The organism is Moraxella tetraodonis, assembly GCF_022359095.1.
Classification (GTDB): domain Bacteria; phylum Pseudomonadota; class Gammaproteobacteria; order Pseudomonadales; family Moraxellaceae; genus Faucicola; species Faucicola tetraodonis.
The window spans coordinates 1-57,671 of the sequence record NZ_JACSYB010000002.1 but is presented as its reverse complement, the minus strand read 5'-3'; the positions used below and the strand labels follow the sequence as shown (position 1 = coordinate 57,671).

Sequence of the window (57,671 nt, the reverse complement as noted above, 5' to 3'; positions counted from 1 at the left end):
CCAAGCGTTTAATTCAGCGTGATAACGCACCATGTTTTGTTGGTATTGTTGTTCTCTGCGGTATTGCTCATCATTCACGTCTAAACTTCCACTCATCATAAATAGTTAGTAAGAGATTAGCAACAAAACTCGACAGGTTATGACAAAAAAGTTAGGAAGTAGCAATTTTTTACTAAATTGCTTAAGCGACATAACCTGTCGAATCTATCCTATATCATTAATCTATTAACTCAGGTACACAAAAAAGCAAAATGAATACCTTACCACCAATACCTTTCAACAACCCTGCAAAACCAATTTTATTAGAGTCTCTTGTGATGCGTGAGCAGTGCTGGGCACAGCTTTTAGACAAGTATGAGCCTTCTTTAGCCAACTTGATAATCGCTTGTAATGATGCCTTATATCGCTACGATATTTTTACCGAAATGCCATTTGCTTATGACATGGAGCTGTATGATGAATATATGAATGAAGCGGTTGCATTGGCATTAAAGCTGTCACAAAGTTTGACTTTTTTAGATAAACAAAAAATTTGTGTATTGGTAACCGAAGTTGCGAATAAGTTTTTTGATAGTCCAAGAGGCTTACATATTGAACATGATTTTCTAAAAGAAATCAGTGAAGTCTACCAAGTTTATTATAATGTCAAGCATACCAAGGAATAAAAATGCCAGGTATTACTAATAACCCAAATGCGATTGTTTTGTGTTTTTACGATGAGTTAGAACAATATTTATGAGGTCATAACGATTGTAAGCCTTTATATTTGTAACGACATAACCTGTCAAGAGACTTTCTTATAATTGCGATGTAGCCAGTCAATGAGTAAACAAGGAGATTTATGAATAGAATCGATAACTTTAATAATCAAGCTTTTGGACTGAATGCTGTATACCCCACCCCACCGAATAAAAAAACTCCCCTATTTTATCTCACTGCTCTATCAGAAGTCGATGCTAATAACTCACCCTTGATTGGCTTATATTTTGTCAATAATAGCGATGAAACTTTAAAATACCTGTCTTCTGATGACCCTATCAACTCTGACATTGTCTATTTAGATGTTTTGCCAAAACAAGCCGTAAAAATTGACCAATTTATCATGCAGTATATGGGCGATTTTGTAACCCAGTGCGATATTTATGTCGGACTACCAATGGCATTGACCTACTATTTCCGAGTGGTATTTAAAGATTTGGATGCTGGTGAAACCATTCCACTCTTGAATGAAGATTTGACAAAATCGAGAAGCGTAAATATTGCCCAAAAAATCACGACTGGCAAAGACCAGCCAATTTCTCCAATTGTGCTAAAAGACCGTCAGCAATGGTGGCTAAAACTGCTCACGCAATATGGTGAAGCGTTAGCCAATTTTATGGTGGCGTGTAACGACGCGTTATATCGTTATGACTTATTTCCAAAGATGCCTTATGCCTATGGCTTGGATTTATATGATGAATATGCCAATGAATCGATTGAAATTGCCAAAGAACTATCTAGTCAAAATGAGGTGAATACATCGAAAGTGACTGAAGTCTTGTTAAATGTATTTGCCAAATATCTTGGCAAAGATGAGGTCATTAATCTATCTTCTGATTGTATTGAAGAAATCCTTACCGCTTGGAAAACGTTTCATAATTTTAACTTGTCAAAGGATAATTCATGATAGGAATCAGTGCCAACCCGAAAGCATTTGCATTGTTTGTTATGGGCGAAGATGAGTCTAATTCACCGTATTTTGAAGCGATTCCACTTGAGCAAAAATCGGTAAGAAAATTTGATTATCAGCAAGATTTAACCAATCTCATCCAAACTTACTTTAAAAGTCACGATATGGGACATTTACAGCAGATGTTTGAAAAAATTGTGGTTTTCGGAGTTGGCATTGGAGCGGTGATAGCCAATGAGATTGCACATCGATATGGATTACGAGCGTTGCTTATCAATCCTGATATTGGTGATAAAACTTTACCATTTCAACTTACCAATACCCAATCTGTCCATGTGATGATTGAAGAAGAAATGGCAGATTCCAGCAAGCAAAATTATAAGCAGTTTTTCGCTCAAGCTCCTAAAAATTGGGAGGTGGAATTTGTACGTGGTGATTGTTACGGTGTTGGTGGAGAATTGCAAATGGCTGTAGCGGATTTAGCTGAGTGCAGTTGGGCTTGGATTGATGATGCTACTTGGTATGGTGAAGATTAAATTCAATGAAAATTTGTTCTTTTCATGGTAATCTATAATCGATGTTAATTGGAAAATCGTTGGGGGAATATATGTCTTATAAAGCGGATACTCGTTACTCTTATAAAAACGGTAAAGGTAACTCTGAACCGTCCCGAGTTTATCGGAGACAGATTTGCCTGAGTCAGGCAGCATAGCCTAACGGTTTTAGTGAACGATAGTAGATATTTTCCGCATCCACTACGAGCGAGGTCTCGATTGCTCGTTCACTACAATTATTTGAATAGCCACCAAAAATCTAGACACATTTAGCCATCTGTTGATGGGTCTTCTCATACTCTAACGGAGAAGGTTGACCAATGGAACCATGTCTGCGTTTAGAATTATAAAACATCTCAATATACTCAAAAATATCTGATTTAGCTTCATCTCTTGAAAGATATATTTTCTTTTTGATTATCTCACGCTTTAGCAACTGAAAGAAGCTTTCAGCAACCGCATTATCATGGCAGTTGCCCCGTCTGCTCATACTGCTTTCAAGATTATGATGCTTAAGAAATGTTTGCCATTCATGACTAGTGTATTGACTACCTTGGTCAGAATGGACCAGTACTTTATTCTTAGGATTTCTTCTAAGCAAAGCCATCAATAATGCGTCTAAAACTAAATCTGTTGTAATTCTGGATTTCATAGACCAGCCAACTACAAGGCGCGAAAACAGGTCAATTACCACTGCTAAATATAGCCATCCTTCATGTGTACGGATATAAGTAATATCTGTGACCCATGATTGATTCGGCTCAATTGGATTAAACTGTCGGGCTAATGTGTTTGCGGCAATAACAGATGGTGTACTTGCCTGAGATCTGGGTTTGCGATAGCCATAGACACCATCTGTAGTGGCATAATAAAGCTAGACAGGTAATAAGAGATTATAATACCCCAATCGGAGGAATAATCTCATGACAAAAGTTCGCAAAACATACACGCCTGCATTTAAACTAGAAATGATAAAACTCATAGAAGAACAAGGGCAAAAACCTAGTGACGTAGCCACTCAATATGAAATAGCTGAATTCACGTTAGAGAACTGGCTAACACGCTATCGCAGAGAAAAACGGGGCAACCCCATAGCGAAGGGTAACGCCCTAACAGAAGAACAACGAGAAATTCAGCGACTAAAAAAAGAAGTAGCCCAGCTCAAACTAGAGCGAGACATTTTAAATGACGAGGGATAAGCGAAGCACTGCTTCGCAAGACAAGCAATAGCGAAGTACCGAAAACTGGTTACGATGATTTGGCTCAAGCAAGAGTCGATGTCGCCAGTTATATCATCGGCTATTACAGTCAAGTTAGACCACACAGCTTCAATGATTACTTAACACCAGTCGAGAAAGAAATACAGTTTTTTAATCAAAGTCTCTTAAAGGCTGTCTAATTAAACTTGACCACTACAATATAATCCGAATTCTATGCTGACCCCTATAACAAAATTTTGCTTGGTAAATATTTAGACAATCAATTTATTTTTTCTTTGCTAGCATTTCAATAAGTCCCATTTTTAATAAAAATCAAAAATATTAGTAGCTATATACTGCACAGCTATATTTTTTTTAGTAATATGACAAACACTTGTTTATATGGGTATTATTTGATGATAAAACGTTCGATCAGTGAGATTTCAGCAGTTTTTATTATTTCCGATAAGTTGGGCGATTATCATCGAGAGTCCTTAGCAGGTGAAGCGGCTTATGATAGCTTTGATAGTCATCACACCCAAATTGTGAATAATCACCAAGGTGGGGCGGGTTATTTTGCTGAAACTCATCATACTGCAAGTTTTAATGTTAATCAAATTGACCAGAGTCACGCTGAACGTGCTATACAGCTTGACAGCCGAGCATTTGGTTCAGTCGATATCCAAACTTCTACAGGTGAATTTTATAACCCAAAATATTACGCCACCGCTGACCAAAGCTATCAGGCAGGGGCAGAAATCATACATGGGGCAGATGGTCTTGTTGCTAAATATGCAGGGCAACATATTGTTGTACCAAGTGACCAGTTAGAGCAAGTATTGCAACACCATCATCATGCCTTAGCCCTTGCCCAAAGTCAGGGGAACATGGATTATTATAATGCTCTTTCTAGCATAGATTTTACTGATAGAGTCGTGGGTGCAGATGGCGTGAGTTCGACACCGCTGACCTACCATGAAGCCCAACAAGGCACACTGGCAATGCAAAACGGTACAATGCCAGAGTATGCCCATCACTACACGCTAGTTGATGATATATCAGCCGTTGCTGAAGGGTCAGCGATGGCAATGGGAATGGTGACAGCGGTTGAACTTGCCCCTGCGTTGCTCAATGTCATGGGGAAACTTGCCAATAACCAAGTATCACTTGTAGAAGCAGGCAATGCGTTAATTGCTAATCTAAAAGAGAAAAAGTCTGCTGAAAAAATCGCTCAGACGGGTAAAAAAGTCACTGTTGCAGGAGGTTTAACTTTTGCTACAGGTTTAAATGCAGGACTTGCCACGTTTTTAGTTACTTATGCTTGGGACATCCAATCTCTGTATCGACTCCATCAAGCAGGTCAAATCTCACATTTTGAAATGCTCCAACGTATCAAATTCGCAGGCTTAGATAGAGGGGTAATGAGCTTGCTAACCTATGGGGCGGTAGCGACGGCAGGTCCTTTAGGGTTATTAGTGCCTGTAGTGATTCAATGGTTAGCTATTGATAAAGAGGATGCAAAGCGCTTTGAACATGGCCTAAATGACGTATTTCATGGGTGGATGCGGACGATTAATGCCACTAGCCAGTATAAAGCCGAACAATGGCAACTCAATTATGCCATGGCAACAGGACAACGCCAACAAATGCTAAACTCTCAAGGCAATCAACAGAAGAATAACGAACAGACACAGCACGACATTACCTTATTTAATCGTACTATCGAACACCATGACTTTATCACAGTTATCGAAACCGAACATAACGTTACGCCCACGCAAATTGAACAAAATGTGGTGAAAAACCTCGCTGTACTGGCAAAAGTCACCGATACCATTGACATTGACCAAGCTATTGGGCGCTTTATGATTGAAAATCATAATAACCAACGTCTTATTGAGTCAGCAGTACTGGATTCAATGGTGCTTCTAGACCCACAAGCCAATAATACTGCCGAACAATTACCTATCGCTACTAATCTGTTACAACGTTTGGGTAATAATTTATTTAGCTCATCAACCAGCGTGCAAGCGGGGCAAATTGATAAGCTGATGACCGCCCAAATCGCCGCCATGCGAATGCTACAAGGTTTGCAACATGACCAGTCCATGTCGCTAGAGTTTATTACTTTATTGCAAAAACGCATTGGTAATTTTGAAGCTAGTTTGAATCAAATCCACACCCAACACGCTCAAAATTTGAGCCAATTGTATCAATCAATGGCTCAAATGTACGTCAAATTACGCAATCGCCTAATTGAAAATGAACAGCGCATTCAAAATCTTGAACGTAATCTTGCTTTACAAGAATGGCTCAATCATACCAACGCTCGTAAATACCATGGGCAAACACTCATGCAGTTAGATGAGAGCCTACGCTTGGCAACCGTTATCAATGAATTTATCCACTTAACCGAAGGCAAATGGACACAAAAAGACTTACTCACGCTTGATGAAATGTTGTATCGGGTGCATTTAAACACACCTGAAGCACAAGGTTATTTTGAAAACATATTTAACAATAAAAAGTTATCAAATAACTTATTTGATAAATTAAAGCTAATTGACCGAAAAACCATCGCTGATGAAGCTGATACCACTTGGATTACTCAAGTCTATCAGCAGCAGCCCACTACCCTACCTGCGATTTTTAACCAACAAGTTAGCTTAAAAAATGGTATTTGGGACAACGTGCTTACCTTGCTGTGGTGTATAAAAGCAGCAGAAATCCGCCCTTATCGCTTACAAGCCATGGAACGACAAAAGCAAAATTGGCTTACTGCGATTGATAAAATCACCGATTTAATTAATGAAGGAATATTATCCAAATCGCTAACTAAACAAGTGGAATTATTGAAACAGGAAATTACCGCTTTTAAACTGGTTGTGCCGATTATTGGTAAATATAGCGTGGGTAAATCTACCTTACTCAATACTTGGCTAGAAACCAGTATTCAAAACACCGATTTAGGAGCTTGTACTTCTGTTCCGACAGAGTTTCACTATGCTTCGCAAGTTAGCGATGAAAAATTAGTCTTGGCTTATTTGGATGACGAAGGAATACTTGCCAAAGAAACAACCTTAATTGCTAACTATCCGCTGATTAATCAAGGTAAACTCCCCATTCCCAATCGCTTGCAACATTTAGAGTTACATTTACATTTACCTGCTTTGGCATTGCACCCAGACTTGGTGTTAGTCGACACCCCAGGCCTAGAATCCAATGTCGGCTCACACGAACAAGCTCTCATGCAATATTCAGGCTCAGTAAACAGTAGTTTTATTCTTTGTGCTTCTCGTAACCACTTAGGTGAAGAAGAAAAACAATTTGTTAATCGCCAATATATGTTTGGCAAACCTGTCTCATTGCTAGTGTGTCAAGAAGACTTGATTAATATCCAAGACCGCCCTGCCGTGCGAGCTACGATTGCTACACAAGCTCAAATTGATGCAAATTATGGTTTGGTGCGAGGTTGTTCCGCTCATACAGGCGATATTAAAGGTTTTGCCGATATTCTGAACTTCATCGAAGAGCAAAAAAGTGAAATTTTTGCAGAGAGATTTAGCCAATCTATTGAAGAACTGTTAAACCTTGCCAAACAGGATTTACAACATCAAATCAACAACGACCATTCGCATGAGCAGCTACTTGCCCAAAGAAAAGCCATTGAAATTGCCACCGAAGAACTTGAACGTAGCTATGATAACCAAAGACGTAATTTAATTGGGTCAGCGAAAGGTAGGCTGTGTATTACAGTGAGTAATACTGTCAAGCAAGCCCTGATGGCACGCCAAAGCCAATATTTATCTATGATGATGAAAAGTGCAGAGAACTGCCAACAAGCCATGCAAGCGGATATGCAAAATGCTATTGAATTATCCGTGGAACAGATTGTTTTTCCTGAAATTCGGGAAGCCGCCCAAGCTATGCAATCAGCAGTTGTATTGGAGCATAAGTCTTTAAATAGTGGGGTATTGGTTGCTTATGATGGCGATCAAACCGATGATAGTAGTTTTATGTTATGGGGCGGTGTTGCAGGCGGTTTAGCGGGAGTGACAATGGGGGTCGCTATGACGACTATGCCATTTATCATGATACCTGGGGCGATTTTGGGCGGTTTTATTGGTAACAGTATTAAGCAGAGTAAAGCCGAACAAGCTCTCTCCGAAGCGACCAATGGCTTAATGTCTCATCTTGATACCTTATTGCCAAAGTACATTAGCGACTTAGCAGAATCAGCCCTTAATGATATTTATGCCAGCCTCAAAAGCCGAATCGAGGCAGAAAAAGATAAAATTATTGCTATCGACAATCAACTTGAGTTGGATAAATCACAAAAACAAGCTTTGACTGATAAGCTTAATCAGCATTGCCAAGCTATTGAAGCTATTATCAAACAAACCAGTGATAATCAAGTTAGCCTATTATAAAATTTAAGGAATCACTTATTGCTATGATAACTACCAACATACAAACCGAATTTCAAAAACTCCATAATGTTTTAACCCGATTTAAAGCCGATTTACCCTCTAACGATTTATTGGAATTAGACACATTTTTTAAAGTTTATGAAAACAACATTCAATCCGCTATCGAATCGGGGAGGAATCTGCGTATTGCTATTGTCGGGCAGATGAAAGCGGGTAAGTCTTCGTTTTTAAATGCTTTGCTTTTTCCTGTTGATGTGTTGCCAAAAGCCGCGACACCAATGACCGCCGCCCTAACCAAAATTGCCTACGCCCCCAAGCCATACGTCGAAATTGAATTTTACAGCCACGCTGACTGGCAACAAATCGAAGAAAACGCCCAAGAATACACCAGACAATATCTGGAAAAAGAATCGGAATTATTACAACAAGCTCAAGCTAGTCAGTCCACATCCTTATTTGGTGGCATGTCTAGATTTGGTAGAAACAATGCCCCAGTAGCCCAACCTAAAACGATTAATTCCGCCAGTATTCAGCAAGAGATTAGTCACGAATTACGCTCTTGTTATGAATTGGTAGAAATTGCCAAAGCCATTAATGTGCATGAATTTTTGGGTAAAACACAGAAAATCGAAGCCGATAACTTGGCAAAGCTTGCCTTGCAAATGACTAATTATGTGGGTAGTACGGGCAAATATACAGCTATTACGAAAATGTTGTCATTGTTCGCCGATGATGAACGGCTAAAAGATATCGAAATCTATGATACCCCTGGTTTTAATGACCCTGTGGTATCACGGGGCACACAAACCCGCAAATTTTTGGGACAATGTGATGTGGTATTTCTATTATCTTCCGTCAATCAGTTTCTAACCAAATCTGACCTTGCTTTACTGCGAGAACAGCTTACCAGTGCAGGTATTGACAGCAAAGCTGTACATATTATCGCCACTCAGCGGGATATTGCCATTAGTATGGACAGAGATTTGGTAACAAAAGCCAAACTACTTGCTCTACAAAAGCCCGAAACCGAGCGAGATAAAGTCACCGTGGGAGCGATGGTTTATTTATTACAACAAAAAATCGAAAGCATGGCTCAACAAACCCTGCAACTCCATTTAACAGGGGATTCAGTGGATGATACCACTCGTAATTTGCTCACTCATTTATTAGAAAAAAAACCTGCAACCGTATCGGCAATTAGTTGGCGAATGGCAGAACAACTACCGAATCTTGGCTCGGACTTGGTAGAAAGCTATCATCGCCTAGTACAGGATACAGGTTATCAGTTTAGCGAAGCTGATTTACGCTCATTTTCCAATATCGTGCCATTAAGGGATATGATGGGTGAGCAGAAACACCAAAAACATGAACTTTTAGCTCGTAAACTTGATAATCTTAGCCAAGGGGCAAACACCTATCTGTTTAATCTCAAACAGAAAACTCTTGCCAATATTGATGAACGCCTAGCCCAACTTGATAACAGTAATATCGACCAACTTAAACGCCGTGAAGAACTGCTTACCAAAAAACTTCGTTCAGGTAAGCAAGGCATTAGTGATACATTGGGAGAAGAATCGGATATTATTTTGGCAAAAGTTGAAGACTTTATTAGTGAGCTTTATCGCCTGCGTGACCAATTCAGCAATATTGAAACTTTAGAATCTAGGTCATATCGTACCGAAACTTATGAGCAAGGTGGTTTTTGGGGTGGACTATTTTCTTTTTTTGGCTCACCGATTTATAGAACTCGGGAAGTCGAAGTCGTTACCACTTACGCCCAGGTGCAAGACAGTATCGAGCAGATCGAAGCCTTTGCCGAAGAAAGTCTGAGTCAATTACAAAATGGGCTTACTACTATTGTTAATATGCAACAACTTAGAAAAAATGTTCTAAAATCTGCCATTGATTTATTTGATACCGAGGATGCCGACTTTGATTTAACATCATTTAAAAGTCAAGTCAACCAATGCTTAGAAGCTTTTAAACCGCCAAAACTGCAATATTCAGCTGATGCTTTTACCAAAAATATTATCCGCCAATTTGGCTCAGGCAAAGTCGATGAAAATCAAATCACACGTTTAAAAACTGCTCACCGCAATGCGTTACGAGATGTGATAGAAGAAGTGGCGAAAGTCGGGCGTTCTGCCAAAATCGATATCGAAAATTATTTTGACCTTATGCAAAATAATCTATTGGAAAATGTTATTAGTGTGATTGAAAAAGACGTAGAATTACTGAAAGCACAGCTCAATAACAAAGAATCTGCCAAACAAAGTCTGGGCGAATTTAAACAGGCATTAGCAACCCTTTAATCAATTAATAAGAACTTTGAGACACGCATGGATTTTGATGCCTTTACATTTGATACGTCGGTTTTGACCCAAGCCGAGGACAGTTCGCAAGATTTATCTTTTCTAAAACAACTACTTACTTCGCCCGTCGAACCGATTGCCGAGGCAAAGCAACAGCTAATACAAACTATCGACTTAGATTTGATACCTCTGATAGCTCGCTATGATTTTGAGCAAACAAATTTTTATGAATCATTGGTGATGGAAGCACTCAGCGATATTGAATTAATTTATATATTATCTAATGTTACTACCCTAAATAAGCCTTATTTTTCCATACAGCATCGCATGAATCCGCAAGAGTTTAAGCAGTTACTAACAGTTTTGCAGATACCTCAATTTTTATACAAGGATTTGGTGGCTTTACAGCAAGTCTTGACCCTTCTACCTTGCTATATTGTCACAGGCGAACTGCATTTTTCATTATCGCTAGTTAATCACTTAGGCAATCAAATTCCCTTAGCACCGCAACAGATTAGCGAATTTTATGACTTGATCACAGCCAACCAAAGCCACCAATCCAATTTAACCAAACTTTTTAAGCTAGTAATTGCTACCCCTTCAACAAGCTTACAAAATATCATTCTTCTATTAGCACAAACAGAAAATGCGGAATCTTATCTCAACTCTCAAATTATTGACTACATTCAAAAAAATCTCAATCATCAACCCAATATTAATCCCTTGCAGAAATTTGAGATGATTGAAAATAGCGTTGAACGTCATATCTCACTCAAGTTAAATACGTTACGAAAGTTGGTATCGGATTTGAATAAAGCCTCTCTTGATGATGACCGTCTGACCCAAGCCCAACGTAATCTACTGAGCGACGAGCTAAAATTCGCCAGACAGCAACTCAAACAAACTGAAACTGACCAAACCGCACTAACTGCATTTTTTCAGAAATTACCAATGCTACCGATATTTATTAAACATCCCTACCCCTACGCTTATTAAGACATCGTCATGACTGCTATTTACGCTCCTTCCTCAAAACTTGATACCTTAATTTACTTACTTGAGTTTGTTCCACCAAGTTTAGATATTCTTGGACAATTAAAAAGACTCCTACCAAGTTTGGCAGTATTGGATAATACCCATTATGCTAATCACTATGAAAAAATTCAGCAAATTAGCCAACGTCTTGAGGAGGAAATTACCGATTCACAAATTGTCGAGACGGTTACAGTAGGCTTTGGTGGAGGCTTTAGTGCAGGTAAATCTCGCTTTATCAATAGCTTATTGGGTATCGAGGTGCTGCCTGAAGCGCTAGAGCCTTGTACGGCAGTAGCGACGTATTTATCCCAAGGTGATGAAGAACATTTTATAGCACAAAATGTGTTTCATAAAAAACTGCCTGTTAATGCGGAACAAATTTCCACGCTTAAGCATTTTGTTGGGGCAGATGACAACCAAAACCTTCAAATTAGCGAAATCGTGCGACAAATACATTTTACCACACCAAAAATGCTGTGGAAAAATCTCACTTTTTTGGACACTCCAGGCTACAGTAAAGCCGATAACAGCGAGCACAAAAACTCAGATGAGCAGATTGCCTTAACTCAGCTAAAAAATGTTGATCATATCGTATGGCTAGTGAGTGCCAAAAATGGCATGATGCGAGAAGATGATTTTGCGTTTTTGGAAGTAATACAACCGAAAAATCCGATTTTCATTGTCTTAACGCAAGCAGATTTAGCCAATAGCTTATCGGATGTTAAACAAATAATGAAAGCGATAAAAACCCATCTGACTAGAAAAGGTATCGACTATGCAGGGATTATGGCGTGGTCTGCTCCCCTTAATCAGAAAACAGGCTCAAAAGTTGCAGGTGATGATATTCAAAAATGGCTAAAAATCATTAACCAACCGCAACATAACGTTGGCTTTCAGTTATTAGAAGACTATATTCAAGAATTAAAACAGCTAGTCAATAATTGTACTTTAAGCCCGTCGTTAGATAAACAAACCAAGGATTTATACAAAAAAATTCAGCTACAACCGGTTGACAATACGCTATTGTTGAATAAAGTCGATCAAACATTCAATTTTTTGTTAGAAGATTTAACCACGCAAGTGTATGTTAATATAGGTGAATATTATACTCAAACTAACGACTTACTCTCTGCCAGCGATTATTTTTTTAAAACTAGTTATTTGCATACATCAATGAGATGGCTAGAAGAAATGGCTTACTCTCATGAAGAGATCGCTGATCGTTTAATAGAATATTATAACGCTACGAATGCACCTAATAAAAAAATTTTAGACACTTATATCGGTTTGATTAAGAATCAATCTCCCAAATCCATTGAAAAGCTATTAGCATTTGTTGACCAAACAACAGATGAAACCATTTTGCGTGAGATTGCCATCTTCTTTGAGCACTTTCAAGAGGATCTTAAAATCGCTACCGATATTCACGTTAAAATCTCCAATAAGGGTGAAAATTTTATCTCTACCCAATGGCTTTTACAGAAGGCTGTTAACAACCAATATACTCTACAAGCTTTGCATCAGTTAGTTCAACAAGCTGAATTAGATAATTTGTACTTTGATTATGCTAACATCTTACTGATTTTAAAGAATAATAATGAAGCTTTAAATCTTATCTTTCTATCTGCAAAAATGGGCTATAGCAAAGCCATTGACTGGTTATTTGACGCTAAAAATAATATACAAGCACAGATTATTTTAAAAAATTTAGTTGATGATATGGCACGATCGGACCTATATTATCGATATGCGTTACTAATACAGAGTCAGCAGCAAAAAGAATTAAGTTTACAATACGTTTTAAAAGCCGCAACTCTCGACTATTTACCGGCAATTGAGCAAATCGTTAAACTATCAGGCACAGATGAAAAGGTTTATACACATTTTAGGTCTATTACTGAAAATTCTTCATCAGGAATTCTATATTATCAATTGGCACTAATAGAAGAAAGTAAGCATAACCCATCTAAAACTATTAGTTATTTATTAAAAGCTTTTGCCCTTGGAAACCCTGAACCTGAAGAAAAGATAGAGAATTATGCTAATCATTCACATATTGTAAGCTTTAAATTTGCTAAAATTTATGAATCTAAAAGAGATGACTTTGAAAAAGCAGTTAAATATTTTATTCAATCTGTGCGCCTTGCAATAAATCTACCTAATAGCAAAGTATTTCAACCAGCTCTCGACAAACTGTCCTACTACGCTCTACAAAAACATAATGCCTCTGCCATCAACGCTTTAATTGATTTTCATAAAAGCAACATAGAAGATTTTGTTAAACTTAAAGAATTACATGTTTTAAACGTTAAAATGCATAGTAATCAAAATTCATTATTTTGGTTAATTAATCGAGCTGAACAACATATTTTAATTAAAAATTCCTTACTACAGCTTGTTAATTTTGATAAAAGTGAAAATGAAAAATATATATATCAATATTTAGATATTCTATATCGATTCGATGATAGTGATAAGGCTATCGAGACATCTGTTAACTTTGTTAAGGACTATAAAAATAAAGATGAGCTAGCTTTGCAATGGTTAACAGTAAAATCAGGGCAGGATCATCGAATTTCACTTGCTTTAGCAGACATTTATTTACATGATCCTTCTAAGCTGAACATCTCCCAATCGACGAGACACTATGTCAAAGCCGCTCAATTAGGAAGCGAAAAAGCAGTAGATGGGATGTTAGAAATAATCAAATCGTATACAAACGAGTCATCTGTTCAACAATTTATTGATGTTTACTCTACCTGTAATGACACCGTTCAAAAACAGCTTATAAATTTATATGACGAAATTTTAAAACTTGACAAACTTTATTATGCAGCGCAACAAAATAGTATTTATAAATACTTTCATACTGAAGTTTTAAAAGGCAATTATGAATTGTCTCGTTTTGAAAACATTTCAACCAGTTACAATAGTATTTTTTTTAAGTTACTTTTAGCAGATATTTATATTAAATCTAGAGCTAAGGATAATTATAATAGAGCGTATTTAATTTATAAATCAATTGCAATTAATAGTGATAAAGCTGAATATAATAAATTTGTTTTAGGTTATCCTAAATTTCATATAGAAACCTCTAATAAAGCAATGAAGTATATTATAAAATTTAGTAATTTTTTAATTCACTTTATTAACTCTTTGGTTTACATTGTTGTACTAATTTTTAAAAGAAAAAACCCATTATTTGCTGCTAGTAGGCAACATTTTTGGTCACAGGTTATTGGATATCGACATCCTTTACTAGTGGAACCTCTTGGTTATGAAGTTAATTTTATTACTACTCCCCTAAGGGTAGTTCTAAATAGTTTTATTATGATTATCGTAGTGGGGATAATTATGATAATAAATTTCACTAATCATAATCAACAGAAAGTAGAGGCCGATAAAGTAAAGCCTGTGATAAAACGGCAAGAACCTATCGGTAGTATATCCATGCCAATACAAAAGACCAATAATATTGTATCTTCCACAACAGCAGATGCCAATATGCCAGCTACTGAAAATATATCTATGAAAACAGACCCCCTATCTTTTGAACAAGTAGTACCAAATGATATAAAAGAAATAGAAGCAGTCAGAAAACTTTATCGCGATCAGCTTTACAGTAGTGATGGTCTTACAGAAGAATTTAAATCAATTTTAGAAGCAACTCGTAATACTCCTGTTTGTCTAGATTATGACGTCTTAATTCAAGGTCAGGATACAGTGCAGGGATTTAAAGTATCCAATTATAAATTATTATACGATGGAAATGTTCAAGCAACAGTATTTAACGGTGCACAGACTGATTTACAATTTGCGTTAAAATGTAGTCAGGATATTTGTCTTATCGATGATATTATTGAGCCACAAAATGGAATGATTGGCGGATCTGTTAAGGAATATTTAAAAAATTGCATCAATAAAATTAATAATTAGGGTTAATTTGACAATACAAATGGCGTTATTTCATATTTTTTAGACGGGTGCTAGATGTGATGGTCGAATACTTATAAATAAATTTGGTGGTGGTTCAAAAGGTAGACTGAAAAAAAACAGGCTGAGAAATTGATAAAATAGTGAAATGCAAATCATACTATACATCAAATGCCCAGCCTGTCTAAGTGACAGTATAAAGAAAAATTGCTTAAAAAGCGGGCTGTGGTATAAAAAGTATGCTCACTATACCCAGCCATAATTGACATAGTGAAACAATAAATCAAACGCTTTAAAATGATTTGCTAGCTTTTTCGAAAAACAACACGTCTTTCGGAATACACGCCTAAGCCTTTGCCTAAAACGATTGTTGTTGCCTTCAATATCAACCGTATGGCGTTTACCTACTTGTTTAAAGTCAAAATCAAAGGCGGTTAAAAAACTATCTCAGTTATCACAGCAGATATAGCCAAAGTGAATGCCCAACGCATCAAGCTTGGCTCTTAGCTCTCTAGCCGTCTTTAGATTACGTTTGCCCCATACGAAGGCAACAATCTCACTGGTATCTGAGTCGTATGCATAGACTAGCCATACCTTGTTCTTCTTATGCCCTACATAGGTCCAAAACTCATCAACTTGCAGTTTTCGGTAATAGCGTCTTTAGGGTTTTATCTCATGATTGGCGTTAACTAAGACGTTTAATACTTTGTATTTGCTAACTTTCTCAATGACAACGATGTCAGCAATACTACAGTGCCGTACTAACATCAAACGTATTTTATCAGCAATATCGCTTTTACAGCCTTGGTATGTTAAGTCTGTTCCATGAATGAATTGTCGATGGCAGTCTTTGCCTTGGTAGTTCTGCTTACCATAGATTTTCCAGCCATTTTTATTTATACTTAAACCCAGACAGCTTGGGCATCTGATTGTAATTTGTGTCTTCATAACCTCAAATTAGCAGCTTTTTCTCCAGCTGTCTTTTTTATTTCTATAGCACCATAGTTTTCAAACCACTACTAAAATTTTATTGGAACTCTCTGTATTAAATCGCATGTTAGCAGTTGGCTAAACCTTTAATGAATTAACGACTAAAGTTAAGTTTATTATATATGATGCAAAATTTAAATTTCTATAATAAAATAGGAAAAATGTTTAATGTTAAGGTCAGTCATGTATGATTTTTGGAATTATTGAGGCAGTTGGGAAAGCTTATAATGCTCTTGAAGAGTTTAGTACTGTAGCTAGAGATAATACACAAAGTAATAAGATTTACCTTGATGGAAATACCATTTTTATTCAAGAAAAATTATTCAATTTCTGTCTGAAAAAAATTATGCCATCTGATATTTATGCTCAAATCAGTAGTATAAAAATAACAGACAAGGATATAAGAATTATCCACAGAGAACTAGGGCTTTTAATTGCTGTGCCCCAAACTATTGAGTTTGGTAAAGACTATTCACAGTTGCACTACAATCTCACTTATCAACATAAGATAGATTCAAGAAACACTGGTTTACTATTAGCATTTACAGGTGCACTAGTTGGAGCGATATGTGTTAGCTTAACAGCAGGATTATTTGGTTTTAGTATCATAGGCGCATCGGCAGGTTTTGCCACTGGTAAATATCTAAGCACTAAGGAGTTTATAGGTACGAATAAAACTTATTACTTTGCTTCAATCTCAGATTTGGTGAAAGTTGAAAACCTTAGTGAAACGGCTTTCGTTCAATCTTTTATAGACACCCCATTAGACTTGTCCTGTGATGAAAAATATATTTTGTTAGAATTACCTGATCAAACTAGGATATATCTAGACTTAATCAATACGAAAATACAAGATTTTATACGGCAGAGCTTTGCAGAAGGCAGTGATTTTTTCTCCCCTGCAGAGATGCTCGGTTATACGATGAGTCAAAGAACTAAAGATATAGATGATAAAAGCTTCGATAAGTAGATTTAACCAATGCATCTGACCTCTGCTGTCAACAACGGAGAAGAGACTGTAAAATATTTTGTGTAAACCCCAAAATAGGGCAAATTACACAGGAATATTTTTATGAGCGACGCCACCGAAAAGCTATGTAACTCTCCCTTAAAATAAAACAGTGGACCGTCCCAGGATTGTCGGAGACCCAAAACTCTGAGACAATACCCTAATGAAAAGCAAACAATACTCAACTTAAGTCAAGACTCAAGCCGTTGAACTACTCATCGAATCGCAAAAAGATTATCCCTCATTGTGGGCGGCCATCCGAGCGATTGCACCTAAATTTGGGTGTAACCCTGAAACCCTACGCTCATGGCATCAAATGAATAGCCACCGATTTCGTAGACACCTTAAAGTTAGATAAAATGACTAATTTATGAGGTGATTATGAGCGGTAAACGATACCCTGAAGAATTCAAAATTGAAGCAGTTAAACAAGTCACAGAGAAAGGCTATAGCGTAGCAAAAGTAGCTACACGTTTAGGTATGACTACCCATAGCCTTTATGCTTGGATTAAAAGATACGATCAAGGGCAATCCAAAGCAACCAAAGACAAGGATTCAACTGCCGAACTTGCTAGGCTAAAGAAAGAGCTGCAACGGGTTACTGAAGAAAGGGACATTTTAAATGAGGAGGGATAAGCGAAGCACTGCTTCGCCCCGACGCAAGGCGAGAGCTATGCTCGAGTGGGCCGCGGTGTACTTCGCAAGTCAGTCCAAATGAAGTACGCCTTTATTCGGGACAACCAGAACTTATGGTCTATTCGTCGCCTATGTTCTACTTTAGATGTTCATCACAGTGGGTATTATGCTTGGTTAAAAAAGCCCATTAGCAAAACCGCTAGAGAAAATCAAAAGCTATCAGGATTAATCAAACAGTTTTGGCTAGAATCGGGTGGTGTCTATGGCTATCGCAAGATTCACTATGATTTAAAAGATATCGGTGAAGGTTGTGGTATCAATCGTGTACATCGACTGATGAAAACAAATGGTCTTAAATCACAGCGTGGCTATCGCAAACCCGGATCTCAGGCAAGTACACCATCTGTTATTGCCGCAAACACATTAGCCCGACAATTTAATCCAATTGAGCCAAATCAATCATGGGTCACAGATATTACTTATATCCGTACACATGAAGGATGGCTATATTTAGCAGTGGTAATTGACCTGTTTTCGCGCCTTGTAGTTGGCTGGTCCTTGAAGTCAAGGATTACCACAGACCTTGTACTAGATGCATTATTGATGGCTTTGCTTAGAAGAAATCCTAAGAATAAAGTACTGGTCCATTCTGACCAAGGTAGTCAATACACTAGTCATGAATGGCAAACATTTCTTAAGCATCATAATCTTGAAAGCAGTATGAGCAGACGGGGCAACTGCCATGATAATGCGGTTGCTGAAAGCTTCTTTCAGTTGCTAAAGCGTGAGATAATCAAAAAGAAAATATATCTTTCAAGAGATGAAGCTAAATCAGATATTTTTGAGTATATTGAGATGTTTTATAATTCTAAACGCAGACATGGTTCCATTGGTCAACCTTCTCCGTTAGAGTATGAGAAGACCCATCAACAGATGGCTAAATGTGTCTAGAATTTTGGTGGCTATTCAAAAAGCACCTAGACAAACAGAATCCTACCGTTGTCACAGCTCAAAGCCAAGCAACTCGCATTGCAGAGCTTGAACGAGAAATTAAAGAGCTTAAACAAGCCAACGAAATCATCCGTAAAGCTGCCGCTTTTTTCGCCCAGGCGGAGCTCGACCACAAACCGAATTAATGGTCAAATTCATTGATGACGAAAAACATAACCATGGGGCCCTTTCGATTTGCAAAATACTGCCAATCGCCCCATCCACCTACTATCGCATCAAAGATGAGCAGAACAACCCAGAAAAACAAAGCCGTCGCAAACAAAACGACGGCTACCTGCTTGCACGGATTAAACAAGCATGGCAAGACAGTGGCTGTCGATATGGCATTCGTAAAGTTTGGCACAAACTCAAACAGAATGATTTACTAAAATTGGCACGCTGTACCGTTGAACGGCTCATGAAACAAGCAGGCATCCAAGGCGTATGGCGTGGTAAAGGCAAAATCACCACCAAACAACGTGTTGACCAACATAAGCTAAATGACCTTGTAAAACGTAACTTTACCGCAGATGCCCCCAATAAGAAAAGACTCTTGCGGAGCAGTGTTCTTCAGGTCGCTGACTTTACCTATTTCAAGACCAAAACAGGCTGGGTCTATACTGCCTTTATCATTGACGTATTTAAGCGTGTCATTGTCGGTTGGAAAGTGTCTAATCGCATGGACACCCAACTGGTACTAGATGCGTTAAATCAAGCACTGGATGCTAGGCATAGACTAAAAAATGTGATTCACCATAGCGGTAGTGGATGCGGATAATATCTACTATTGTTCATTAATTCCGTCAGGCTATGCTGCCTGACTCAAGTAAACCTGTCTCCAATAAAACCAGGACGGTTCAATAAATTCATCCCTTGGCAAGTAATAGGGTTCACCAACACTATTACTTGCTGATAAATTGTTTCTGCTATCATTCATAATAAAACTATAGAGAAATATTAGTAAAAGTGCTGCGATTATTGCCTTTACTAAAAATTTCCAAGTCTTTGTTTTTAATGTAAATTTTTACAAAATATAACCTGATAAGGAAGTCGGTTTAAATTTTCGCAATTTACCAACCCTGGTGAATTTATTTTTAAATTAGTCATCCACAAGAAACCGCTATCATTTTATAAAGTATTTAAAATGTTTGCCAATATACTCCCAACTATATCAGTTAAATTTATTGTTCAATAGACTAAAAAAACAAGATCCATATTTAGAACGCTACATCATTCTTGTTTTAGTTAACAATCCTTTGAAATGACACAGCGTTTCAAATACTATCCTATCAAACTACCTCCCAAACCCTCTGAATTTAGGTTGATTCGTTTTTTCTTTTTTCTGTTTATCCCACGTATTAATAGTTAATTTAAGCTTTGCATAACCCGATAAATCATAAGGATGCGCATCGATATAATCTCGAGTTTCTTGCGTAGTTGCCTGTTTTCCTTTTGAGCCATCTGGATTTTGGTGATATAACACTCCTTCACTGGCATAGCCATATGCTTGTTGTTTAATCGTATTAAATAACTTTCTGAATAAGTCAACTACGGCTTTAACAACGGCTGAAACTGCAACAACGAGTCTGCCAAAGCTTGCTGCTCCTGTTTTAAACTCGCGAGCGTCTTCGTCATATCCGTCTTTAACTTCTCGAGCTCGCTGATTAAGCTTTCTAAGCTTTGCTGTTCGCTGTTGCTCTCGGAAGTACTGATCTTTAACGTCTGAATCGAATTCTTTAAATCGGTCAGTGAACTTTCGAACTTGCTTTCGTCGGCGGGTTGTATAGAATCCAAGTGGCTCAAGGTTGATTGGATCTTGTCTTGCAAGTTTTGAAATTCTTCTTGTCCTTTTTTCAGTGTTACTATCTCGGCGGTCTGAAGCTTGTTTAATTCGTCTAAGCAGTCTGTGATTTGCTGATTGTACTGCTGGGTCTTTTGCTCGATCTGCCGGTCGATGTGCTCTGATAGCTTGGTCAATAGCAGCTCCGATAGTCTCGTCGTTTTCTTGGTTATCGTGATATCGCTGTGTTGTTGAAGCTCGTCCTTGATTTGCACCAGTTTGTTGTCGATTTTCTGATGCAAATCGTTCGACAATGTCGTTAAGAGCTTGATGATGAGTTCGGTAGGGGTAGGCTGTGTCATGTTGTTCTACTTTTTGTTGGGTCGGGTTATTGATTGCTGGTTTATGGGTGGCGACGTCACGAGCAAAGTTTTCTCGTTGCTCTGATTCTTTCCCCAAAACGCTGTCTGCTGATTCTTCGGGGTAATCAGTATTCCCCCTTCTTTGCCGTCGTTCTGATAGATATCGATCATCGATAGCGCTTGGCTTTGTATCGGTGTTTGACTGATATACTGCTGCAGTGTATCGAAGCGTCGTTGGGCGGTAGATACTTGCGATACCAGGTAATAATTGTAAGCGAATAAACCGATAGCGAATAAAATCGCTATTGCTATAAACATTACAGCTATGCGCCCCGTTTGTTGGATTTGTTTGAGTTGATATTGATGTTCGTTTACTGCTTGTTTTGTATCCGTGATTATCTGCTGACTGAGTATCTTCATCTGCTCGGGAATGGTTTGCATAGCGGTTTTGCTCTGATTGATCACGTTGTCGCTCTCGTGGCTCACCGTTTGACCAAGTGCTTGCAGATCGCTGATCACTGTCGTTTTGGTGATCTCTATCTGATTTGATATCGCTTGCGATTGCTGCGCTACGCTTTGACTCAGCAGGTTCAATTGCTGAATCAATAAGTTGATCTGGCGCTGAGCCTCCTCTATTTGCTTGCTGTTCAAATTCTGCGAGTTCTGAACGAAGTCTTTTATCAAGCTGTCTATCTGACCCACGACGTTTTGCAAAGCGTTGCTCCAATCTGAGCTGGCGTTTGTCACGCTCTCGTTGATTGCTTGCTTGAAGCTCGCTTCGATTTGCTGGCTTTTTTGTTTGCTCTCTGCCAAGAGTTTCAAGGTCTTGGCGTTTGAAGTCTCGCTCATAAAGCATGCCTTTTAATTTGATATTTCTGCCGCCATCGGGATGTTTAATACTGATAGATTTACCATCTTTTGCGATTCGAGTAATCTCAAACATACTCCCGATAAGCTCAATCACATCGGCTTGTGTCTGTATGCTTTCATCGCCTGCAATTGCTTCGATTAAATGCAACGCAATTTGCTCTTCGATAAAAACCTTCTTTTCTTTTTGTCCCGCCAAATTTGCTTGAGCATCAATTTCTTGTTGCTTTTGTTGATTATACTCATACCCTTTTAATCGATAAGCCCGTTTCCGTTTTGGATCGTTGGGGTCTTCTAACCCATAATCGATATTGATTAAATCTTTCCATGAATCGACAAGATCAAAATCTTTGCCAATGTAATACACAGGCAATGCTTTACCCGTCGGCAGATGAATCTCGGCAAACACAAAATGTAATTCTTGCCTATCTTTGTCTTGATGCTCGACCCAATATCCTGAATACTCACCTTTCATTAAACCTGGAAACAAGTTTTGTTCAAACGACTCAATAATTTCGACTTTTTGTGCATCAGTTATCGATTCTTCAGGCGCAAATGACAAGACACCGGACGTGTAAATTTTTGAATTTTTAATGCCGTTAATGACTTCGGTTGTATCACTATCATTACCATAGATTAATCGAGCCCCATCGCGAGGTTTAGTTTTATCATTCTTATCAAAGAGCAAATAATTGCGCACTGCACCGCCCCCACCGGTGCGCGTCAGCTCTCCTTTTTTTACTTTGCCATGATCAAAAAATCGCACTAACATTAATATTTCTCATCAAATTCTGATAGATTTGGCGAGTCAAATTGATCAGCTGTGACATGTGTACTTGTTATACTTAAATCATTTTCCTCAACGTTTTTAAGTGAATACAGTTCACGCAACTGCTGTAACTCATCGCCGATTTTTTGCAATGCAAACGCCAACGCTAATGTATTTAACGTTTGCTTCGGATCTAACGACACCGTATGGGCATAACGCGTTAATTGATTGACATTATTACCCATACTCACCAATTGCCTTAACAAGGCAGCGTCAATCACAGGTAAATCATGAATACGCTTTGCCGGTTCAGGTAATCCCAATAGAGAAACACGCACGAACTTTGCTAAAGGCAATCCAAAGCCTTCGGCTTTCTGTAACACTTGAGCATATTCTAAATCAGATAATCGTAAATTTAAGCGAGTCTGACGTTTCACAGGCAATGGCTTATCATCTTCTAATTTCATAGCTTCAAATTACTAAATAACCAACTACAACAAAAACCTTTTTTATCAGTTCACTATGCATATATAAGCTGTTATCGCTTCATCTTTAAAATTAACCAAAGGATAAATTTTAAAAGGAAGCGATTAGGGGGTGTCAAGAGGGGGAAGTAGTCCCACTTTTGTCAGCGATAGATTGGCATGTAACGTAGTGGAATGGTAACTCTGTCATTGCTGACTGAGAAAAGCTTTAATCCATTACATTTATCATTGATTTGATTATACAAGTGTAATTAATAATTTCAATACCCTTCTACTTTATTTTTATTCTATATATTGTTATTATTTTATTTACGTACACAATATGGAGCATTTTATTTATGTCTGTTACACTTACTATTAATGAAAGCAAGTTGTTAGCTAAGCTTATAGATTCTTTTAAAGACAAGGACAAACTTAATGATGAGCACACTTTAATTAAGGCACTTTCGAAAAAATCGAGTTTGTCTGATTCAGATGTTAAAAAATTAAAGTTGCTATTAGCAGCAGAAAAATCAAAAATACTAGCGAAAGAGAATAAACGAAAAGCAAAAGCAGCCGTCAAGCTTGATCAACAAGAAAGACAATCCTATATCGAAAATCGTCAGAAAAGATTCGGCATGGTTTTCATTGAAGAGTTAAAAAAATTTTCTGAACAGCATTTGGACATGTCGTTGCTAGCGTTCATATCGCTGCTAAAAGAGAACGAAGCGTTTCAAGAAAGTGAGAAAAAGTGGTTATCTAATTTTGTTTCTGATGAAACTCAAAACTCGCTAATGAACCAGGTTGAAATTAATACTAGTTCTCAGAAAATTTTCTAGCAAAAGCAATGCTCAATATTTTTTAGTAGTTTTAGAGGGGTTAGCTAATTAATTCTATTAATAGGATAAGTGCACTGTTTCGTATTGTAAATTCACAATCTAATGATGCATTTTAGTGCGCATTAAGTATAGGCTTGCAAGCTAATAAAGATGATGGCTAATTAAAACGGACAATCATCATCACTTAATAAATTGCCTACGATTGAATTATCATGCATAAAATGATGACAATGATCACAGATATAATTAAATAATCGGCGTTCAACTTGATAGCTGGGGCCTGTCACTTTTCTAGCGATGTTGCATTCCTGACAAACAATATTTTTATCATAAACGTTCACTTTTTGTGTGATAGTTACTAGCTGATTGATGTCTATATTGTAATAGTGACAGATGTGACAAATGTGATCGAGTCGGTTATTAAATTGATCTAATGGCAGTTCAAAATAGTCCCAACAAATCATTAATTCACAGTCAGTTAAATCGGTTTTCTTGACATAATGTAAATTCATTTTGTGCTCCATTTGGTTATGCATAGGTAGGATCAATAGCTAATAGCTGTTGTTTTAAAATACGATAGTTACTGTCAAAGTCACCTGTATCTATTTCATTAAATTTTTCATTGACCCAACGCTTGATAGCTGTGTGGTTGTCACAGGCTTTAGTCAATTTAAGATGAAAATAGAGGTCACCACAGTATGGGATATAAAGGTTTTGAATAAGCGCTCGGGAAAGGCTATCAATTCGCATTTTGGTTTGTTTTTGAAGGGTGATTTCATCTATTAATTGTTCGATAGTCGGCTGATTAATCATCTTGATTTCTCCTATATTATTGGTTTTGGTATAAATTACTAAACTATGCGATAATATTAGCTGTTAATTTATCACAAAAGATAAAAAAATTATCTTAGGTGATAATAATATACGATATTATTTTATCGTCTGCAATAACTTTTTATCACCAGAGATAACTTTTTTATGATTAAGCTTAATTTGCCTGTCTTGTTCGCTCAACGTGGTATTCGGGTCGCTGATGCTGATCGGATGTCTAACTTAGGAAGAGCAACGTTATATCGGCTTTATAACAATGATGTAACACGAATTGAATTTGATACGATTGACAAGTTGTGTGATTTACTTGATTGCAGCCCAGGTGATTTGTTTGTAAAAGAAACCGTAACTGAGACTTCAAAGTTGCAAGAAAAAACGCAAACTGAGTAGTCAGTTTGCGTTTTAATGTATTTAGTCATCTAAATCGGTCATTCACTAATAATCCCAATGATGACTTCCCATCATTCCCTCCCACACCTTCACACACGCGAGTGCGTCGGTCGCTGCTCGGTGCGCATTGCTATGTTCTACTCCAAAGTGAGCCATAGCCTTGCTTAGGCTAAAATAGCGATTGGCTTTGAAATACGGTGAGTATTGCCCGATAAAATCAGCAAACTGCTTACACAGGCATTTTACTTCAGCTTGTTGCAAGCGAAGTTTATGCCCAGATTGTCGCATCATACGTACATCGAAGTTGGCATTGTAAGCATACAGGGTTCTTCCTTTGAGCAACTGTACAATCGCGGGTTGAATATTAATAAAGGTAGGTTTACCTATCAGCTCATGAGGATAAATACCATGCACCTTAAATGCGCCTGGGCTAGACGGTCTATCGGTGTAGATCAGCGTGTCGATAATCACATGTCGATCACTATCACAAAACGCAATTTCAATGATTTGATCCTCCCTGCTGCCACCGGTGGTTTCGGTATCAAAGAACAAGGGTTTACTGGTATCGTGCCGTTGGTTGTACTCTTCTACTTGCTTAAAGATGGCATCGATTTGAGATTGCGTATCTGCTGTCATTGGTGTTGAAGTCATTAAATTAATCAATCATGGGTGTAAGTCAGTCATATAACCGCTACCCTAGCCATTAAATACATCCATTTTCGCCGTTTTAAGCGTAAGCATCCGACCATCCCATCTACCACCATTCTAAAAAATACGAGATAGTGCCCACTAAAAAATGAAGTGGGCACTAGAATGGCACAAATAGACATAACCAAACCGAAGCGACGAACGTACAGCAAAGAGCTCAAAGCCTATCTCGTAGAACAAGCCTTAACAGGCGAACGCTCGATAGCGAGGCTAGCTCAAGGTCATGGCATTAACCCAAACTTATTGCAGAAATGGATAAAAGCTGCCAGAGACGAGAAAATCGCAGCAACTCAACCATTAGCCAACCCAAACTTCGATATTAACCTCATTGAACATGAGCCTGTCTTTCTGCCTATCACCCTGCAATCTAGAAGCCATCACGAACAAACACCACAAGCAACTGCCTTAGCTCAAACCATCACAGGCGTAGAACTACAAATTCCCAGCCATAACGGGACGCCCATAAAACTCACCATCGACTAAATTGACAATTACAGCCTTATTGAATTACTGCGGGGGCTACAATGAACCCCCTTATCAACCCCCAACAAATTTGGCTATCCACCACTCCCATGGACATGCGAAGTGGCAGTAATAAACTACTCGCCTTCATCCTACAGCACCACCCAGGCATCCGCCCAAACTGTGCCTACCTATTTTACAACAAAGCAGGCACCCGGCTAAAAATACTCATCCATGACGGCCTGGGCATATGGCTATGCACCCGAGCACTGGATGATGGCAAATTTCACGGACTTGGCGAACGTCTCATGCGACATCACAGCCTAACCAACCCAACCACAGGACTTACCATTAGTCATGAGCAATTTAACGCCTTGGTTAGTGGACTGTCTTGGCATAACCTAGGCAAAGATATACTCACCCCGCTTACCTGACTTTAGCATAAAGCCGCTAAATCTCAACTATCACCGCCTATTTACTGACAATGCAGAGCGGTTATGGCAAACTCATACCATGACCACCGCCCACCCATCCGACCCAACTGCGCCAAGCTATGCTGATTTATTAGCCCAAAACGCTCGGCTTCAACAGCAGCTTGACGCACAAAAACAACATTACCAACAGCAAGCAGCGCAACTCAAACAGCAATACCAACAACAAATGGACGCTCAAAGGCAGCAATACGAAGCTAAGCTTGCTCGCATTAACCAAGAGCTCACTGACGCCATCACCAAACAGCAACGTCTTATCCATCGGCTGTTTGGGCAAAAAAGCGAAGGCTTAACCCCCAAACAAGACCACCTAAACAAAGAAACCGCCCTAGAAGACCTAGCCTTGCTTGAACAAGCCCATGACAACTTCTTAGCCAATCTTAGCGATGACGAGCGAGCCAAACTGGTTGCTAGCAAGCCGATTGATACGCAAGAAAAAGGCACACAATCAGAAACACCAACCAAACCCAAACGACAAAAACGCCTCGTTATCCCTGACAACCTCGACATTCACACCATCATCCACGAACCACCGTCAACCACCTGTGAATGTGGCTGTCAAATGACGCAAATTGGTCAAGATGTTCAAGACAAACTCGGCTTTAAGCCAAAGCAGTTTTACCGAGAGCGTCATGTTTATCCTAAATACATTTGCCGTAACGCTGAGTGTAACCGTGAAAAGCTGGTTCAAGCCAAAACCGACGCCCAAATCATCGATAAAAGCATTGCCACGCCTGCGCTACTGGCTCATGTGCTTATCAGTAAATACGCTGACCATTTACCCCTGTATCGCCAAAGCCTGATTTATCACCGTAGCGGGGTGTATTTATCTGATTCAACCTTGGCAGATTGGGTGGGACGTTGTGGGGTACAGCTTGGGTTTTTAGTTAATCGCTTACGCCAGATGATACTTACCCAACCGATTCTGCATGCCGATGAAACCCCAATAAAGGTGTTAAATGGCTATGGGGTAAAAGACGTGAAAGGCAAACTAAAGCAAGGCTATGTGTGGGCGTATGTGACCCCAAAGCACAGCCCAATCAAAGCGGTGGTGTATGATTTTGCCCAAGGTCGGGGTAGTGAGTATCCCAATGCTTTTCTGCAGGGCTTTAAGGGCAAGCTTGTTTGCGACGGCTATAACGGCTATAAGCCATTATTTGGGCGAGGGGTGATTGAAGTGGGTTGTATGGCCCATGCTAGGCGTAAGTTTCATGAGCTTCATGTGACAGGGCAGAGTCTTATTAGCATTGAGGCATTAGAACTGTTTCAAACCCTGTATGCCGTTGAACGGGAGATTGATGAGCGGTTTGAGAAAAACCAAACCCCACTGCCCAGAGATGCTCAAATAGTTAGGCAAGTCAGGCAAGAGAAGGCAAAACCAGTTGCGGATAAACTTTATGCGTGGTTACAACAGAAACGCTTAGGCACGACTAAGAATGCCAGTATTACTAAGGCAATTGAGTATTGTTTGAAACGCTGGACGGCGTTAACTCACTATTTGGATGATGGCAATTTGCCGATTGATAATAATTGGGCAGAGAATCAGATGCGCCCTTGGGCTCTCGGGCGTAAGAATTGGTTGTTCGCAGGGTCGCTTGAGAGCGGTCAGCGGGCGGCTAGTATTATGTCGCTTATCCAGTCAGCTAGATTGAATGGTCTTGACCCGTATGCGTATTTGGCAGATGTGTTGAGTCGTCTGCCGACGCATCCTGATAGCCAGATTGATGAGCTGCTACCACATGTCTGGATACCACCTCAATAGGGGTATGGTCGGGGGCTTACTTTTAAGCGGTTTTTTCGGGTTTGGCCGATGTTCTGCTACATACCCAGCACCCATCGGTTTAAGTAGCTCAAACGCGTCCTCATGATGCATATTGAGCCAATCCTGGCGATGCTCACGTTCAATCACCACAATCGAGCGTTTTTCATCTTCAGGTTTATGAAACTGGGACATAAACGGATGCTGATCGGCATTAATGGTGAGCATAGTCATGGAGCGAATCAATTGATCGCCAATTTTTACCATCTCATATAACCCAGCCACGGTAAAAGGTTCATTGTCTTCGCGGTGAATGCCATAGCGATGCGCTTTTCCGTTAATGTATTTAGGCTCATAGATGGTTTGTACCGGAATTAACGCAAACTGGTTATTGTACCAAGCGTGTTTAAAACTCGGTTTGTCTGCCACCGTTTCACTACGGGCATTGTAGGTGTGTTTAGCAAAGCTGGTGTCTTTGACCCATTTAGGAATCATTCCAAAGATCGCAGATCGCCACTCAGCAGGATCGCCACTCATATTTGATAAGAGGTTAGCAAACAGCAAGGGGGCTTCATAGCCTGAATAGATATCGTCTTTAAAGTCAAAGCTTAACTGCTGATTGGTAAAGCGTGAAGCTTGCGCTTGGATAATCGGTTGAAAGTTGGCACACATGGTCTAATCCCTTAATCGATGCCTAATAAATCAGATAATTTAGTGGTATAGCACGGATTTAACAATGCTCGGCTCATCTGCCAAGTTTGGTTTTTCTCAATAGCGGTACTGGTAAGAAACAATTTGGTGGTTGCCCTACCCGGTAGAGCATGTGCTAACTGCTGATTAATCTCATCCATCACCGCTATTAACTTCTCAGACTCCACCTGCGCTTTTTCATCCGGCATCTCAAATAAATCACTCATGGTCTCAGCATACTCACAAATCCCCGATAGCATCACTCCGGTTTTGGCGTATTTCAAGCCGTCTTTATAGGTTTTATCTAACACCTTACGCACCGCTTGAATCATCACCACCGTATCAGAGATGGAGCTCTTTGACGGTAAACTCACTAAATAGTCGGATCACGATGATGTCACCATGCTGTGCTTCTTACTTATCAATGTATCATGCATGATAACCAATTTTACCTTTGCCTCTGCTAAGATAAATGAAAGTTTATTTGCACGTGATATGCTTGATAATATCAAAGGCTTATTAGGTGCAGATATGGGTTATATTAGTCCTGATTTATACGAGTATTGCTTTAAGTGGTGTGTTGATTTGCAAAAGCCGCTTAGAAAAAATATGTCCGATAAAAGACCGCTTAGTGTTATCAACCGTCTTAAAAATGCTAGTCGAAATATTGAGACGCTGATTGGTCAGTTATCACAGCGGTCCAATATGCAAAAGGTGAGAGCTAGAGATTTATGGCATTTATCCCACAGATTTATGCGTAAAATCTTGGCTCATAATTTCTGCTTTGTAATCAATAGACAGTTAGGTAATCCGCCACTTCAGTTTGAGTTGCTTATTTCGAGTTGAGAGTGGGTTATCAAATATAAAGTTATATTGCTAGCTTTTCTATATTTTGACATTAATCTAATTAAGAATCTTTTTATTGTTTTATATATTTTTATTGTTTTATAGCGATAAAATTAATTTTTTTTGTATTTATAATCAATTATTTAGACAAGGACTTTTTATTATATAAATACGTTTTCCGAGCATTATAAATACGTTTTCCGAGCATTATAAATACGTTTTCCGAGCATTATAAATACGTTTTCCGAGCATTATAAATACAATATATTTGTATTGTATTTATATAAATTTTAATTTAGAATTTATATTTAATTACAAATCCTTCATCTTAATTCTATGGCAAATCCTAATATTTCAAAAACTGATTTAATAGTTAAAGATAATGACTTTATTGAAGCAAGTCATAGTCTAGATTTAGTCGAACAAAGAATCATATTTTTAGCGATTATTAAAGCAAGAAAAAATAGCGATAAGGTTGAAGAAACATTATCAAATGAGTTTGTTATTCATGCTAGCGAATATATGGAGGCTTTTAATGTTGAACGTCATACTGCTTATGAATGCCTTAAGAATGGTGTCGAGGGACTTTTAAACGCCAAATTCATATACAGGTATGAAAATAAGAATAACAATATCGCACATCGCGGGTATAACCTGACTAGCTGGATCGAATATGTCGATAAAGAAGCTTGCGTAAGTGTTAAATTTTCACCAGATGTAGTTCCACTGATTGTTGGATTAAATAAAAAATTTACCAGTTACGAATTACAACAAATTGTGAATCTACAAAGTCGTTATGCGGTTAGACTTTATGAATTATTAATTCGGTGGCGTGATACTAAGATTCTTAAAATTTCCTTAGAAGAATTGCGGTTCTGTTTAGGCATTAAAAAAACAGAATATATTTTAATGAGCAATTTTAAAAATAGAGTATTAGATTTAGCAGTCCGACAAGTTAATAAATTCACGGATATTACGACTAACTATATTCAAAAGAAAGAAGGAAGAAAAATAGTCGGCTTTGAATTTTACTTTACTATCAAGCAAGGTGAGAACAATAAATCAAGTAAACAATTTAAGAAAGCTATGTCTCTTGAAGGTACACATTCTGAAGAATCAAAAAATTATAATAAAGAAGAGTTATTGATTATCACGTCTAAAGCAAAAGACTATATTGCCCAAAAAAAGATTACTGACCCGACACATAAAAAAAATATACTTAAAATAGCAAAATCTCAAGGCTGGGGATTGGATAAATATAGGAAATCACAGGAATTCTCATCTTTAAAAAATAAAGAGATTGAAAGTAAAATCAATCAAGAAAAAATAATTGAAAATAAAAATAAAATAACTCAAGAGAATATAAGAAAACATAATGAGAATTTCATTTCTTTTTATGAACAACTGACCTCTATGCAACAAGAATTGATTCTTGATAGCGTACAAGTTCAAATATCTTCTATACCGATCGTAGGAAAACAATTTATAGCACAGAGAAAAAATAATACCGCCTATAAGGATATTATGTTTAGAATATATTTTAAAAATGCAATGAAAGATATGGGTATTAAGATCTGACTTATTTCCTGAATACGATGGAAAAAAAAGTGTCCGAATTCGGACACTTTTATATGATTTGCTAAAATTTCCAAATTTAATAAAAATACGTTTTTCGAGTATTTTGCAAAAAATTAAAAAATAAAATATCAATTAAATTGTTTGAATTCGCACACTTAGATGTTCAAGTCTAAATCAACTATTAGAAAGTAAGTTATCAAAAAATACTTCAACTTTTTCTAAATCGGCTTCATTCAAATTAAGACTTTCAAGCTCAACAATAAATTTCTTATCAGTTTGAATGATTTTTCCAATAGTCTTACCTTCTTTCTTGTAAGATTTCCTTACCTTGGTATTAGTAGGATGTTGATTTGAGAGAGAGTTATTAGCTTTATTTTTTATAAAGTCTGGTAACTTACTTTGCTTCAAGTGGCTACTGATAATTAAATCAAACCCTTCGGAAAGAAGCGGTAAAAATTCATCATGAGGAATATTAAGATGTTTTCTTAGTGTGGCTAATTGTTCAATAGTATCGGCCGAGATGATGTTAGGATGATTATCTAATTTGGCTAATAAATCATTATCTAAAATTTCAAAAGCAAATAATTTGTAAAGTTTCTGTCTAGAAATACCTAAAGCTTTTGCATATTCGGTCTTGGAAGGAAAATTCGATTTAAAAGATATAATTGCTTTAGCTATTTCATAATCTGATAGATTTTCACGGCTTAAATTTTCTGCTAACGCCAATAGAGCGTTGTTCTCATTAGTTACCGTAATTACAATACAATCAATAAATTGTCTGCCAAGCTTTTTAACCGCTCGAAAACGTCTTTCTCCCGCTACAATGTTGTAGAAATCCCCTTTCTTTTGCACGCTGATAGGTTGAAGCAAACCCAATTCATTGATTGAATCAGCAAGCTTATCCAACGATTCATCAGTAAATTCTAAACGAGGTTGAGCATTGTTGGGTTTAATTTTATCAACGGGAATTTGTTCGATTTTTCCTGACTGATAACTGTCAAATTCCGCAAACTCTTTGTCTGCAAGCCCATGTGCTTTGATATTGGCATTGATTTTTTCTTTCAACAAAGATTGAAGCTGACTAGTCATTTTCTTCTTCTCCTTCAATAACAGTAGTCAGTTGTAATTCTGGTTTTAATCCAGTTTCTTTCGCTACCCATATTGCTAATTGACGAAATTTCCTTGCAATCTTTGCAGTTGCATCGACTTCTCGGATACTAACCTTGAGTGCTGCAGATTTGTCAATATTATTACTCGAAGAAATATCAATCGGAATGACCTTACCAATTTGTTCTTTCGCGGATTCTTTGATAGCCCGGCACATGAGCTGTCTTTCATCATGCCGAATGAGTAATGCGCCTAATAAATTCAAGTTTGGATTAATGTATCGAATTTTCTCAATATAAGCCTGCAAATCTAATACGCCATACATACCATATTGAGAACCACTAAAAATAGGAATAATATAATCTGTGGCACAGGACAGAGCGTTACCGGTCAATGTGCGTAAGCTTGGTGGCGTATCAATTAAGATCACATCGTAAACCCCTAATAGTGGCTTGATAATTCGCCCTAAAACTTCTAAGGGTCGAGGCTCATTGTCTTTGATTTTGTCTTCCTCGGTTGTCAAAGATAGGGAAGAACTTATCAAATGTACCCCTTTAAAGTTAGTTTCTTCTTGAACGGCTTCTACTAATTTAGAATATCCACCCAATAACAAATCTTTGATAGTTACAGACACTTCACTGGGATGTTTTATACCGATATGAGTGCTTGCATTACCCTGCGGGTCAAGATCAATTACTAGAACCGATAAGTCTAGTTGAGCTAATTCAGCAGCAAGATGAACAACGGTTGCTGTTTTACCACAGCCGCCTTTATGGTTGGCAATTGTTATTACTTTGGTGTTTTTTTGATTCATAAGGATATTATTCTTGAATGAAAGGAAGATTTATATTGATTATTATACTAATATAAGTAAATGTTAGATTCAAGAATATTGTTTTGGAATGTGTAAAAGAATAAATTTTAATTGTCCGGATTCGGACAATTTTAGCCTAAGTAACTTTTATTTAATATACTAAAAAGAATATTAAGATCTAAAATGGCATCAGCAAATGAATGATCTGCCGCCCATTAAGTATAAGGAGAGGCGAAATATAAATTATCAATGGTTGCAATATACAATAGAACAGAAAAAAGCGCTTGTATTCACTTCTATTAAATTAAGAGCATTGTTCAGCTAAGTTTAGCTATCAAGTTTTTTACAAATATCATAAACCCATATAAAACCGCTCAATCAACTGGTGGGTCTGAATCATAAGTTTGTTCAGTACCGTATCTCGATTGAATAGTCCTACTTTATAATTGGGCAAGTCCTTTAACTCATCTTTACGTGGCAGCCGCTTGGTGTATTCATAGTTTTGAATCACTTTTTGCATGGTCTCGACTTTGAGATTTTCTTCCACGCACATTTTTTGATAAGCCGCTTCTTTTTCTACATCCCAGAAGTGCTTAAACGCTTCTTCGACTGTTTGACCGTTCGGCATTATAGGCAGGTTTTCATCAATAAATTTTTGGATAAGTTCTTGTTTGTCATATAGTGTGATATCGTTGTTCAAAATATCTTGAACTTGCTTACGGTACTGCTGTTGTTGGTTTTTATCTTTACTGTCTTTAGCTAATTGTAGTAGTTTGACAATATAACCGACATTGACTCTATCAGAATGCAGTAAATCAAGTTGAAAGTCGATATCTTCAAGGATTGAGGTTTTGGATTTATCGCCACCTGTGGTTAAGCCATTTTTTAGACCGCTGTATTTAGACACATAATTGGCAAATTCTTGCTTATCTAAGCTCGTGTTATCCTGGTCGTATTCACTGAAAGTTTGTAGCTGGGTATGCAGACGCATGACATCGCGAAATGCTTGAATAAAGCTGAGTTGCTGCGCTTCGGTGTATAAATCATCGACATCTTGATACGTCGCAACGATTGTTTTTAAAGCTTTGACTGCCGCCTCGTATTTTTCTAAGATAACTTCAAAGTCTGGAATGATAACCACTTCTTTGGCTTTGTCTTTATTAGAAAATAGCGACAATGCCTGATCGGTGGCAAATTTAAGATTGCGATAGCAAACAATGTTACCAAAAGGTTTTTTTTCATTGAGCACACGATTAGTGCGGGAGAATGCTTGAATCAAGCCGTGATGCTTAAGATTTTTATCAACGTACAGGGTATTTAAAGTTTTAGCATCAAAGCCTGTTAAAAACATATTGACGACCATTAAGATGTCAATTTGTTTGTTGCGAACTCGCGTGGCGATATCTCGATAATAGGCATAATAGCTGTCACCTGAGTTGTAATTGGTGCCAAAGGTGGCGTTATAATCGGCAATGTAGCTATCAAGCTTGTCACGGCTTGATTGGTTGATTTGGGTTGGGATGTCAGCCGACTCTTCATCGAGTAAACCATCTAATGTTTCCACTGCTTCATTGGCGGCATATGAGAAAATGGTCGCAATGGTCAAGGGTTTAAAAATCTTGCCCTGTGCCTCATCTTCTGCTTGTTTTTCGGCTTGGACTTGTTTAAATAGCTCGTAATACTGAGTTAAGACTTCGACAGAACTGACGCAAAACATGGCGGTAAATTCGCCGTGTTTGGTCTTGGTGGGATAAGTATCAATGATATGCCGAGCTATCATTTTAAGGCGTTTTGGGTCTTCAAGTACTTCTTTGGTATCGACGGCTTCGACTTGTTCGGCAGTCAGTTCGGTATTTGTGTCTTTACTTTTTTCCATGCCTTTTTGGGTGTAACGACCCAGATAGTCAATCTGAAACGGCAGCACGTTTTTATCGCGTATCGCATCGACAATGACATACTGGTGCAGGCACTTATCAAATAGATAGTTGGTGGTGAGTTTTAGCCCTGCCTTACTGGTGCTGTTTTTTTCAAAGATGGGTGTTCCTGTAAAGCCAAACATCTGAGCCTTGTTAAAAAATTGTTTGATACGTTTATGGGTGTCACCAAACTGGCTACGATGGCATTCATCAAAGATAAACACGACTTTTTGGTCTTTAAGATAGGCGATATTATCGCTGTAATGGTCTTTGGAAATGGCGTTATTGAGCTTTTGTAAGGTGGTCACAATCAGTTTGTCGTGCTGTTGCCCCAACTGTCTCACCAACGTTTTGGTGTTGTTGGTGCTGTCCACGCTATCGGCTCGAAAGTTATTAAACTCAGTAGCCGTCTGGGTGTCCAAGTCATTCCTATCAACCACAAATAACACTTTAGCTATGTCGGGCATATTCATGATAAGTTGACTGGCTTTGAAGGATGTCAACGTTTTGCCTGAACCTGTAGTGTGCCAGATATAGCCGTTCTTGTTGTTACTGTTAATATGCTGAATAATGTTTTCAACCGCATAAATCTGATAAGGACGCATGACCATCAGGCTTTTGGTGGTGGACATCAGTATCATGTATTGGGTGAGCATTTTGGTAAGATGCGTGGGGGTTAGAAAACTGGTAGCAAAGTCGGTGATTTCGTTAATCTGTTTGTTGGTAATATCTGCCCAAGCAAAGGCAAATTCGATGTTTTTGGTGCCGTTGGCGTAGTAGCGGGTATTGACGCCGTTACTGATGACAAATAGCTGAATAAAGCCAAATAGCCCATACCCTGCACTGTACGCTTCTCGGCTATAACGCCGAGTTTGGTGAAAGGCTTCAGCGATTTCCATGCTACGGCGTTTGAGTTCAATTTGTACCAGTGGTAAGCCGTTCATCAAAATGGTGACGTCAAATCGGCTGGTACGTCCGTTACTAGTGGTATGGTCGACCGTAATTTGGTTACTAATTTGGTAGCGGTTTTGGGTGGGGTCGTCTGATAAAAAGTAAATGTGCCGACTGCTGCCATCATCGAATTTGACGGGGAGTTTATCGCGTAGGATGTTCGCTTTGTCAAAGATGGTGCCTGTGGTAAGATGGCTGATGATTTGTTGCCATTCGTCATCGCTAAAGCGGGCGATGCTGTTGATGTCAGCGAGGGTGGTGCGTAGGTTGTTGATTAGGTCGTTTTCGCCTTTGATGGCGATACGCTGATAGCCCAATTGGTTGAGTTGGTCGATTAAAGCATTTTCGAGTTGGGCTTCCGTTTGTATTGTCATGGTATTACCAATTTAACAAATTTTAAATTTATGTATATCATCTTTTGAAACATATATCTTGTTAACTATCCATTCATCAGGAATTTTTAAATCATAATCTATTAGATTTATAACTATTTCTCTTTCATGATCATTCACAAAATATGGATGACTGGTTGAAATTGCTATTTTATTATAAATAGAGTCGCTCAACTCAATTTCAAAAATAATACCGTCTTCACTATAGGCATAAGTTGCAAATTTAAAAGCTCGGTCAATATCAGTTGTAAGTGAAATTAACGCAGCAGAAGTCTCTTTATATAAATTCTTGTAATCATCTTTATCCCAATCACCATTATGAGCATAAACTGCATTAACTACACTGGGATTTATCGTTAAGATTTCATTACCAACCTTTAATGTGTCATCACCTGCATAAAATTCTAACTTGTCAGTTTTCCCTTTGGCTTTTAAAATTTTGCCGTCTTGCTCAAATTTCTTGATATTAACGCCTCTATATAATTTCATGTCAATTCCTTAGACAAACATCTGCTGCAATAGCCCTTTTTTCCATTGTTTTGTGTGGGTAAGCTGTGCGGTGGTGTGGTCGATTCGCTCGTCAATCGCCGTTAAAAATTCCGCTATTTTTTCTTGTTCTGGAGTTGAAGGAAGTTTGATTTCCATTTTCGAAATCATATCCATACGAACTGAATCAACTGAATTTTTTGCAGATAACCTTTTTACACGGTCAAAAAAGAACTGTGAGAAATAAATAAAAAGGTACTTACCATTTAATCTTTCTGAAAAATCATAAAGACAATAAACCCTTTGGTGAAAGTCAAATTTACCGTTAATGTAATGATAATTTTTACCGACACCAACGCCATCCCCAGACGTCAAAATAGCCTCACAATCCATGCTGTAAGAATTAATTCTTTCAACAGTTTGAGAGCGTACAAAAAATGGATAAATCCCGTCATCAATTTTATTTTGAGTATCTTTATTACCTGTAGTGATTTTACATTCATTTCCAATAAAAGAATTTTCCCACTCTTCAAAATCTTCGCCATTTTCATTTTTAAAGCGGATTTCTTGGCTAAAGATTTTTTGCATCACGCCTTTTTTATACTGACTTAGCAACTCAAGCTGTCGGCTCAGTTGGCTAATTTTGTCATCCACTGCACTCAAAAATTCCGCTATTTTGGCTTGTTCTTCAATTTCAGGGAATGAAATATCTATATTGCCCGCGATTTTAAAGTTTAAAGCAGGCATAGCACCGCCGCTCATTTCAGATTGTAAATAATTAAAAACCTTATCAGATTTTAATTGAATTAGAGTAAATTTTTTATTTAAACATTCATTTACGATTACTTTAAAAATATTATTTGCGATTAAACCTTCAATTCCAGAACAAATGAAACCAGCCGTAGCTCCATATCTGACTATAGCAATATCATCAGTTTTAAGTATTTTCTCAAAATTACCATTATATTGAACATATCTAAAGTCTGATGATAACTGTGTAAAATTTTCAATTCTTAAAAATTTAACTAAACCAGTTGCATGGTTTGGCTTTTGTAATTCTAAATCTACTTGTTCGCCTTGAAGAAATTCTGCAACTTCGCCTAATTTCTTTTTTGACCAATCATCTTTGAATTCAGAAAAGCGTAATTTAGGGACAATCATCTCAAACCCCCAAACGGCGACACAATCCCAAGCTCATCACAAAACCGCCCAATTTGCTTTTCAGTCTCACCACTCGCCACACGAATTTCAGCAAGCTCACGCGCTACCGCATCCAAATCAATCGCCGCTTCCGCCTCAAACGTATCCACATAACGGGGAATATTCAAATTAAAATCATTGGCGCGGATATCAGCAAGGCTTGCCACATGGGCAAACTTCGCCACATTCTCACGCCCCGCATACGCATCGACAATCGCATCAATATGCGCAGGCAATAACACATTTTGCGTTTTTTGCTTCTCAAAATTGCCACTGGCATCAATAAACAACACATCATCACGGTCACGGTTTTTCTTGAGCACCAGCACACAAGTCGGAATCGATGTTCCATAAAAAATATTGGCAGGTAGCCCAATTACCGCATCAATCACATTTAACTTTTCAATCAAATACTGGCGAATCGTCCCCTCACTTGAGCCACGAAACAGCACCCCATGCGGCAACACCACCGCCATCGTGCCATGGTCATCGAGCTGATACAACATATGCTGTACAAACGCCATATCCGCTTTGGTCTTCGGAGCAAGTTTGCCCGCTGCGGCAAATCGCTCATCTTGCAAAAATAACGGGTCGGCTGACCAGTTAGCAGAGAACGGCGGATTGGCAACGACCGCCTCAAAGCGTTTGTCCAAATGCTGGGGACGCACCAGCGTGTCTTCTTGGCGAATATCAAACTTGGCAAAATGCACATCATGCAAAATCATATTCATGCGAGCCAAGTTATAGGACGTATGGTTGGACTCTTGACCACAAATCATATCAACATCTTGCACTTGGCGTTTGACTCGCAGTAGCAGCGAACCCGAGCCACAAGTAGGGTCATACACCGAGCGTAAACGGGTTTTGCCAAGCGTCACAAGGCGAGCAAGCAAGGTCGAAACCCCTTGAGGTGTGTAAAATTCGCCTGCTTTTTTGCCTGCCCCAGCAGCGAACTTAGCAATCATATACTCATACGCATCGCCCAGCACATCGCTTTCGCTATTACTCAAATCAAAATCAATCTCGTCAAGATGGATAAGTACCTTGTTAATCAGCTTATTGCGGTCATCGGCAGTATTGCCAAGTTTGGTTGAGTTTAAATCCACTTCACTAAACAAATTGGCAAAGTCATCAGCAGAATCAGTACCAAGGGTACTTTGCTCAATCGCTCGCAAATTGTTGGCAAGGTCATCTAGGATAAAATCGCCTGCTTTGGCACGGGTCGCCATACGGTGAAATAGCTGAGTGGGCGATAAGGCATAGCCAACTTCATCAATGGCGTTTGCTTTGATAGCATCGATATAAGGCTTGTGTTCTGGATTGGTTTCATCAAGTTCATTGTAAGTCAAATCCATGCCTTCATCGGCGAGTAGGATATTGGCGAAACTTACTGCTTTTTCGGATAAGTATTTGTAGAAAATAAAGCCAAGTACATAGTTGCGGTATTCATCGGGCGACATTTTTCCCCATAACTCATTGGCGATTGCCCATAGTTTGCTTTGTAAGGCTTGTTGGTCGGTCATGGGGTGTCCTTGCTTTCATGTCAAAAATCAATGGGTGATTATAGCTTATAATATGGAGGGAGCGGAAATTGATAGGCGAACTATGCTCAAGTAAAAAAAGAAAATTCGATTATTAAATCCTTATCTTGTATACTAAGTGCTATCACATATGATAGCATTTTTATGAAAATTATTTTAGATACTAATATCATCGTTGGGGCTTGTTTAGGCTCCCGATATGACAATTTAGTCATTCGTGGTTGCCTAACGGGGAACTTTACACCTTTAGTCAGTCATGCGCTATTGTATGAGTATGAAGACCTGATTGGACGTGAATCCGTATTCGACCACCCTGTAGCATTAATCTTTACAGAGCGAGAAGTCCTATTTAATGCGTTATATTCAGTATGTCGTTTGATTGATGTCAGCTATCTATGGCGACCCAATCTTAAAGACGAAGGGGATAATTTTATTGTTGAATTAGCTGTAGCGGGAAATGCTGATTATATCATTACGAAGAATTTAAAAGACTTTCGCCAAAGCGAATTAATCTTTGATAGTTTTAAAGTCATCACCCCTAAACAATTATTGGAGATACATAATGTCCGTTATCACACTTAGAGTAACTGAAGAAAAACATGAGCGTATCAAAAGTCTTGCAGTATCTCGTGGGGTTAGTGTTAATAAACTGATTGATGAAGCCATGACCTTAATGATTGCTAAACAAGATATTGAAACTCGCTTCAAAGCTCGAGCCGCTAAAGGCGATATTACTGCAGGTATTGCATTACTGGATAAAGTGCTTGAAAAACGAGAAGCTTATGATAAAACCTTGTCAAGATAAATGATAAGGTTTCAACAGTCATATAAAAATTAAAAAATGTCTTTTTATAAGAAAAATATTAATTTTATAAAAGTAACATAAATAAAATTAATATATAGAATATTGTCCATAAATAATGTTATAAGTACAATATCACGACAACCTATTGTTTTTCGTGATTTTGTAAATCAGCGCCAATTAGGCGCTTATTTATTGTGTTTATTTCACGATAAAGCCAAATAAATCTAGATATGATAAGATATACTAAATATTATTTATCGTGAGAAATTTACTATGAGTTTCATCGGTTATGCCCGAGTGTCAACTTCTGAAGGAAAACAATTGCTTGACCGTCAAGTTGATGCGTTAACAGAAATCGGCTGTGAACGAATTTTTGAAGACAAAGCATCGGGCAGTAATTCCCAACGTAAAGGATTGGATGATTGCCTGAATTATTTGAGAAAAGGTGATGTGCTAGTCGTTTTGGATTTGGATAGGTTAGGGCGGTTAGCCAGTGACTTGATAAAGTTGATTGATGAATTGGCTGAAAAAGACATTGGCTTTAAAGCGATTAATTCACCGATGGATACCACAACCCCTGCAGGTCGAGCCTTTTTGCAGATTCAAGCCGCTTTTGCTGAGATGGAGCGTAATATCATTCGGCAGCGAGTAAAAGAGGGGATTGCGGCTGCAAGGGCTCGTGGTCGAAAAGGTGGCAGGCCTAGAATCATGACCGCTGAGAAACTTCGCTATGCCCAACATCTCATGCAAGACCAAACCAAGAGTATCCCAGCGATTTGCAGGGAACTAGGCGATATTCCCAGTAGTACGCTATATCACTATGTGACGGCGAAAGGGGAGTTAAAAAAGGCAGGGGTAGATTTGCTAAATTCTGAATAACCTTCGTATTACCTGTTTTTTTAAGCCTATAGCATTTAAATTTTGAGGTTAATTTTAAATGCATAGTCTGTTATACTACTACAATGTAGTATGTGAGATTATTTATGTTTACCATTGTTGAAACGCCTTTGTATATAAGAATGGTTGATAGCCTATTAACCAAAGAAGAACAGGGCGAACTCCATACCATGATTAGCCAAAATCCTGATATTGGTGATGTCGTTCCAAAAAGTGGCGGTGTTCGTAAGGTGCGTTTTGCTAGGCAAGGTGGTGGTAAAAGCGGTGGTGTTAGAGTGATTTATTATAATCGCTTAGAAAACGGTAAAATATTTATGCTATTGGTTTATGCCAAGGCGAAAACCGAAAATATTCCTGCTCATATACTAAAAGACTTGGTAAAGGAGTTAAACACATGGCAATAAAAAGCATGAAAGACTTAGATACTATTAACTTGGCTAACCATGAATTTACCGGGGATGAGCTCGGGGCATTATTGCTTGAAAGTGTCCGACAAGCTAAAGCCGGGCAAGGTGTAGTACGTGAGCAACCTATTGTTAACGAAGCCATTGAAGCCAGACAGAATGTGGGACTATCACAACGAGAATTTGCTGAAATTCTAGGTGTGTCAGTCCGAACCTTACAAGCTTGGGAGCAAGGAAAACGCTATCCATCAAAGGCGGCTAGCGTTCTGCTGAAAATTGCAAAAGTTGAACCCCAAGTGTTACTGCGCGTTGCTCATTAAAAACTTTTGCTGTTAAGAATAGTTAGCATTTGTTTGATTGACAACTTACTATACAAGAATGGGGGCTAAAAGCCCTTATTTTTTGCCCAAAATGAGATGTCTAAAAAACGACCGTTTTTTGGACTATCTAACTCTTATCATTTAAAAAGACTCTCGAAAAATTTTTTAAAATATTACTCCCTGCGAATTCTGGGGTAAATGCTTTATAGTCCAAATTTTGTACTGAACAGTTTATTTAAAGCCATCAGGTAAAATATTGTCCTTATAATATTCACTTGCATAAAATGAATCAGGGTCAAGTCCACCCATTAGAAGTTCAGCTAATCTTAAATATGGCAGTCTAATTTCATTATCTGATAGCTCATCTCCTAGCACTCTACCTGTTTTGCTCATCATATAGCTTATAAAGGAAAAAGGCTGATTAATTTTTCCATTGATTGCTAATAAATAAATTGGTTGAAAAGCGTTTATAACTGGCTCTACTAACTGTCTAGAGTGGTGAATAGCTAAATCTATATCTTTTTCATCTAATGCTCGCCCTTGTTGTTTAAATGCTTCAACTACATGTTCCCTACTACACCAATTTTGTAAAGATTCCATAAATTCTATGGCTGTTTCTTTGACTTCACTTTTTTGTATATTAATTTTTAACATATTATTTTACCTTTATTCTTACCCCTGTTGCGGTGTTTGTGTAGTGGTCAAGATTAATTAGACAGCCTTTAAGAGATTTTGATTAAAAAACTGTATTTCTTTCTCGACTGGTGTTAAGTAATCATTGAAGCTGTGTGGTCTAACTTGACTGTAATAGCCGATGATATAACTGGCGACATCGACTCTTGCTTGAGCCAAATCATCGTAACCAGTTTTCGGTACTTCGCTATTGCTTGTCTTGCGAAGCAGTGCTTCTCACCATTCTTTCTTAAAACTTCTAAAAAACCGCTCAGTTGGGGCATTATCCCTGAGAAGGGGTAAGCAAAGCACTGCTTTGCCCCTTCGCAAGGCAAGGGCTATGCCCGCAGTGAATGACCACGGCGACTCATACTATGTTTCATGCCTTCGCACTGGGCAATCGCATCGGCAAATGCTCGACTGGTGTAATGCGTACCTTGATCAGAATGAAATAGCACATTGGATGGCTCTAAACGCACCGTATAAGCCATTTTAAGGGCTTGTATTGTCAGTTTACTGTCAGGACTATCACTCATGGCAAATCCCACAATGAACCGTCCCGGGATTGTCGGAGACCTAAAACTCTGAGACAATACCCTTATGAAAAGCAAACAATACCCAACAGAAGTTAAGAGTAGAGCCGTCGAATTACTGATTGAATCACAAAAAGATTATCCCTCATTATGGGCGGCCATCCAAGCCATCGCCCCCAAATTTGGCTGCACACCCGAAACCCTACGCTCGTGGCATCGTAAGTACCTAGCTAAGCAAAATCCTGTGACTATAAGCACTGAGAGCCAAGCGGCTCGTATCGCTGAACTTGAGCGAGAAATCAAAGAACTAAAGCAAGCTAATGAAATCATTCGTAAAGCAGCTGGTATTGAAGCCCAGGCGGAGAAGGGCCGCAAACCGAAGTAATGGTCAAATTCATTGATGATCAAAAAGATAATTATGGGGCCCTTTCGATTTGTAGAATACTGCCAATTGCCCCATCCACCTACTATCGCATCAAAGATGAACAAGATAACCCAGAAAAGCAAAGTCGACGTAAAAAAAGCGACAAACACCTTATGGCACAAATCAAACAGATTTGGCAAGACAGTGGCTGTCGCTATGGCATTCATAAAGTCTGGCATAAGCTTAAGCAAGATGGTCTACCCAAATTAGGTCGCTGTACCGTTGAACGACTGATGAAAAAACTGTGCATCCAAGGCATCTGGCGGGGCAAAGGTAGGATCACCACTAAACAGCGAGACGACCAAGACAAACCCAATGACTTGGTGAAACGCCAATTTACTGCCGACGCACCGAATAAGAAAAGACTCTTGCGGAGCAGTGCTCCTCAGGTCGCTGACTTTAACTATATCAAGACCAAAACAGGCTGGGTCTATAACGCCTTTGTCATTGACGTGTTTAAACGGGTCATTGTTGGCTGGAAGGTATCCGATCACATGAATACTCAACTAGTCCTAGATGCCCTAAATCAAGCCTTGGACGCTCGTGGCAGACCGAGCGGGGTAATTCATCATTCTGATAAAGGTAGCTAGTATTTATCGATTAAATACGGTGAACGGCTTAAACAATCGGGACTTGCTGCATCAGTCGGCACGACAGGCGACTCCACTTCGGGCATAGCCCTACGTCTTGCACTCGGGCAAAGCAGTGCTTTGCTATTCCTCGCTCAGATAACGCCCTAGCAGAAAGCGTCAATGGGCTATATAAAGCGGAGGTGATTGATTACTTAAAAGAAGAATGGGATGGCGTAAATGATGTTGCTCTAGCAACCCTTGATTGGGTACACTGGTGCAACCATGAACGATTGCATTCTACCAATGGATATGTGTCACCTGTTGATGCGGAGAATGCCTACTATTGTTCATTAATTCCGTCAGGCTATGCTGCCTGACTCAAGCAAACTTGTCTCCGATAAAACCAGGACGGTTCAATTGTCGCCTATTGAAGTGTAGAATATCTATTTTCGTTTATTAGACCTGTTAGGCTAAGCTGCCTGGCTCAAGACTTTATATCGTCGACAAAATAGGGGTGATTCAGTGAGTAATTTTTTCTAAGCAGACTCGTTTGAATTCATTGACCAAGTTGCATTCTAACGAAAACAAGTTTGATGTCGAATTTTATTTTCTTAAGATTAGTTTGAGAGATTCATTCAGAATGAATATTTTAATTGCTGGTGGGGCTGGTTTTATTGGTAAAAATCTATGCAAGACTTTATTAGAAAAGAATCATAAAGTAATTTGTGTGGATTGTTTCTTAACTAGTCGAATAGAAGATTTGCATGAATTAATTATCCATCCCAATTTTACTCTAGTAGAGCATAATATCATTGAGCCACTAAAATTAGATACTTATCAAATAAATCAAATTTACCATCTCGCATGTCCTGCTTCTCCCTTACATTACCAGCAAGACGATATATATACATTGGATACAAATTATTTAGGTACAAAAAATCTTCTCGAATTAGCTACTGCATATGATGCTAAGTTTTTATTAGCATCTACTAGCGAAGTTTATGGCGAACCTAAAGTTAATCCACAGCCAGAAGCATATTATGGGAATGTTAGTACATGTGGGCCTCGAGCCTGTTATGATGAGGGGAAGAGAATATCTGAGACACTAACTTTTGCATATGCTAAAAAATATAATTTACAAGTGAGTATAGCAAGAATATTCAATACCTATGGACCAGGGATGCAAATAGATGATGGAAGAGTAATTTGCGAATTTATCACAAAATTATTAAAAAATGAAGCTATCACTATATTTGGTAATGGAGACCAAACAAGAAGTTTTTGTTATATCGATGATTTAGTTAAAGGTTTAATCCTACTAATGAATAGCAATTACTCTAAGCCATTAAATTTAGGAAAAGATGATGAAATAAGTATTTCTAATATCGCTCATGTTGTTCAAGATATTTTGGGAAAGAAATTAAATATTCATTATGTAGAGGCTAGAGAAAATGATCCTCTACAAAGAAAGCCTGATTTAACGCTAGCTCAAAAGCAGTTAAATTGGGTTGCCGAGACTTCATTGCTTGATGGGTTGCATTCAACTATAAACTATTTTGAGGACAGGATGAAATTAAAAAATGTCAAAAAATAAATCAATTATATTAGCAGGAGCTGCTGCCTTAAAAAATATTGATATTTTGGTAAATGATTTTAATAATCATGGCTTAGAGGTGATAGTGATTGAAAATGATGAAATGTTTCAAAATATTGAAGTGCCTAATCAAAGCTTTGTTATTAAGACTCAAGTTATTCCAGTAAAAAGAGATTGTTTTATTATACCCTTAAACGAATACTGGGTAACACAAGCTATTAAAAACAAGGTCGCTAATATTTCTGACAGAGCATTAACAGCTAGTCGCTCTAAAATGATGCTATCTCATTATTTAAAAAAAGCAAACCTCAATTATGTGGATCGTTTTTATCTAGCTTCAGAACATAAGATAGATGATTTGCCTACCGATTTCATTGCAAGACTAGATTCAGCCTATTCTAGTTATGGGATTTTTAGAAATTTTAATGCGAATCTAACTTCAGTTAAGGAAGTTATAGAATTGGTATTAAAAGATAATCGAAGCACTATGAACTTAATATTGGGTGTTGAAGTACCAAAAATCGTTATAGAAGAATATATTGAAGGGCAGGAGTATAGTACAGATATTCTCTTTAGAAATGGCAAAGTAGAAATATTACGAGTCACTCAGAAAATAATTACATGGCACGAGCATAAACCTGTATGTGAAGCTTATGTAACACCTAAATATATATCAGCTCATATTTATGACGCAATTAAGCAATGGTGTTTAGTCCTATTTAATGAATCTGATTATAGTTTTGCACATTTTGATTTTATTGAAAATTCAGAAGGTTTATACCCTTTGGATTTTTCATGCCGTCTAGGTGGAGGTTTGAACTCATTAAAGGATTTTTCTGGTATTCAATGTTATGTTGCTCAAGCTTTACTCGGTAAACCTATAGTATTCACCCCGTTGAGTGTTCAAAAGAATCTTATTACAGAAAAAGAAGGGGAAATAACTCAATTATTTAGTCGATTTAATCCAAAACATCATGTTATTTGGTATAAAAAATTAGGAGATAAATTAGTTAGCAGAATTGGGAGCGCAAATGCTCGGATTGGCGAAGTATGTTTTAAAGCCACGTCTATATCACAAGCGAAAAGATATTGCGAAGATATTGATAGTCAGTGGAGTATTATAATTAATGGAGTATAAAGAAATTGAACTACTTTACCAGTGTTTAACAAATCTAGATTTTAGCATAGAAAAGAATAATCTAGTAAATAGATTAGAAGAATTAGACGATTTAGATGATATTTTGCCCATTGATCAGGATATTGATGATTGTTTATGGCATATTGTTCCTCAATTAGTTTTTTGGCTATCTGACACAGAAAACCGTTTGTCTCAATTTAAATCTTATAAAACGATATATACCGTTAATAAAACTTTTATTTTTATTAACCCTATCTATATTTGTATACTAGAAAAATTAAAAATTGAGTTGAAATCATTAAATTTCGAATTAGAAGAAGTGAAAGATATTTTGTTTACTGAGAGATTGTCGTATATTCTATATGGCGGATATCCTTGGCATTCAGCTTATCTGTCTGCCAATAGATATTTAAATTTAATCAATCATACTGCTAAAATTTTAATTATTTCCAATGCCACTGCTAAAAATATTAAAGATCTTATACATTATAAAAACCAAAATCGTTCTTTACTAGCTGAACCCATTAGAATTAATAAAGAATTAATAAAGCAGCCAATGGATGGCTTAATTCAAGCTTTTCATTGTCCTGATATTATTGAAAATACTAGGCAGTTGTTAGCATTAGGATTAATTCAAAGAAACGAGGTAATTTATGACGATAAAAATTATTGGCGTTCATAGTGGTCATGATGCTTCAGCATGTTTACTAATCGATAATTGTGTTGTTGCAACAATAAGCAAAGAGCGACTTACTAGAATTAAACATGATTCTGGAGAACCTGTAGAGTGTATTGCATATTTGCTTGGGAAATTCAATCTCTCTTCGAAAGATATAGATTTAGTTGTGCGTAGTCAATGGCATGATGCTTCGGAAATAAACGATGCCTATTACGACATATTTGATAATGTTATCGTAACGTACAAGCATCATTTTCTTCATGCATATAGTGCTAGTATTATGGCTAAAAGTGCTGAAGCGATTATCTTAGTGAATGATGGTAGAGGTTGTCGCCCTCAAGACAATGATGATTATAGATACGAAAACGAAGATTACTTTGAAACGGAATCTGTCTATTACTACCATAAGGGGCATATTACTCCCTTAGAAAAAATTTATAAGAAATACTTGAAGAATCAAGAACAAATAGGCAATTTTATAGACAGTATTGGCTATGCTTATAGATTAGTAAGTAGAATGATATTTAAGTCAGACCATGCTGCAGGTAAAGTTATGGCTTTAGCAGCACTTGGATCTGACAACCCTGATATTCCAGAAACTTTTCTTAGCGAAGACCCTAGTCAGACTGTTGTTAATCCAGCATGGTTAAATTTTATTAAAATTTGCTCAGCGGCAATTGACTGGGATTGGCATCAACTTCTTGCTAGACAAATCGCCTTTAAATTGCAATTATCATTAGAAAATTATTTCTCCTTTCGTTCTATTAAACTTATAGAAAAATACCGTTTGCCTCATCTTTTATTAGGTGGCGGTGTAGCATTAAATTGTAAAAGTAACGGTTTAATCGCAAATATACCCGTCGTACATACAATGGGAGTATTTCCAGCAAGTGGAGATGATGGGCTGTCAGTAGGAGCTGCTATTTGGCAATTAAGAGAAAAATTTGGTAATTTTAAGCCTATTACTTACCATATAAGCCAAGGTTTTAATTATGATGTTAAAAATTCTGTTAGTGAAAAAACTGTTAATCGAATAGTAGAGCTTTTAAATCAAGAAAATATCATAGCAATTCACAATAAAGGTTCAGAATTTGGGCCAAGAGCTTTAGGATATCGCTCTATTTTAGCTGTCGCCACCAATCTTCAAGTCAAAAATTATTTAAATATAAATGTCAAAAGACGTGAAATTTTTAGACCTTTCGGCGGAATCATATTAAGAAGAAATTTAGAAAAACTTACTTCAGATAAATTAGCTAGTGATTATATGCTTTCAGCTGTTCATGTTAATCCAGAGATAACAAAAGAATATCCAGCATTAGTACATATTGATAATACAGCTCGTATTCAAGTGATAGATGAGGATTCTAGCTTACTTTACAAAATCTTGGAACAATATGAATATCTGACTAATAATTTTATTCTTATCAATACCTCATTTAATGGTAAGGACGAACCTATAGTAGAAACTCCTGAGAATGCAAGGGAATGTGCCAAATCGATAGGCATAAAGTATTTATACATAAATAATCATCTTGAGGTTATTAATGAACAATAATCTACAAATAATCAGTTACCTTAGACAAGATGAATTACTTACTCAAGAACTTGTGGATATTGGAAATATATTAGTTACAGTTTATCCTAAACTCACAATGAGTTTATATTGTGAAACTATTCAAAATTATAGTTATTTGAAACCACAATTTATAATTAATCAGCAGATTTTTACAGGTACGAAATACATTAAGTTATTAGATGCATTAGCAAAGACTGAAGCAGATTACTTATTAAGCTTAGATAATGATATAGCTGCAGATAATGCGGCTATTACAAATATGGTTAACGAGTTCATAGCCAACAAATATGCTATAGGATGGGGTAAAATATATAGTAGAGAAGTGAATAATTTTGTCTCACAGTTAGTTATGGTAGATAAGCTGTTATCACATAATTTTCTAAGACCTACATTATGGAAATTGGGCATTGGGATTACTATTCCTGGTCAGTGTTTTGTGATTAAAGTGAATGCGTTTAAAGATAAATTAAATAATATTGATACATACCTAGATGATTTATCTGTCGGAATTTATAGTGCTCAAAATCATCTAAATTATCTATTTAGCAAACAAGTAGTTGCTTATGAGTTACCTTCATATAGTCTAAGTGGGCTTGCTAACCAGAGAAGAAGATGGGCAACTGGATATTCTCAATTATTAGAAAAAACAAAACCAAATACCAAGGAAAAAAAATTATTATTAATTCACGCATTTAGTTATCATATTATTCCTATTTTATATTGGGTTTTGTTGTTAATATTGGCGACGAATAAATTTGTAATTTTTATATTATTAGTATTGATAGTCGGTGTCATACTGACGTTTTTTAAACCTAAATATATTTTATCCGCAATATTGTATCAATTGATTTTTCCTGTTTTTCATTTTATTTGGTTAAAACAAGTTATAAAGGAATTGCTGTGATTTTAATGCCAGAAACTGAGTTAAAAATTGAAATCTTAACTAGAGGTGTCAATTTTAGTAAAGCCGCTTTATTGTTGGCTTCCCAATTTAATGCTAAAGGTCAAAATCTTGTCTATAATGCACCTAAAGGTTATATAGCTGGTCGTCCACAAGAATTATTTCTAACTTTTGACAATTATACGACCGTTGTTTCCTGTGTATCATCACATGGACTATCAGAACCTGTACTTATCGATGTTAATAGTTATGGTCAATTATTCTGTACGATTACAGATGAAGTGGTATATAAAGACGTTCTTATAGAATTCGTTCCAGAACCTGATTACTATAATAGAAAAACATCAGATGGTGATTTCGCTAAAAAATATATTTCAGCATGTGGTTATGATGAACTAAACATTATTCCTTGGAAAGGGTGTTTAATATCGAGTATTTGTAAATTCTGTGGGGCAAATAATGTAGCTATTCAGAATCCATCAGATGCATTGCATGCATCTCATATAGCTAAGGATAATCATCCTTGGATTAATGTGCGAGATAATTATTTGAAAAATTTAACCGAATCAATAAGATTTGCCTTAGATTCTAGTTGTTATGATGAGCATATGCACGTTATTTTAATTTCAGGTAATTTACCCAATAATCAACTTGATTTACAATCAGATATATATGCAGATATTGCTGCTACTATTCATCCCCTACTTAAAGATAGAGCTACTGAAGGGCTTATAGCCGTCATATCGCCTCCACATGACGTCAAACGTTTACAACTTCTGAAGGATTCAGGTATTGAGATTGTTGTTTTCAATTTAGAAGTTGCTAATGACCCGTGGTTTACAAAATACTGTCCTGGCAAAAGTAAGTTAGGTAGAGATTTCTTTATAGAACGTTTAAAGCAATCTGTTGATATTTTTGGATATGGGAAATCATGGACAAATTTCGTTTTAGGTTTAGAGCCTGTGAATAAACTATTAAGTGTCTGTCAAGACCTAGCTCGGTTTGGTATTGTCTCAAGTGCAAATGTATTACATTTGGATGAAGGAAATCGTCTGGATTGTGTACCACCAACTAAACAGCAAGTCATTGATTTTTTTTATGAACTATCATTAATTAATGAGCAACATAATTTTTCGGCATTTTATTGTTCTAAAGCATTACGCACTAGCCTTTCTAATGAATTTCAAGATAAAAGGTATATCCTTTAAACATAATTTACATATTATCTGCCTCCAATATTTTTGGATGTTTCAGACACTAATATTGATGGAAGTAAAGACTATACTACTAATATGAACTATTGTTGAAGATCATATTTTAAGTATAAAAGGTAAACCATTTCCCGAAATATGACCATTAGAATATATCCGCCATTCATTAGTTGCTTTTAGTGGCATAGTTTCAATTTCCTTATTATATCGATTGGATAGATAGTGGAATATTTGATTTTTAGAACCTACCCAGTTTCTTCGTTGATCAATTTGATTAATTTCAAACTCACCATCTATCAATACATCTGTATGTCTTAATAGATTAGTACTGCCTTTAAAATTTTTTTCAACTATATCAGCCAAGATATAGCCTGTAAAAGTTATCACTGATAGTCCCATTTTTTGACAGCTAGACGCCACCATACTCAATCCTTCAGCTTGTATAAATGGTTCGCCACCTAACAACGTAATGCCTTCTATATTATATTTGGTTTGGTTATATTCTATTCGCTCAATGATTTCTTCTATGGTTTTAATTGTAGCTGGCTTAATTTTAAGAAATTCTGCATTACAACATCCCGAACAACGTTTTAAACATCCTTGTGTCCAAATAGCGGTTCTTAAACCTGGTCCTTCGGCTTCTGTCGCATCGATAATTTTGGCAATGTTCAACCAAGTCATATTTTTCCCTATATAATATCAAAATCAAACTGTTTGCCGGCTTGAATAATCTGAATAGTCTGATTTTTAAGTTTCTCAGGTCTGCTAATATTTACAAATAAGAAGTCCGCTAATGGGTCAAATAACTTTTGAGTAAGTATGTTCAGAATCCCTCGTCCCCCATGTTGTTTATTTACACTATTTACAATGGTTTGAAGAGCTTTATCCTCATCTTCAAAGACCAATGCTTTTATTTGCCATTTTTCTTTAAGTCGAGTCTCTAATGGTCTTAATTTAGCACGAGCAATTTCTTTTAGAATTTCATCATTTTGCATAAAATTAAAGGGAATGATATTAGCTTCACCAATACGCCCTAATAGCTCAGGACGTTTTAATTCATTTCTAAAGTGATTTTGCACCGCAGTTTTGAAATCTTCATGAACTTGTTCAATATTAGAAGGTAGGATCTCACTTGCTCCAATGTTTGAGGTAAATACGATAAATGTATCAGAAAATGATACAGTTTCACCTTTACCATCTGTTAGACGTCCATCTTCTAAAATCTGTAAAAATTTATCCAATATTCTAGGATGAGCTTTTTCAATTTCATCAAACAACAACAGAGAAAACGGACGGGCTTTAACCGAATTCGTAAGTTGTCCGCCTTGCTCAAAACCAACATAACCTGGGGGTGCACCAACTAGCCGTTGGTCAGCGTGTTCATGATTAAATTCTGACATATCAAAACGAATACAAGCATCTTCATCACCAAATAAAAATTGTGCTAAGGATTTTGCAAGCTCGGTTTTACCTACACCTGTTGGTCCAACGAAAAACAAAGCACCTTTCGGCGTTTTTGCTTTGGATGAATGTTGCAACCCAGATAGTCCTGTATAAGCTCTAATTAGAACTTTATAGACTGCTTCAATAGCATGTTCTTGACCTTTAACACGATATCCTAATGTTTTTTTAATAGCCTCTAGCTTTTGATGATTAAGTTGTTCCCAAGGCGATTGGCGTTTGCCAAATTTGTATAAAGATACCAGATTATTAATATTGGAAACCTGCTGTTCTTGACGAGATAAACGAGCTAAATTATAAATATCACGAATTGTCAATCCATCGGTTTGAGTAACTATTTCACTCAATAACTGATGTTGTACTCTAAAATCCTCATCTAAAGAAAAAATATGCCCTAACTCTAACAAAGCTTGCTCTCTTTCTTTGATCGAAGGTAATGAGATAGTAATTTCACTAAATAAGGGATTATTTAAATAAAGCGAAGGTGGCAAAACGCTTGTACCTGAGCATAAAAAAATCAAAATACTTTGTGGTTTATCAATTTCATGCGACCCCATACTAAGTTGAGCATCTCGGATTGTTTTTGAGATTTGCTGTAACCAAGCTCTTTCTGCTTCTGTTAGGCTGTTTGCTTGACCAAATAGATAATTTGACCAGTCAATAATAAAAGCCACTTTACGTTTTGGGTCAGCTATCACTTTTTCTGTTACAGCAAAGAAATCTTTTGGGGTGAGTTCCGTTTTACCTGTTACTTGAAGGCTAGTTGCTGGCTCAAAATCTCCCATATCATAATCATCACCAACTACTGCTTCGGATTGTAAGCCTACTGCTTGCAAATTATCCCATTCGCTTGGACTAACACCTGATATTCCACCAACACGAGAATAGAAAACAGCGTGCTGATAGCCCTTTTTAAGCAATGTTTCATTGATAACCATATTTAAAGGTTCTGGTTTATTGTTCGCCGAAAAAGCTAAATCGACAATATTGCCAGAAATGATAATCGCTCTTCTCAATAATATTTGACGTTCAAAATTTTCCAACCATGGATTAATATAATTACTCATGTCGTTTCCTAATTTTTATTGTCCACTTTTGGCATTCAAAGGTGTAATTGGCTTCATGTCTTGTTGTTCGTCATCCGGGTTAGACCAAATCACTCTTTCTTCTGAGAGATTAACCCCATAAATCTCTTCCAATTTTGGCAAAACTTGCTTCATATCTTCCTGGCAGGTTTGCCCTCGATAATTATCAAACTCGTATCGCATTTTTCCATCAAGTTCAATCTTAAATTTCGCTTGGTTGCCAGAAGGACGATGAGCTTGAATAATAACTACATCTTCATCATCATTTTTGACTAATTTCGGATTTAGCACACTAAATCCAGCTTGTTTGAGTGAAGCATAGACGGCTTTTACCATTTCTTTGCGAATACTTTCATCAATTAATGCTTTATCAGTTTCCTGCATCAATGATTGCAAGGTTGAAAAAGATAAATTAGGATCTAAGATAGCATTTTGTAGTTGAGATTTAAGTTCAGCACTTTGCCTTTCTGGCAAATTTTCTTGTTGAATATCCTCTGCCAATTCCTCTACCATTTTTTTAGTAGCTTCTTGTTGAGAATGGTCTTTTATAGATTGACGTTTTTTTTCAGCTTTAGCTTCATACTGAACTTTAATGTGGTTAAGTTCAGAAATTAACTGTTGCTTAGTGTAATTGTTAGCCGAATCAAACAATCGCTGTTTTAATGTACTTAATTCTTGCATAGCTAAATTGCGAGAAAGTTTGTCTGTCCAAGTTTCCAAACTTTCTTGCCACATTTGTTGTAGATTCTGTTGGTGTTGTTGCTTTTCTTCAGATTCTCTTCGTTGCTTCTCTTGTTGCTCAAAACGTTGAGTTTCAACTGAGATATTTCTTAAATCCCTCGCCATGCTTGGTAAAGCATAGATTTCTTGACCAATTTGCATACTTATATTTCTTGCTCTAAACGCATCTTTAGAAAGATAAGCCCTAGCACTCCTAATTGCAGTGCGTACTTCGGCCATTTCTACTGATACAAATTCTTCTAAGCCTTGATCTTGTAAGTTATTAAGTAGTTGTTCATACCGTTCTAAATAATTTTCGGTGGTCGCCCTTACTCTATTTTGGGCAATTTCCCTTTCTCGTTGTAAGCGGTAACGTCTTTCATGAATAGCACTCATACTCAGCATCCTTTCTAATGGCTTATTATTTTATGCAACAGGCTTTGATTGTGTAGGAATATGTATTGATTTCGCCTTAAGATTTAAATTGTTATCGGCACAATAAAACGTCACATCATTTAAACGATGGTATAAAGCTACGGTTAAAATAAGCTCATCATTACTTAAATCTTTTCCGTTGTCTTTGATGTAACTTCTTAAATTTTCATGGCTAGGCTCAATAAAGACCTTTTCGTTGGAAATTTCACCAATTATTCTACTAGCTTGTCTTGCTTGTTTAGCTTTTTCACTATTACCATTATCATCTATTTTTAGGGCATCTAGTTCATCAATTACTATCCTAGGTATCACAATATTACTATTTTCGGCAAGAGCTTTCAGAGTATCACTATATCTCATGACATAACTCGTATCAAAGACGGCGACTTTTCTATTATCCGCTTGAACAGGGGCAAAATTGTGTTGAATTTGAGTTTGTAAACTTGATAAAAGTTTAAATTGCTCAGTAAATTCTTCAACTTTACTTAAAACAGAAAATTTATTAGTAATATCTTTAAATAATCTTAACCAAGATTCGACTAGCTGTATACTAGTTAAATTAAGACTATCTGTAGGCAAAATATTGATAACAAGGCTTTTCTTGATTTTTTCGAGATTTAATTGTTTGGTTAATTTGCTATTAACCTCGGAAAAAGGCTTTAAGTCATCATCAAATGATGTATTATAAAGTTTGGCGTTCATTAAGCCTTCTTTAATAAGCACTTCTTTAAGTGATACAGATAGCCAGTTTTCCTCCATAATCACTTGTTTACCAAAAATTTCTTTAAATTCCTGAAGTTCTTTAATTGAAGATAGCTTTCCAATCCGTTGCATTAAATCGGTATCAAGTCTAATAGGTTTACTACTAAATTTCTTTAGCAACTTATTAAAGTTTAAAAAAGCTCCCATCGTTAGTTCCGGCAATTCACTAATAATAATATCTTCTGTTAGAAAGCTTCCTGCAAACGCTAAAATAGGAATGGCATTGTTTTCATCTCTACGCCCTAGGCTAATTAGATGGTCTTTCAACTTTTCCCAATAATACGAGTCTTTTTGTTTAATATTTAAGCCGATTTGGTGTGATTGTTTAGCAAAATAAATAGTCGTATTACCTTCTTTAACAATTGAAGCTTGATTATTGGTATCAACATAAAGCTTATCGAATGCTTTAATTACCTTTTCACTCGGTTTTTGTGGGTTAAAAAGATTGTCTAGAAAATTAATAGTTTCTGGTGGAGAAAATTTAGCTTTAAAATTGCTATGGGTAGGAATAGTCAATAAGTGTCCCTTTAATGTGACTTCATCTGTCTCTGCGAGCACTATTTGTAAGTTATTCGCATTTGGAAATGCACTTTCATCGTGATATACAATTAGTTTAGGTTTGGTAACTGTGATATTATCGCCTAATAAGGCAACGTCTTCGACTGTCTGCCAGTTTATATCACCTAATTCTTCACTATCCAGTGAAAAGTGTGGAGCTAGAATTGAATTCCACACCAATTCTGAGTCAGCGGTATCGAGCCATTGTTGAAGCTTTGCACCGTTTTCACTATTCGATATTTCTATAGCAAGATTGCCATTTCCATCTATTCCCATCTGCCCTTTAATTGCCTGCCATTTCGTCGTTTCAACCTGTACCGCAATATTACTAATATTAGTTTTTGCGGTTTTCCAAGGCAGTAGCTTTTCATCTGCTTGATTAAGGTATTCTTGAGTTAAGTCTTCAATGGCTTTAATATTTATAGGAAAAAGACGTTCTGGTAAGGCTTTTGTTTTATCTTTCAGACTAGTCATCCAGTTTTTTTCCCTCTTGACTAAAGTCTGTGATAATGGATTAAAATGACTTCCAATAGACTCTTTTTTGGTCTTGCCAGGCATTTCTTGCTTATAGTACATCTCTCGACCTAATGCGGTAGCAGAGAGCTCTGAAGCTCTTTTTGTTAGTACATCACCTGACATATGCTCTAGCATTTCATTGTCTAATAAATTTTGAATGGTATGTTCAATTATAAACGGACTTATTTTAAGTTTTTCTGCAATAGCTAGTAACGGTTGCTGGGTGAGTTGAGGTTCTGCTTCTAAAATAAGATTAAGGATTAGCCCTTCAAATGCTGTCGGTTTTCTTACTGACTGATAGCTAATAATAGACTCAATTTCATAGACAGGTAGGTAAATATCAAGATTTTTATTTAAAAATTTCATACTATGCTGACACCGTATCTGGTTTGTATTCTAATGCTTGGG

At 37.2% G+C, this 57,671-nt stretch carries 46 protein-coding genes, 6 pseudogenes and 2 other annotated features (1 of these 54 running past the window's edge); of the genes and pseudogenes, 30 read left to right on the top strand and 22 right to left on the bottom strand.

The features are described 5' to 3' along the window. Positions 1-99, bottom strand: partial view of a hypothetical protein gene (locus H9W84_RS11045; RefSeq protein ID WP_156652162.1) — the 5' portion only. 426 nt of this gene lie to the left of the window's left edge; the window shows 99 of its 525 coding nt (coding positions 1-99); its start codon is at positions 97-99; its stop codon lies off the left edge, out of view. 152 nt (positions 100-251) lie between these two features. On the opposite strand from H9W84_RS11045, the gene H9W84_RS11040 reads away from it, so the two are divergent. The 3 genes from H9W84_RS11040 (at position 252) to H9W84_RS11030 (ending at position 2,205) form a co-directional block, all read left to right on the top strand. Next, a complete protein-coding gene (locus H9W84_RS11040) occupies positions 252-665 on the top strand; it encodes a hypothetical protein (protein WP_239743851.1) in 414 nt (137 codons plus the stop codon). Positions 666-841: 176 nt separating this feature from the next. Next, positions 842-1,666, top strand: a complete 825-nt coding sequence (locus tag H9W84_RS11035; RefSeq protein ID WP_239743849.1) for a hypothetical protein — start codon at positions 842-844, stop codon at positions 1,664-1,666. Then, on the top strand, positions 1,663-2,205 hold the full coding sequence (locus tag H9W84_RS11030) for a YqiA/YcfP family alpha/beta fold hydrolase (protein WP_065253236.1): 543 nt from the start codon (positions 1,663-1,665) through the stop codon (positions 2,203-2,205). The genes H9W84_RS11035 and H9W84_RS11030 overlap by 4 nt, the downstream gene beginning before the upstream one ends. A 277-nt stretch (positions 2,206-2,482) precedes the next feature. Here the strand turns inward: H9W84_RS11030 and H9W84_RS11025 are convergent. Next, positions 2,483-3,067 (bottom strand): annotated as a pseudogene (locus H9W84_RS11025) (IS3 family transposase); the annotation flags it as partial. A 79-nt stretch (positions 3,068-3,146) separates the two neighbouring features. On the opposite strand from H9W84_RS11025, the gene H9W84_RS11020 reads away from it, so the two are divergent. The 5 genes from H9W84_RS11020 (at position 3,147) to H9W84_RS11000 (ending at position 15,135) form a co-directional block, all read left to right on the top strand. After that, complete coding sequence (locus tag H9W84_RS11020) at positions 3,147-3,422, top strand: transposase (protein WP_239743847.1); 276 nt, start codon at positions 3,147-3,149, stop codon at positions 3,420-3,422. Between the two features lie 416 nt (positions 3,423-3,838). After that, positions 3,839-7,852, top strand: a complete 4,014-nt coding sequence (locus H9W84_RS11015; RefSeq protein WP_239743846.1) for a dynamin family protein — start codon at positions 3,839-3,841, stop codon at positions 7,850-7,852. A gap of 23 nt (positions 7,853-7,875) precedes the next feature. Next, on the top strand, positions 7,876-10,164 hold the full coding sequence (locus tag H9W84_RS11010) for a dynamin family protein (RefSeq protein WP_239743844.1): 2,289 nt from the start codon (positions 7,876-7,878) through the stop codon (positions 10,162-10,164). A 27-nt stretch (positions 10,165-10,191) separates the two neighbouring features. Beyond that, a complete protein-coding gene (locus tag H9W84_RS11005; protein ID WP_239743842.1) occupies positions 10,192-11,160 on the top strand; it encodes a hypothetical protein in 969 nt (322 codons plus the stop codon). A gap of 9 nt (positions 11,161-11,169) precedes the next feature. Continuing rightward, positions 11,170-15,135: a dynamin family protein gene (locus H9W84_RS11000; RefSeq protein ID WP_239743840.1), complete on the top strand. Its 3,966-nt coding sequence runs from the start codon at positions 11,170-11,172 to the stop codon at positions 15,133-15,135. Between the two features lie 243 nt (positions 15,136-15,378). On the opposite strand, the pseudogene H9W84_RS10995 reads toward H9W84_RS11000, so the two are convergent. Next, positions 15,379-16,080, bottom strand: a pseudogene (locus H9W84_RS10995) (IS1 family transposase). 229 nt (positions 16,081-16,309) lie between these two features. On the opposite strand from H9W84_RS10995, the gene H9W84_RS10990 reads away from it, so the two are divergent. From H9W84_RS10990 to H9W84_RS10975, 3 genes and pseudogenes are all read left to right on the top strand, one after another. Continuing rightward, the gene (locus H9W84_RS10990; RefSeq protein ID WP_239743838.1) at positions 16,310-17,092 is read left to right on the top strand and encodes a hypothetical protein; all 783 of its coding nucleotides are present in this window, start codon (positions 16,310-16,312) and stop codon (positions 17,090-17,092) included. A gap of 420 nt (positions 17,093-17,512) precedes the next feature. Beyond that, positions 17,513-18,718: pseudogene (locus H9W84_RS10980) on the top strand (IS3 family transposase). After that, positions 18,715-19,526 (top strand): annotated as a pseudogene (locus tag H9W84_RS10975) (IS3 family transposase); the annotation flags it as partial. The pseudogenes H9W84_RS10980 and H9W84_RS10975, both read left to right, overlap by 4 nt. Further along, positions 18,861-18,977 (top strand) — a sequence feature (AL1L pseudoknot). Its footprint overlaps the pseudogene before it by 117 nt. Positions 19,527-20,051: 525 nt before the next feature. Here H9W84_RS10975 and H9W84_RS10970 read toward each other — a convergent pair. Both H9W84_RS10970 and H9W84_RS10965 read right to left on the bottom strand, forming a co-directional pair. After that, positions 20,052-22,538 carry a relaxase/mobilization nuclease domain-containing protein gene (locus H9W84_RS10970; RefSeq protein WP_239743836.1) on the bottom strand — a complete coding sequence of 829 codons (2,487 nt, stop codon included), beginning with the start codon at positions 22,536-22,538 and terminating at the stop codon, positions 20,052-20,054. Beyond that, on the bottom strand, positions 22,538-23,002 hold the full coding sequence (locus H9W84_RS10965; protein WP_239743834.1) for a MobC family plasmid mobilization relaxosome protein: 465 nt from the start codon (positions 23,000-23,002) through the stop codon (positions 22,538-22,540). The genes H9W84_RS10970 and H9W84_RS10965 overlap by 1 nt, the downstream gene beginning before the upstream one ends. A 356-nt stretch (positions 23,003-23,358) precedes the next feature. Here H9W84_RS10965 and H9W84_RS10960 point away from each other — a divergent pair, with 356 nt between their 5' ends. Continuing rightward, entirely contained in the window at positions 23,359-23,838 is a 480-nt protein-coding gene (locus H9W84_RS10960) for a hypothetical protein (RefSeq protein WP_239743833.1), read from the top strand. 161 nt (positions 23,839-23,999) lie between these two features. Here H9W84_RS10960 and H9W84_RS10955 read toward each other — a convergent pair whose 3' ends face one another. Both H9W84_RS10955 and H9W84_RS10950 read right to left on the bottom strand, forming a co-directional pair. Further along, positions 24,000-24,350, bottom strand: coding sequence for a hypothetical protein (locus tag H9W84_RS10955; RefSeq protein ID WP_239743831.1), 351 nt, complete (start codon positions 24,348-24,350; stop codon positions 24,000-24,002). Between the two features lie 16 nt (positions 24,351-24,366). Then, entirely contained in the window at positions 24,367-24,651 is a 285-nt protein-coding gene (locus H9W84_RS10950; RefSeq protein ID WP_239743829.1) for a hypothetical protein, read from the bottom strand. A 165-nt stretch (positions 24,652-24,816) separates the two neighbouring features. Here H9W84_RS10950 and H9W84_RS10945 point away from each other — a divergent pair, with 165 nt between their 5' ends. Continuing rightward, positions 24,817-25,059: a helix-turn-helix domain-containing protein gene (locus H9W84_RS10945; RefSeq protein WP_036600518.1), complete on the top strand. Its 243-nt coding sequence runs from the start codon at positions 24,817-24,819 to the stop codon at positions 25,057-25,059. 45 nt (positions 25,060-25,104) lie between these two features. Here the strand turns inward: H9W84_RS10945 and H9W84_RS10940 are convergent, their stop codons facing one another. After that, positions 25,105-25,710, bottom strand: coding sequence for a 3'-5' exonuclease (locus H9W84_RS10940; protein ID WP_239743827.1), 606 nt, complete (start codon positions 25,708-25,710; stop codon positions 25,105-25,107). A gap of 162 nt (positions 25,711-25,872) precedes the next feature. On the opposite strand from H9W84_RS10940, the gene H9W84_RS10935 reads away from it, so the two are divergent. The 3 genes from H9W84_RS10935 to tnpC all read left to right on the top strand — a co-directional run bounded on the left by H9W84_RS10935 (position 25,873) and on the right by tnpC (position 28,482). Next, positions 25,873-26,250, top strand: coding sequence for a transposase (locus H9W84_RS10935; RefSeq protein WP_239743825.1), 378 nt, complete (start codon positions 25,873-25,875; stop codon positions 26,248-26,250). Positions 26,251-26,291: 41 nt separating this feature from the next. Beyond that, complete coding sequence (gene tnpB / locus H9W84_RS10930) at positions 26,292-26,663, top strand: IS66 family insertion sequence element accessory protein TnpB (protein WP_050325883.1); 372 nt, start codon at positions 26,292-26,294, stop codon at positions 26,661-26,663. A 79-nt stretch (positions 26,664-26,742) separates the two neighbouring features. After that, positions 26,743-28,482, top strand: coding sequence for an IS66 family transposase (gene tnpC / locus H9W84_RS10925; protein WP_050325882.1), 1,740 nt, complete (start codon positions 26,743-26,745; stop codon positions 28,480-28,482). Here the strand turns inward: tnpC and H9W84_RS10920 are convergent. Next, the gene (locus tag H9W84_RS10920) at positions 28,453-29,151 is read right to left on the bottom strand and encodes an SOS response-associated peptidase (RefSeq protein ID WP_239743824.1); all 699 of its coding nucleotides are present in this window, start codon (positions 29,149-29,151) and stop codon (positions 28,453-28,455) included. The two genes, tnpC and H9W84_RS10920, sit on opposite strands and share 30 nt — an antisense overlap. Before the next feature lie 11 nt (positions 29,152-29,162). Continuing rightward, the gene (locus H9W84_RS12180; RefSeq protein ID WP_239743822.1) at positions 29,163-29,543 is read right to left on the bottom strand and encodes a DUF4113 domain-containing protein; all 381 of its coding nucleotides are present in this window, start codon (positions 29,541-29,543) and stop codon (positions 29,163-29,165) included. Between the two features lie 40 nt (positions 29,544-29,583). Between H9W84_RS12180 and H9W84_RS10910 the strand changes: the two are divergent. Both H9W84_RS10910 and repM read left to right on the top strand, forming a co-directional pair. Beyond that, a pseudogene (locus tag H9W84_RS10910) lies at positions 29,584-30,015 on the top strand (transposase); the annotation flags it as partial. A 336-nt stretch (positions 30,016-30,351) separates the two neighbouring features. Beyond that, entirely contained in the window at positions 30,352-31,593 is a 1,242-nt protein-coding gene (gene repM, locus H9W84_RS10905) for a replication initiation protein RepM (RefSeq protein ID WP_050324833.1), read from the top strand. Between the two features lie 174 nt (positions 31,594-31,767). On the opposite strand, the gene H9W84_RS10900 is transcribed toward repM, so the two are convergent. The 6 genes from H9W84_RS10900 to H9W84_RS10875 form a co-directional block, all read right to left on the bottom strand. Beyond that, a complete protein-coding gene (locus tag H9W84_RS10900; RefSeq protein ID WP_065262492.1) occupies positions 31,768-32,682 on the bottom strand; it encodes a ParB/RepB/Spo0J family partition protein in 915 nt (304 codons plus the stop codon). Continuing rightward, the gene (locus H9W84_RS10895) at positions 32,675-33,514 is read right to left on the bottom strand and encodes a ParA family protein (RefSeq protein WP_036591935.1); all 840 of its coding nucleotides are present in this window, start codon (positions 33,512-33,514) and stop codon (positions 32,675-32,677) included. Before H9W84_RS10895 ends, H9W84_RS10900 begins: the two co-directional genes overlap by 8 nt. A gap of 352 nt (positions 33,515-33,866) precedes the next feature. Then, positions 33,867-36,755 carry a type I restriction endonuclease subunit R gene (locus tag H9W84_RS10890; protein ID WP_239743820.1) on the bottom strand — a complete coding sequence of 963 codons (2,889 nt, stop codon included), beginning with the start codon at positions 36,753-36,755 and terminating at the stop codon, positions 33,867-33,869. Between the two features lie 12 nt (positions 36,756-36,767). Next, the gene (locus H9W84_RS10885) at positions 36,768-37,262 is read right to left on the bottom strand and encodes a hypothetical protein (protein WP_239743818.1); all 495 of its coding nucleotides are present in this window, start codon (positions 37,260-37,262) and stop codon (positions 36,768-36,770) included. A gap of 9 nt (positions 37,263-37,271) precedes the next feature. After that, entirely contained in the window at positions 37,272-38,420 is a 1,149-nt protein-coding gene (locus H9W84_RS10880; RefSeq protein ID WP_239743816.1) for a restriction endonuclease subunit S, read from the bottom strand. Continuing rightward, on the bottom strand, positions 38,417-39,982 hold the full coding sequence (locus H9W84_RS10875) for a type I restriction-modification system subunit M (protein WP_239743814.1): 1,566 nt from the start codon (positions 39,980-39,982) through the stop codon (positions 38,417-38,419). The genes H9W84_RS10880 and H9W84_RS10875 overlap by 4 nt, the downstream gene beginning before the upstream one ends. A 162-nt stretch (positions 39,983-40,144) precedes the next feature. On the opposite strand from H9W84_RS10875, the gene H9W84_RS10870 reads away from it, so the two are divergent. The 5 genes from H9W84_RS10870 to H9W84_RS10850 all read left to right on the top strand — a co-directional run bounded on the left by H9W84_RS10870 (position 40,145) and on the right by H9W84_RS10850 (position 42,426). Continuing rightward, complete coding sequence (locus tag H9W84_RS10870; RefSeq protein ID WP_239743812.1) at positions 40,145-40,582, top strand: putative toxin-antitoxin system toxin component, PIN family; 438 nt, start codon at positions 40,145-40,147, stop codon at positions 40,580-40,582. After that, the gene (locus tag H9W84_RS10865) at positions 40,563-40,805 is read left to right on the top strand and encodes a toxin-antitoxin system HicB family antitoxin (RefSeq protein ID WP_050324837.1); all 243 of its coding nucleotides are present in this window, start codon (positions 40,563-40,565) and stop codon (positions 40,803-40,805) included. The genes H9W84_RS10870 and H9W84_RS10865 overlap by 20 nt, the downstream gene beginning before the upstream one ends. Before the next feature lie 273 nt (positions 40,806-41,078). Then, complete coding sequence (locus tag H9W84_RS10860) at positions 41,079-41,684, top strand: recombinase family protein (RefSeq protein ID WP_239743810.1); 606 nt, start codon at positions 41,079-41,081, stop codon at positions 41,682-41,684. 104 nt (positions 41,685-41,788) lie between these two features. Continuing rightward, a complete protein-coding gene (locus H9W84_RS10855; RefSeq protein WP_239743807.1) occupies positions 41,789-42,106 on the top strand; it encodes a type II toxin-antitoxin system RelE/ParE family toxin in 318 nt (105 codons plus the stop codon). Further along, positions 42,097-42,426: a helix-turn-helix domain-containing protein gene (locus H9W84_RS10850; RefSeq protein WP_065263946.1), complete on the top strand. Its 330-nt coding sequence runs from the start codon at positions 42,097-42,099 to the stop codon at positions 42,424-42,426. Before H9W84_RS10855 ends, H9W84_RS10850 begins: the two co-directional genes overlap by 10 nt. Positions 42,427-42,657: 231 nt before the next feature. Here the strand turns inward: H9W84_RS10850 and H9W84_RS10845 are convergent, their stop codons facing one another. Then, positions 42,658-43,080, bottom strand: a complete 423-nt coding sequence (locus tag H9W84_RS10845) for a hypothetical protein (RefSeq protein WP_007115281.1) — start codon at positions 43,078-43,080, stop codon at positions 42,658-42,660. Between the two features lie 356 nt (positions 43,081-43,436). Then, positions 43,437-43,646 carry a DDE-type integrase/transposase/recombinase gene (locus H9W84_RS10840; RefSeq protein ID WP_338106482.1) on the bottom strand — a complete coding sequence of 70 codons (210 nt, stop codon included), beginning with the start codon at positions 43,644-43,646 and terminating at the stop codon, positions 43,437-43,439. Positions 43,647-43,698: 52 nt separating this feature from the next. Between H9W84_RS10840 and H9W84_RS10835 the strand changes: the two are divergent. The 7 genes and pseudogenes from H9W84_RS10835 to H9W84_RS10805 all read left to right on the top strand — a co-directional run bounded on the left by H9W84_RS10835 (position 43,699) and on the right by H9W84_RS10805 (position 51,723). Then, positions 43,699-45,004: pseudogene (locus tag H9W84_RS10835) on the top strand (IS3 family transposase). Beyond that, positions 43,974-44,090: a sequence feature (AL1L pseudoknot), on the top strand. Its footprint overlaps the pseudogene before it by 117 nt. Positions 45,005-45,267: 263 nt before the next feature. Continuing rightward, complete coding sequence (locus H9W84_RS10830; protein WP_065253540.1) at positions 45,268-46,221, top strand: NAD-dependent epimerase/dehydratase family protein; 954 nt, start codon at positions 45,268-45,270, stop codon at positions 46,219-46,221. Continuing rightward, a complete protein-coding gene (locus tag H9W84_RS10825) occupies positions 46,208-47,359 on the top strand; it encodes an ATP-grasp domain-containing protein (RefSeq protein WP_239743803.1) in 1,152 nt (383 codons plus the stop codon). Before H9W84_RS10830 ends, H9W84_RS10825 begins: the two co-directional genes overlap by 14 nt. Further along, positions 47,349-48,041, top strand: a complete 693-nt coding sequence (locus H9W84_RS10820) for a hypothetical protein (protein WP_065253530.1) — start codon at positions 47,349-47,351, stop codon at positions 48,039-48,041. Before H9W84_RS10825 ends, H9W84_RS10820 begins: the two co-directional genes overlap by 11 nt. Next, entirely contained in the window at positions 48,013-49,593 is a 1,581-nt protein-coding gene (locus H9W84_RS10815) for a carbamoyltransferase C-terminal domain-containing protein (RefSeq protein ID WP_239743801.1), read from the top strand. The genes H9W84_RS10820 and H9W84_RS10815 overlap by 29 nt, the downstream gene beginning before the upstream one ends. Continuing rightward, entirely contained in the window at positions 49,583-50,518 is a 936-nt protein-coding gene (locus tag H9W84_RS10810) for a glycosyltransferase family 2 protein (RefSeq protein WP_065253532.1), read from the top strand. The genes H9W84_RS10815 and H9W84_RS10810 overlap by 11 nt, the downstream gene beginning before the upstream one ends. A 5-nt stretch (positions 50,519-50,523) precedes the next feature. After that, the gene (locus tag H9W84_RS10805) at positions 50,524-51,723 is read left to right on the top strand and encodes a radical SAM protein (RefSeq protein WP_156652208.1); all 1,200 of its coding nucleotides are present in this window, start codon (positions 50,524-50,526) and stop codon (positions 51,721-51,723) included. A gap of 102 nt (positions 51,724-51,825) precedes the next feature. Here H9W84_RS10805 and H9W84_RS10800 read toward each other — a convergent pair whose 3' ends face one another. The 4 genes from H9W84_RS10800 to H9W84_RS10785 are packed head-to-tail and all read right to left on the bottom strand — an operon-like array spanning position 51,826 to position 57,629. After that, on the bottom strand, positions 51,826-52,407 hold the full coding sequence (locus H9W84_RS10800) for a 4Fe-4S single cluster domain-containing protein (RefSeq protein ID WP_239743799.1): 582 nt from the start codon (positions 52,405-52,407) through the stop codon (positions 51,826-51,828). Positions 52,408-52,415: 8 nt separating this feature from the next. Beyond that, positions 52,416-54,254 carry an AAA family ATPase gene (locus H9W84_RS10795; protein WP_065253535.1) on the bottom strand — a complete coding sequence of 613 codons (1,839 nt, stop codon included), beginning with the start codon at positions 54,252-54,254 and terminating at the stop codon, positions 52,416-52,418. A gap of 15 nt (positions 54,255-54,269) precedes the next feature. Further along, positions 54,270-55,388, bottom strand: coding sequence for a hypothetical protein (locus H9W84_RS10790; RefSeq protein WP_239743797.1), 1,119 nt, complete (start codon positions 55,386-55,388; stop codon positions 54,270-54,272). 30 nt (positions 55,389-55,418) lie between these two features. Beyond that, on the bottom strand, positions 55,419-57,629 hold the full coding sequence (locus H9W84_RS10785; RefSeq protein WP_065253537.1) for a PIN domain-containing protein: 2,211 nt from the start codon (positions 57,627-57,629) through the stop codon (positions 55,419-55,421). Positions 57,630-57,671: the final 42 nt, after the last annotated feature.

Bases quoted from the DNA above. Each gene is read 5' to 3' on its own strand.
- H9W84_RS10805 (WP_156652208.1), top strand. From the start codon at position 50,524: ATGCCAGAAACTGAGTTAAAAATTGAAATCTTAACTAGAGGTGTCAAT.
- H9W84_RS11030 (WP_065253236.1), top strand. From the start codon at position 1,663: ATGATAGGAATCAGTGCCAACCCGAAAGCATTTGCATTGTTTGTTATG.
- H9W84_RS10790 (WP_239743797.1), bottom strand. From the start codon at position 55,388: ATGAGTGCTATTCATGAAAGACGTTACCGCTTACAACGAGAAAGGGAA.
- H9W84_RS10880 (WP_239743816.1), bottom strand. From the start codon at position 38,420: ATGATTGTCCCTAAATTACGCTTTTCTGAATTCAAAGATGATTGGTCA.
- H9W84_RS10935 (WP_239743825.1), top strand. From the start codon at position 25,873: ATGGCACAAATAGACATAACCAAACCGAAGCGACGAACGTACAGCAAA.
- H9W84_RS11015 (WP_239743846.1), top strand. From the start codon at position 3,839: ATGATAAAACGTTCGATCAGTGAGATTTCAGCAGTTTTTATTATTTCC.
- H9W84_RS10815 (WP_239743801.1), top strand. From the start codon at position 48,013: ATGACGATAAAAATTATTGGCGTTCATAGTGGTCATGATGCTTCAGCA.
- H9W84_RS10945 (WP_036600518.1), top strand. From the start codon at position 24,817: ATGATTAAGCTTAATTTGCCTGTCTTGTTCGCTCAACGTGGTATTCGG.
- H9W84_RS10960 (WP_239743833.1), top strand. From the start codon at position 23,359: ATGTCTGTTACACTTACTATTAATGAAAGCAAGTTGTTAGCTAAGCTT.
- H9W84_RS10860 (WP_239743810.1), top strand. From the start codon at position 41,079: ATGAGTTTCATCGGTTATGCCCGAGTGTCAACTTCTGAAGGAAAACAA.
- H9W84_RS10855 (WP_239743807.1), top strand. From the start codon at position 41,789: ATGTTTACCATTGTTGAAACGCCTTTGTATATAAGAATGGTTGATAGC.
- H9W84_RS10800 (WP_239743799.1), bottom strand. From the start codon at position 52,407: ATGACTTGGTTGAACATTGCCAAAATTATCGATGCGACAGAAGCCGAA.
- H9W84_RS10890 (WP_239743820.1), bottom strand. From the start codon at position 36,755: ATGACAATACAAACGGAAGCCCAACTCGAAAATGCTTTAATCGACCAA.
- tnpC (WP_050325882.1), top strand. From the start codon at position 26,743: ATGACCACCGCCCACCCATCCGACCCAACTGCGCCAAGCTATGCTGAT.
- H9W84_RS10870 (WP_239743812.1), top strand. From the start codon at position 40,145: ATGAAAATTATTTTAGATACTAATATCATCGTTGGGGCTTGTTTAGGC.
- H9W84_RS10865 (WP_050324837.1), top strand. From the start codon at position 40,563: ATGTCCGTTATCACACTTAGAGTAACTGAAGAAAAACATGAGCGTATC.
- H9W84_RS10845 (WP_007115281.1), bottom strand. From the start codon at position 43,080: ATGTTAAAAATTAATATACAAAAAAGTGAAGTCAAAGAAACAGCCATA.
- repM (WP_050324833.1), top strand. From the start codon at position 30,352: ATGGCAAATCCTAATATTTCAAAAACTGATTTAATAGTTAAAGATAAT.
- H9W84_RS11020 (WP_239743847.1), top strand. From the start codon at position 3,147: ATGACAAAAGTTCGCAAAACATACACGCCTGCATTTAAACTAGAAATG.
- H9W84_RS10885 (WP_239743818.1), bottom strand. From the start codon at position 37,262: ATGAAATTATATAGAGGCGTTAATATCAAGAAATTTGAGCAAGACGGC.
- tnpB (WP_050325883.1), top strand. From the start codon at position 26,292: ATGAACCCCCTTATCAACCCCCAACAAATTTGGCTATCCACCACTCCC.
- H9W84_RS10965 (WP_239743834.1), bottom strand. From the start codon at position 23,002: ATGAAATTAGAAGATGATAAGCCATTGCCTGTGAAACGTCAGACTCGC.
- H9W84_RS10825 (WP_239743803.1), top strand. From the start codon at position 46,208: ATGTCAAAAAATAAATCAATTATATTAGCAGGAGCTGCTGCCTTAAAA.
- H9W84_RS11040 (WP_239743851.1), top strand. From the start codon at position 252: ATGAATACCTTACCACCAATACCTTTCAACAACCCTGCAAAACCAATT.
- H9W84_RS11035 (WP_239743849.1), top strand. From the start codon at position 842: ATGAATAGAATCGATAACTTTAATAATCAAGCTTTTGGACTGAATGCT.
- H9W84_RS10940 (WP_239743827.1), bottom strand. From the start codon at position 25,710: ATGACTTCAACACCAATGACAGCAGATACGCAATCTCAAATCGATGCC.
- H9W84_RS11000 (WP_239743840.1), top strand. From the start codon at position 11,170: ATGACTGCTATTTACGCTCCTTCCTCAAAACTTGATACCTTAATTTAC.
- H9W84_RS10795 (WP_065253535.1), bottom strand. From the start codon at position 54,254: ATGAGTAATTATATTAATCCATGGTTGGAAAATTTTGAACGTCAAATA.
- H9W84_RS10820 (WP_065253530.1), top strand. From the start codon at position 47,349: ATGGAGTATAAAGAAATTGAACTACTTTACCAGTGTTTAACAAATCTA.
- H9W84_RS10900 (WP_065262492.1), bottom strand. From the start codon at position 32,682: ATGACTAGTCAGCTTCAATCTTTGTTGAAAGAAAAAATCAATGCCAAT.
- H9W84_RS10970 (WP_239743836.1), bottom strand. From the start codon at position 22,538: ATGTTAGTGCGATTTTTTGATCATGGCAAAGTAAAAAAAGGAGAGCTG.
- H9W84_RS10875 (WP_239743814.1), bottom strand. From the start codon at position 39,982: ATGACCGACCAACAAGCCTTACAAAGCAAACTATGGGCAATCGCCAAT.
- H9W84_RS11005 (WP_239743842.1), top strand. From the start codon at position 10,192: ATGGATTTTGATGCCTTTACATTTGATACGTCGGTTTTGACCCAAGCC.
- H9W84_RS10810 (WP_065253532.1), top strand. From the start codon at position 49,583: ATGAACAATAATCTACAAATAATCAGTTACCTTAGACAAGATGAATTA.
- H9W84_RS10850 (WP_065263946.1), top strand. From the start codon at position 42,097: ATGGCAATAAAAAGCATGAAAGACTTAGATACTATTAACTTGGCTAAC.
- H9W84_RS10955 (WP_239743831.1), bottom strand. From the start codon at position 24,350: ATGAATTTACATTATGTCAAGAAAACCGATTTAACTGACTGTGAATTA.
- H9W84_RS11010 (WP_239743844.1), top strand. From the start codon at position 7,876: ATGATAACTACCAACATACAAACCGAATTTCAAAAACTCCATAATGTT.
- H9W84_RS10920 (WP_239743824.1), bottom strand. From the start codon at position 29,151: ATGTGTGCCAACTTTCAACCGATTATCCAAGCGCAAGCTTCACGCTTT.
- H9W84_RS10830 (WP_065253540.1), top strand. From the start codon at position 45,268: ATGAATATTTTAATTGCTGGTGGGGCTGGTTTTATTGGTAAAAATCTA.
- H9W84_RS10950 (WP_239743829.1), bottom strand. From the start codon at position 24,651: ATGATTAATCAGCCGACTATCGAACAATTAATAGATGAAATCACCCTT.
- H9W84_RS10990 (WP_239743838.1), top strand. From the start codon at position 16,310: ATGATTTTTGGAATTATTGAGGCAGTTGGGAAAGCTTATAATGCTCTT.
- H9W84_RS10785 (WP_065253537.1), bottom strand. From the start codon at position 57,629: ATGAAATTTTTAAATAAAAATCTTGATATTTACCTACCTGTCTATGAA.
- H9W84_RS10895 (WP_036591935.1), bottom strand. From the start codon at position 33,514: ATGAATCAAAAAAACACCAAAGTAATAACAATTGCCAACCATAAAGGC.